This window comes from Ralstonia sp. 1138 (genome assembly GCF_040544795.1).
Taxonomy (GTDB): domain Bacteria; phylum Pseudomonadota; class Gammaproteobacteria; order Burkholderiales; family Burkholderiaceae; genus Ralstonia; species Ralstonia flatus.
On sequence record NZ_JBEPKQ010000001.1, the window covers coordinates 686324 to 741814 of the forward strand.

The window sequence follows — 55491 nt, forward strand, 5'->3', positions numbered from 1 at the left end:
CGCGCCGATACCTTCGGCAACGTGGAGTTTCGCGGCACGGCACTGCAGAACCAGCGCGACATCGCCATGGCCGGCGACTACACCATCGTCGAGGTGAACGAGATCGTCGAAGTGGGCACGATTCCGCCCGAGCGCGTCGGCTGCCCGGGCGTGTTCGTCAATGCGGTGGTGCAAGGGCTGTCGCTGGACGACCAGCACGCGCTGTACAGGCACCACTGGACGAAGCTCGGCCGCCTGCCCGCTGCCGAAGCGTGATCGTCAGACCCACAACAAGGAGATCGCCATGCAAGCCCTGCCCGAAACGCCCAAGCAACGCATTGCTGCCCGCTGCGCGCTGGAACTGCGCGCCGGCGAAGTCGTCAACCTGGGCCTGGGGATCCCCACGCTCACGGCCAACTACCTGGACGCCAATGCCGGCGTCATTTTCCATACTGAAAACGGCGCCTTCGGCTTTGGCGGGCGCCCGCCGCTGGACGCCATCGACAGCGACTTCACCAACGCCGGGTGCGAGCCCATCACCCTGCTGCCCGGCGCTGCGCTCATGGACCTCGCTACGTCGCTGGGTGCAATGCGCAATGGCTACATCGACGTGACCATCCTCGGCGCGTTGCAAGTGGACGCGCTGGGCAACCTCGCCAACTGGGCGTGCGATCGCAACGGCAAATGGTGGCCCGGCATTGGCGGGGCGATGGATCTCTGCTACGGCACGCGCAAGGTGATTGCCGCGCTGGCGCATACCGACAAACACGGCAACTCCAAGATCCTGCCGCGCTGCACGCTGCCGCTCACGGGCCGGCGCTGCGTGAAGGTCATCGTTACCGAGCACGCCGTGTTCGACGTGACCGACGCGGGGCTGGTGCTGCGTGAAATCCTCTCGCATGCGACACTCGACGACATTCGCGCCATGACGGCAGCGCCCTTCACGCTGGCGCCGCTGCTGCAGATGCGCGCCGCCTGAGGAGACTGCATGCCCACCACCGTCGATTGGTTCTTCGATGTCATCTCGCCGTTTGCCTATCTGCAGCTCGAACAGTTCGATGCGCTGCAGGAAGCCAACGACATCGTCATCCGCCCGCGCCCGCTGGTGCTGGGTGCGCTCCTGCATCACTGGGGGCAAAAAGGCCCGGCGGAGATCACTTCCAAACGCGTGTTCACGTATCGGCATGCGCTGTTTCGCGCGCAGCAGCTCGGCATTCCGTTTCGCATGCCGCCCGCACACCCGTTCAACCCGATCAAGGCATTGCGGCTGACGATTGCGATGGGCGGCTCGCTCGATGCCGTGCGCGCGGTGTTCCGGCATATCTGGCGCGACGGCAACGATGTGGCATCGCCCGAGGGCTTTACCGCGCTGTGCGAGGCGGTCGGCTTTGCAGAAGGCGCAACCGCTGTCGAACAACCGGCCGTGAAAGACGCGCTGCGTGCGCACACCGATGCGGCCATCGCGCTCGGCGTGTTCGGGGTGCCCACGCTGGTGCACGACGGCGAGCTGTTCTGGGGTGAAGACGCGACCGACATGTTCCTGCAGAGCCTGCGCGCTGGCTGGCTCTCCACGCCCGAAGCGCAGCGCGTGAGCACGCTGCCGGTAGGCATTCAACGTGGCTGAGCACGACACCAACGCGCGCCCCGGCATCAGCCGCGCTCGGCTGGCGCACATCGCGGCGTGGTCCATCGATCTGCCCGCGGAAGAAGCCGACCGCGCCTGTGCCGGCATCGTGGAGAAAACCTACGCGCGCGGCGCCTGCATCTGCCCGAAGAACACGTTGCTGGAGAGCTGGACGGGCGTGGTGACGGGCCTCATCAAGATCGGCACGGTGTCGCCCGAAGGGCGCAGCGTCACGTTTACGGGCGTGCCGGCCGGCGGCTGGTTTGGCGAAGGTACGGTGCTCAAGAACGAGCCGCGCCGCTACGACATCGTTGCGCTGCGCGACACGCGCATGGCCTTCATGGACCGCGCCACTTTCATGTGGCTGGTGGAAAACAGCGTGGCGTTCAACCGCTTCCTGGTGAAGCAGCTCAACGAGCGGCTCGGGCACTTCATGGCGCTGCTGGAATACGACAGGCTGCTCGATGTCACGCCGCGCCTGGCGCGTTGCATTGCGTCGCTCTTCAACCCGGTGCTCTACCCCGGCGCGGGCGACCACCTGGAGATCACGCAGGAAGAACTCGGCCTGCTTTCCGGCATGACGCGCCAGGTTGCCAACCAGTCGCTCAAGGCCCTGGAGAAGGACGGCGTGGTCCGGCTGGAATACGGCGGCGTGACGGTCGTCGACCTCGATCGGCTGCGCAGCTACGGCGCCTGAAGACGCCGCCTTTATTAACGAATCTTCATCCGGCAGAGCCGACCGCACCCGCTAGAATCGCGGCACAACAAGACAAGATCATTACGCTGCGGCATGCGCCCCGCGCCGCCCGCAGCCGGAAGAGGGAACAGGGCCGCGCACCGCGTGCGTGCCCGCATCTATGCTGCCGATTCATCTGCTTTCCACCGGCAAGGCACTGCCGGAACAACAGGTCACGTCCGCTGAACTGGATGCCCGCCTGGGCCATCGGGCAGGGTACGTGCGCAAGAAGTCCGGCATCGACGTTCGCCACCATGCCACGCTGGCCGAGCACCAGTCGGAACTCGCCGGCGCTGCCGTGCGCGATGCACTGCGCCGCGCCGATGTTCCGGCCGCGTCCATCGACCTGCTGATTTCCGCCTCGGGCGTGCAGGAACAGGCGCTACCCAACACGGCCGCGCGCATCCTCGAGCCCGCCGGGCTGCCGGCCGGCACGCCCGCGTTTGACGTCAACGCGAGTTGCCTGAGCTTCGTGACGGCGCTGCATGTGGCGGGCAGCCTCCTGACGACGGGCGCGTACAAACGCATCGCCGTGGTGGCGTCCGACCTCGCCTCGCGCGGCATCGACTGGGACGATGCCGAGACGGCGTTGATATTCGGCGACGGGGCAGCGGCGGTCATCATCGAGGCAGCACCGTCGATATCCGGCGCGGGCATCCACGCCTACCGCATGGAGACCTACCCCGCCGGCAAAACCTACTGCGAAATCCGCGCGGGCGGCACGCGCCGCAACCCGCGCACCGGCGCGCAACCGACCGATTACCTGTTCCACATGGATGGCAAGCGCGTATTCAAGCTCGCCTCGCAACTGATGGACGGTTTCCTCGATCGGCTGTTCGCGGGCAGCCAATACACGCTGGGCGACATGCATGTCGTCGTGCCGCACCAGGCAAGCCACCTGGGGATGCAGCATCTGCGCAAACGGCTGGGCGTGCCGGAAGCCAGCGTGGTCGATATCTACGCGCAGCACGGCAACCAGGTAGCCGCGTCGATTCCCACCGCGCTGCATGAAGCGGTGACGACCCAACGCATCGAGCCCGGCAAACCGGTGCTGCTGGTCGGCACGGCGGCCGGCCTGACGCTCGGCGGCATGGTGCTGACGCTATGACGACGCTGGTGACGGGCGCCACCGGTGGGCTCGGCCGCAACGCGGTCGACGCGCTGCTCGCGCAAGGCGCCCGCGTGCGCGCGACGGGGCGCGATGCCACGCAACGCGACGCCTTTGCCGCCCGTGGCGCAGACTATGTGCCGGCCGATCTGGCACAGCTGACACCCACCACGCTGGATGCGCTGCTCGACGGTGTCGACACGGTCTGGCATTGCGCGGCGCTGTCATCGCCGTGGGGCGCGTATGCGGACTTCTACGCGGCCAATGTGCGCGCTACGGCGGCGCTCGCCGAAGGTGCCGTCAAGCGTGGCGTCCGCCGCTTCGTGCATATCTCTACACCGTCGATCTATTTCGACTACCAGCATCACGCCGATCTGCCCGAGAGCTATCGCCCCGCGCGCTTCGCCAATCATTACGCGGCGACGAAGATGCTGGCAGAGGCGGCCATCCAGCAGCAGGTCGCCACGCAGCACCGCACGCACTTCGTCATCCTGCGGCCGCGCGGGCTGTTCGGCCCGCACGATCGCGTGGTCCTGCCGCGCATCCTGCACTTGCTGGAGCTGCGCGGCGGCGTACTGCCCCTGCCCCGTGGCGGCGCGGCACGCATGGACCTGACCTATCTGGAAAACGTGGTGCATGCCATGCAGTGCGCCACCACGGCGAGCGTGCCTTCCGGCGCCGCCTACAACATCACCAACCATGCGCCTGCCACGCTGCGCGATCTCCTCGATGAACTGCTGGGGCAGCAGCTCGGCCTGCGTTATCGCATCCGCGCGGTGCCGTATCCGGCCATGGCATTGGCCGCACGCGTCATGGAAGCCGGCAGCGCCGTCACGCACCGTGAGCCGCTGCTCACGCGCTACAGCGCTGCGGCCCTGCACTACGACATGACGCTCGCCAACGACCGCGCGCGCATCGAACTCGGCTACGTGCCGCCCATCGACATGGCCGAAGGCATTCGCCGCACGGCTCACTGGTTACGTGAACATGGCAACGTTGTCCGTTTTTGAAGCCGGGTACTGCACGCATACCGCGTGTGTGGCGCTGCGCGGCGCGGGCCTGCGCACCTGCGCGTTTCCCGCACGCGCCTGGCTGATCGAAGCCGCCGGGCGGCGCTGGCTGTGGGACACCGGCTATGCCTCGCATTTCCATGACCACACGCGCAGCGGCCTGTTTGCGATCTATCGCAAGGTCACGCCCGTGTATTTCGACACGTCGGAATCCATGGCGGCGCAGCTTGCGCAACAGGGCGTGCGCCCGGCTGATCTGGATGGATTGATCGTCTCGCATTTCCACGGTGACCACGTTGCCGGCCTGCGCGACTTTCCGGGCGTGCCGGTCATCTGCTCCGGCGAAGGATGGATGCACCTGCGCGCACTGCGTGGCGTTTCCGCGTTGCGGCGCGCCTTCGTGCCGGGGCTGATTCCGGAAGATTTTGAAACGCGCACGCGCTTTGTCGAACAGTTCGAGCAAGTTGCCCTGCCACCGGAGCTGGCGCCATTCACATCCGCCTGGGCCTTGCCCGACAGCAACGGCGACGTGCTGCTCGTGCCGCTGCCCGGCCACGCCGCCGGGCACCTTGGCGCGTTCGTGCGCACGCAGGAAGGCTGGGTGCTGCTGGCGGCCGACGCCGCCTGGTCGCCGCTGAGCTATCGCGAACTGCGCGGGCCATCGGTATTGGCGTATTCGATCATGGAAGACCGCCATGCCTACTTCGACACGCTGCGCAAGCTGCACGCGCTCGATGCGGGCGGCCACGTACGCATCCTGCTCACACATGAGGGGGCGTTGTGACGGCGTTGCACCGCCTGCTGTGGTCGTACTGGCAAACGCGCCGGCTGCGGCTGCCTGATCGCGCCGCGCTGGAAGCGCACCAGCAGCGGCAGATCTCGCGCTTCACGCAACGCGTGCTGACTCGCAGCCCGTATTTCCGCCCGTTCGCATCGAAGCCGATGCAGGAATGGCCGTTGATGGACAAGGCCACGATGATGGCCCATTTCGACGCCATGAACACCGCCGGCCTGCGCCTGAACGACGTGCTGACCTGCGCGCAACAGGCCGAGCAGTCACGCGATTTCCGGCCGACGGTCGGTGCGTATTCGGTGGGTTTGTCGTCAGGCACCTCCGGCGGACGCGGCGTATTCGTCGTGAGCCCGACCGAGCGTGCGCAGTGGGCCGGCGTCCTGCTCGCCAAGCTGCTGCCGCGCGGGCTGTTGCATGGCGAGCGCGTCGCCCTGTTCCTGCGCGCCAACAGCAATCTGTACACGGCCGTGCGCAACCCGTGGCTGACGTTCTCGTTCTTTGATCTGTTCGCGCCGTTCGCATCGCACCGCGCGCCGCTGGAAGCATTGCAGCCGACCATCATCGTGGGGCCGGCGCAGGTGCTGCGTGCCCTCGCGATGGAGAAGTTGGCCGGCCGGCTCGACATCGCGCCCGTGCAGGTGCTGTCCGGCGCCGAAGTGCTGGAACCGATGGACCGCGCACTGCTTGCGCAGGCCTTTGGCAACGTCGGCGAGGTCTACCAGGCCACCGAAGGCTTTCTGGGCGCGACCTGCCCGCACGGCACGCTGCACCTGAACGAAGCGCACGTGCACATCGAGCCGCAATGGCTGGACGCGCGCCGCTTCGTCCCCGTCATTACCGATTTCACACGCAGCACGCAGCCCATCGTGCGCTACCGACTGGATGACATCCTCATCCTCCGCGAGCCGGCGCTGGGCGCTTGCCCCTGCGGCAATCCGGCGATGGCCATCGAGCGCATCGAAGGCCGCTGCGACGATACGCTCGTCCTGCCCGCGCTGGGCGGCGGCACTGTCACGCTGTTTGCCGACGTGTGTTCGCGGGCGCTGGCACAGGCGCTGCCGCTCCACGCAGACTATCGCCTGGTGCAGACCGATGCGAACACGCTCGCGTTGTCCATTCAACCAGCCGACGCCGACATTGCACGCGCGTGCCGGGCGCACCTGGCCGATGTCTTCGCCTGCCAGGGCGTCGATGCATCGCGCGTGACGTGGCACGCCACGCCCGAGCGCATCGCCACCGATTTCACCACCAAGCGCCGCCGCATCGTCCGGCTCGCGGCGCCGGGAGCGGCACGATGAGTCCGCTCGCCACGCGCCTGCGTCATATGGCCTTGGGCTGGTGTTCGGTGGGCCTCGTCTATGGCCTCTGCGGAGCGCTGCAAGGCGTTGGCACGATCGTGCCCGAGACTGCACTGGACCGCGCCATTCCGTTCAGCACCTCGGGCATCTGGCTGTACGTGTCGTTCTTCGTGCTGATTCCGCTGGCGTACTTGCAGGCCGACATGTCGCGGCTGCCCTGGCTGGAACGCGCCATGCAGATGAGCGCGCTCGTGAGCGGTGCGGTGTTCATGCTGTGGCCGACCACGCTGCACTACCCGCCGTTGGCGGATGCATCGTTGCCGGGCAGCGTGCAGCGCATGCTGATCGCCATGGATTCCAGCCAGAACTGCCTGCCCTCGCTGCATGGGGCGCTTACGCTGCTCTCGATGTGGGCACTGGCGGATTCGCGCAGGCCGATGCGCACGGCGCTCGCCGCCGCCTGGGGGCTCGGCATCCTGTACGCCACGATCCAGACGCGCCGGCACGTCGCACTTGACCTGTCGGCTGGCGTAGCCGTGGGCGTGCTGTGCGGTGCGGCTGTCCGTCTATGGTTGGCGCGGCGGGCGTCAACGCTCTCTATCGAACCGGTGTCCACATGAATGCCTTTGCCCTGCCGCTTGCATTGATGCTCGGCTGCGTGCTGCTGGAACTGGCTGCGCTCAAGTGGTGGCGCGGTCAGCCGCTGCCGTGGCGCGACGTGATCCTCAACCTCAACTCTGGCCACGTGCTGATGTGGCTGTGCCGCGGCGTGGAAGTCGCCGGCTTCACGTGGCTATATGCCCATGCCAGCCTGCATTGGGTGGATGGCTGGCATCCGGTTGCGGGCTGGGCCTTCGCGTTTGTCGCTTGGGATCTCGGCTTCTACTGGCTGCACCGCATGCACCACAAGCTCGGCTTTCTGTGGGCGATCCACGCCGTGCATCACGAGGGCGAGCATTTCAACCTGTCGCTGGGCGTGCGCAACGCGTGGCTGTCGTCGCTGACATCGCTGCCGTTCTTCGTGCCGCTGGCGCTGTTGGGCGTCACGCCGGAAATGTTCGTGGCGGTGTCGGGCCTGCATTACTCGGTGCAGTTCTACAACCACTGCGGACTGGTCGGCCGCTCGGGGGTGCTGGACCGCTTCATGGTCACGCCCGCCAACCACCGCGTGCATCACGGCTGCAACCCGGAATACATCGACCGCAATTTCGGCGGCACGCTGCTGCTGTGGGACAAGCTGTTTGGCACCTATCAGCGCGCGCTGGCGGACGTGCCGATCCGCTACGGTGTGCACAAGCCCACCCACAGCGACAACCCGTTCTGGGCCAACGTGGTGCCGGCATTGCAATGGCTGGGGCTGCGTACGCCGCATTTGCAACGCGATACGCGCACCACGCCCGCCGGCTGGATCGCCACCGGCGGTGTGCTGCTGTTTGGCGTGGTGATCGACTATGTGCGCACCGACGGCCTGTGGCCCGGGCACTGGCAAGCGGTCTGGTTCGCGCTCATCCTGCTGCTCACGCTGGCGATGGGCGGTTTGTCGGATGGGCGCGGCTGGGGACGCTGGCTTTGGCCGCTGCTGGCGCTTGCGCTGCCCGTGCTGATGATCGGCATATGCGGCGCGGGCGATGCATTGTCCGACACGTTGGCGGATGCGCTCGGGTTGCATGGTCTTGCTTGCGGACTGTGGCACGCGCTGCGGACCGAATCGCCGCTCTCTTCTTCGCCACATGCCGAATCTCGCTAAGCTCCGCTACGCTTCACCGCGCGCCTCGTCGCTGGCCGAAGATTTGCGCCGTGCCGCGCACGACCATCTGCAGGCGCACGGCGACCATCGCTTTGCCGATGTGCAGTTCATTGCCAAGGGCACCCTGCTCGTTGTGGTATCCGCGCTGCTGTATGGCGTCATGATGACGGCCACGAGTGCGACCACATTCGTGCTCGCCTACATGGCCTTTCCGTTCATCGCGATGCTGCTGGCCATGAACGTGCTGCACGACGGCGCGCATCGGGCGCTCTCCCCCTGGGCATGGCTGGACCGCCTCATGACGCGTATGACCGCCATCCCGCTCGGCATCGAACCGGCCTACTGGACGGTGCGCCACGTGCACTATCACCACGCGCATGCCAACGTGGAGCACTACGACCTCGACACCGCTGCAAACCGCTTCCTGCGGCAGACGCCCTTTCAGCCGTGGTATCCGCAGTTTCGCTATCAGCATCGCTACTGGCCGCTGATTGCCGCACTGTCGCTGCCTTACATCAACTGGATCTACGACTGGTCGGATCGCCTTGGCCTCACGCCGCTGGCAGCGGATCGCGTGTTGCCCGGCCCGCGTGGCTGGGTGACGTTCCTGTCTGCGAAGGCGCTGCACTTGCTGATTGCCGTGGCGGTGCCGGCCTGGGTGGCACATCGGCTCGGCCTCGGCTGGGGCTGGGTGGCGTTCGGCTACTTCGCGGGGCAGATGCTGGCGTCATGCGTGCTGGTCGCGTTGATCCTGGGCACGCACTGGGCAGACGTGACGTTCTATCTGCCACCCGAATCCGGCCAGCTGCCCCACACATGGCACGAGCATGCATTCCACACCGCGTGCGACTGGCGACCGCAACCGGCGTGGATCGGCTACTGGCTCGGGGGCCTGAACTGGCACCTGACGCATCACCTCTTCCCGACGTATAGCCACCGGCACTATCCGGCGCTGGCCGCACGTGTGGCGGAGGTGGCGCGCGCTCATGGACTTGACTACCGAACGCTCACCTACCGCGAGTTGCTGACTGCGCAGCAGACCTTCCTGCGCGCCATGGGCCAACGCCCGAACTGACGCGCAGGCAACAGGCGCAGCCTCAGTTGCGCGCCTCGACCGCGTGCACCGCGTCCAGAATCACCTTGGCCACATCCTGCGGCCGCGACTGCTGCGGCACGTGGCTCGTTGGTAGCGTCGTGACCTTGGCGCCAATCTTCCTAGCCATGGCGCGCTCCAGATCCGGTTGGATCATGCGGTCGTGTGCGCTGACGATAAACCACGACGGCTTGCTCTGCCATGCCGCCACCGTGGTGCGCTCGCCAAATGCCGAGGCCTTGATGGGACCTTGCGTCGCAGCCATCACGCGCGCCTGCGTTGCCGGCACGTCCTGTGCAAAGTCGCTCGCCAGCGCCGCAGCGGGCAGTGACAGATAGCCGTTGGCGTCAGCGACGAGCTTGCCGATGCCCGGCGCAGGCGCGTAGTCCTTGCCCACCTCTTCCGTCGACTGGCCGGCGTCCGGCGCAAACGCCGCCACGTACACCAGGCCCGCAACCTTGCTGTCCGCACCGGCTTCGGTGATGACCGTGCCGCCCCATGAATGCCCCACCAGCACGACCTTGCCCGGCTGGTTGCCGATGGCGCGGCGCGTGGCAGCCACGTCATCGGCCAGCGAGTTCAGCCCGTTCTGCACCGCCTGCACCTTCACGCCCTTGGCCTGCAGCAGCGGGATCACCTTGGCCCAGTCGGACCCATCGGCGAAGGCGCCGTGCACGATCACGACGGAAGGTTGATCGGCGTCGGCTGCCGTGGCGGCCAACAGGGGCGCACTGGCGGCCATGCCGAGTGCCAGCACTGCGATGGAGACGGCTTTGCGGTTGAACATGTCGGGTCCTTGTTGTCTGTTCGGTTCTCAGTGGGATGGGGTTGCGCGTGCCGCCGCGTCAGGCGTGCGCACCGTCGTAGTACGGGTTCGCGCTGCGGGCACCGTCGGTGTAGATGTCGGTGGAGCGCGCACCGTCCGTATAGACGTCGGACGAACGCGCGCCCTCGGTGTAGGCATCCACCGCACTCTGCACGGCGCGGGCGCCTTCGGTGTACGGGTCGCGGGCGCCGACGGATGAAGCGGCTTGCGCACCGGCAGCGGCCACAGCGAGGGCAACAACAGCAAGGGTCTTGGCGAGATTGCGGGTCATGATCGTTTTCCTTTTGAACAGTTGGGTTGGGATTGCGGCCCGCCGGTGCCTTGCTTGGCATCAGGCCGGCGTCGTGGCCACGGAATGCATTTAAGGCGCCGCACGTATCCGCCACGTAGCGACGTGCTGCCCGTTTTGTCTGGACGTGTACCGGAGCCGCCACCGGATACAAACGCATACAAAACCCCGTCCATCGATGCTCGTTGCTACAAAGCAATACAAATCGGCGGCATCGTGAAACCGACCGGATACATCGCGGGCGCCCAATGCTGGAAACGAGGAGAGCAAGACCCCGCCTCGTCATCCATCCTTGATCACTGGAGCCCTCATGCAACCGAATCGATTGACCGCAACCTTGCTCGTACTCGCAGGCGCGCTAGGTGCGCACAACGCATTTGCGCAAGCCGCCGGCGTGCATCGGACCGACCTCGTCCATCACGACCTGAGCACGCCTGGCCGCGAGACCCTGCAAGTGCGTGTGGATTTTGACGAGCGTGCGTTTGCCCCCGCACATGTCCACCCCGGCGAGGAAATCGCCCACGTCCTGCAAGGCACGATCGAATACCGGCTGGAGGGCCAGCCGCCCGTGACGCTGCAAGCCGGCGATTCGCTGTTCATTCCGGCAGGCGTTGCGCACTCGGCAAGAAACGTCGGCAGCGGCAAGGCCTCGGAACTGGCGACGTATGTCGTGAAGTCCGGTGAGCCGCTGGTCACGCTTGTTCACTAACCCGCTGTCCCCTCCCCCACAAAGAGAGAACCCCCATGTCGAACCCCGTCAACCTCCGCCGTCGCCGCCTTCTGGGCACCACCATCGCCAGCATTGGTGTGCTGGATCTCGGGCTGGCCGAACTCGTGCAGGCGCAACCGGCACCGTCCTCCAGCGCAAGCACGCTGCTGAGCGGGCAGGCCAACCCGTTCGGCGCGCTGCAACAGATCGATGCCGGCGTGCTCAACATCGGCTATGCAGACCTGGGCCCCAAGAACGGCCCCGTGATGATCCTGCTGCATGGCTGGCCGTATGACATCTACAGCTATGCAGAAGTCGCGCCCGCGCTGGCGGCGGCGGGCTATCGCGTGCTGGTGCCGTACCTGCGCGGCTATGGAACGACGCGCATCCGCTCGGCAGACACGCCCCGCAACGGGCAGCAGGCTGCGCTGGCCGCCGACATCATCGCGTTCATGGACGCGCTGAAGATCAAGCAGGCGCACTTTGGCGGATACGACTGGGGCGCGCGCACGGCAGACATCATTGCAGCGCTGTGGCCGGAACGCTGCAAGACGCTGGTGTCTGTGAGCGGCTACCTGATCGGCAGCCAGGAGGCGAACCGCAAGCCGCTGCCGCCGGCCGCGGAATTTGCGTGGTGGTACCAGTTCTATTTCACGACGGAACGCGGCGCGCAGGGCTACGCCGCCAACTGCAAGGAATTCAACCGGCTGATCTGGAAGCTGGCGTCGCCCACGTGGAAGTTTGACGACGCCACGTACGACCGCAGCGCCACCGCGTTCGACAACCCCGACCACGTCGACATCGTCATCCACAACTACCGCTGGCGCCTGGGGCTGGCGCAGGGTGAAACGAAGTACGACGCGCTGGAACAACGCCTGGCCACCGGGCCCGCCATTACGGTGCCCACCATCACCATGGAAGGGGACGCCAACGGCGCACCGCACCCCGAGCCGTCGGCTTACGCGAAGAAGTTCACGGGCAAGTACCAGCACCGCAACATCGGTGGTGGCATCGGGCACAACCTGCCCCAGGAAGCACCGAAGGCGTTTGCGCAAGCCATGCTGGATGTGGTGAAGCTGTAGCGCATCGAGGCGACCGACGCATGCGGCTCACAGCGCCGAGAGCAATCCTTGGGGCAATCCGCGTGTGAGCGCCAGCAGCGTCATCACGGCCGGCATGGCCGCCGCGGCCATCACCGTCTGCGCCGCGGTGATGCCGGCCATGAGCGGCGCGTCACCGCCCAGCTGGCGCGCCATGATGTACGACGAAGATGCCGTGGGCAGCGCCTGGAACAGCAGCGCTACGATCAATGCGGCATCGGTCAGGCCTAGCGCGTGACCAAGGGAAAGCGTCAGCACGGGCATCGCCAGGAACTTGATGACCGACGACACGAGCACCGGCTGCGCCCACGAACGCACGCCGCTGAAGTTCAGCGCCGCACCCACGCACAACAGGCCCAACGGCATCGATGCCAGGCCGAGCGCCCGCACCGCCGGCTCGATCGCCACAGGCATCTGCAGGCCCAGTGCCTGCATGGCAATGCCCAGCGTGCAGGCCACCACCGGCGGATTCGTCACGATCTGACGCGCCAGTGCACGGCCGGTGAGCCGCACCGCGCCATAGCGGGCAAAGACCAGCACGCACAGCAGATTGACGGTCGGCACGATCGCCGCGTTGCATACCGCGGCGAGCGCAATCCCCTTGGCGCCGAAGAGGCCCGTGGCGAGCGACACGCCGACGTAGTTGTTGAACCGCACGGCCCCTTGGAATACCGAGGTGAACGCCGCCCCGTCCACCTGCATCCACGGTCGGGCCAGCATCAGCGCGACGGCCACCAGCAATGTCGCGCCGATCAACGTCAGCACCAGCGGCAGCACGGGCAAAGCCTGCATATGCGCCGTGGCCAACCCATGCATGAATAGCGACGGCAGCAGGACGTAGTAGCAGAGCCGCTCAGCCTGCGGCCAGAAGGTTTCAGCGATGAAAGCGGAGCGCTTGAGCCAATGGCCGAGCGCAACCAGAAGGGCAACCGGCGCGAGCGCCAGCAGGATGGCAGCGGTCATGGCCGTGCTCCCGCACCTTGGCGTACCCGCAATGTGGATGAGAGGCAGAAGAACGTGCGGAACGACATGAGGTGCTCGAAGAAAATCAGGAACACCACCAAGCTATCACGCAGTCGCAGCAGCAATAATTGTTATTTATCCTACGATCAATGAGAAATTCTCATTGCAGAAGCGACGACGGCGTCGGCCAACGCCTGCGTAAAGCGCTGTGCCGCCCGCGATTGGTGTTCAAGCAGAACCACCGCGCGATGCAATTGCGGTTGCCCGAATGCCAGTCGCGCGATGGGCGGCAATTGCGTCAACTCGGCGTCGGAAAGCGCCACCACGGCGGCCCCCAATCCACTGGCCACCATCCGCACGATCGTGTCCTTGTTGTCCAGCACCATTTCTTCACGCACCCGCACGCCCAGGCGACGCAGTTCGGAAGCGATCATCCGGCCGGCCCAGGCCTGCGCATCGAAGCGGATGAACGGTAGTTCGGTCAGCAATGCACGCGCGTCGCGCTCGGCGTATTGCGCGGGCGCGAGCAGCCAGAAGCGGTCTTCATACAGCGTCGTCCAGACCAGTTCCGCCGGATGCGGCCGCACTGGGTGTGACGTGATCGCGGCATCCAGCTCGCCATCGGCCACGCGTTGCGCAAGCTCTGCCGACATGCCCGCAGCCACGTGCACGCGCAGGCCTGGATGCGCCGTCCGCAGGGCCAGCAACGCATTGGGCAGCGGCCCCGACAGCGCCGTCTGGATGGCACCAATGCGCAACCGGCCGACCAGCGCTTTCTCATCGCTCAGAGCATCGGGAATGCGGTCATACAGGGCGAGAATCTGTTCGGCCTGGGCGAGCACGATGCGACCCGCCTCGGTCAGCGCGGGCTCGCGGCGCGAGCGGTCGAACAGCCGGACGTTGAACTCCTCCTCCAGCGATTTCACCTGCAGGCTGACAGCGGATTGCGTGAGCCCGATGGCCTCCCCGGCGCGCGCAAACGTGCGATGGCGGGCGATGGCAACGAGGGTTCTCAAGGCGCGGAGAGACATGGCAGAGGCAAATTCGGGTCCGGTACAGAAGCGCATCGTACCTCCCGCCGCATGCCGCGGCGCCAGCGCCCTGCCGGCCCGCATCCGTTCACGCCACGCGCTGGGCCACGGCGCTTGCCGCCATGGCTGGTCGGCGCAGCTGGGGCAGCACCGGCTCAATGGTCAGAAAACGCGGCCTTCCTTCAGGTGCTGCGTTTCGCCATTCAGGTGGTAATCCCCCACCACCCGCGCCTTGTGCAGCAACGGGTTGTGGCTGAAGATCGTCCGCAGGTTGCGCCAGTGCCGGTCAAAGTTGTGCACGCGCGCCGTCATGGATGCACCGCCCGCTTCAAAGAGCTGCTGCGCGGCATGCAGCGCCAGCTTGCCGACAACCAACTGCGTTTGCGCCGTCGCCAGCGCGCCTTCCAGCACCAGTGCGTCGGCGTTTTCCGCTTCATTGCGGATGGCGTCGGCGGATCGATCCAGCACGCGCGCGTTCTCGCGCACCAGGGCATCGATGGCATGGCTATGTGCGGCGATGTCGCCCACCACCTGCTGGATGAAGTGGTCCTCCCGCGCAGACGGCGCCGGGCTGTGCAACACCGGCCGCCCATGATTGACCACATACCGCCGCGCGTCGGCCGCCACATTGCGCACAATGCCTGCCGCCACGGCCACCAGATGCAACTGGCGCAGTGCACCGGTATGGCGTCCCACCAGCGAGCTGCTGACGCGCGAGGCCACCTCGTCTGCGCGCACCTGCACGTGCTCGAACACGATGCTGCCGCTGGCCGTCATGCGCTGGCCCATCCCGTCCCAGTCGTCGATCACTTTCACGCCCTCGCGCGTGACCGGAATGATGATCTGCACGTTGCCGCCTGCGTCATCGTTGACATTGAAGCGGCCGTAATCGGCGAACGCCGTGCCGGTGGTGTAGTACTTGCGGCCGCTGAGGCGGTAGTTGGCGCCGTCGCGCTGGAGGGTCGTGGTCACCTCCCCCGGGCGCGACGTGCCGCGCTCGGTTGAACCGCCGCCAAAGAGGGCGCCCTCCAGCAGCCGATCCAACTGCGTCCGGTGAAACGCATCGAGCGGCGACAGACGGATGACCTCGGTCAGGTCGTAATGAATGCGCAACGCATGCGCCACGTTCGATTCGTGAGCGGCCAGCGTGCTGATCGTCTCGAACAGGTCGACGAGCGAGCCGCCCAGACCGCCCCACTCCACGGGAATGCGCAGCAAACCCAGACCCGACGCGCGAAAGTGCGCAAAGGCTTCGTACGGCAGCACGCGCCGCACTTCGCGTGCAGCAGCATCCGTTCCGATGCGCTCGGCCAGGGCAGGCAGGTCGGCAAGGGCTTCCCGCAGGCGGTCGGGGAGATGAAGATCGCGTGGCGTGTTCATAAGATCAGCACGATGAAAGCGGCTATGCAGCCGCGCGATTGGTCGGGCGACCGACAGGCCGCGCGAGGCCGAAATGCTCGCGCAGCGTGTGTCCGGCGTATTCGGTTCGAAACAGCCCGCGTTGCTGCAGGATGGGCACCACGCCATCGACGAAGTCCTGCAGCCCGCCCGGCAAGGCGTCGGGCATGAGATTGAAGCCGTCGGCCGCGCCGTGGCGGAACCAGTGTTCGATGTCGTCGGCGATCTGCTCGGGCGTGCCCACCAGCACGCGATGCCCGCCACCGCCGGCCAGTTCGCGAATCAGTTCGCGGACGGTCAATTGCTGACTGCGCGCCAATGCCAGTGTGGCGTTGAAAAACGTGTGATTGCCGTTGCCGTTGTTGGGCAAGGGCAAGTCGTCCGGCAGGCGTGCGTCGAGTTGCAGGCGCTCGACGGGCACACCGAGCGTGCCGGCCAGCCGCGTGAGGCTGTAATCCCATGGGATCAGGTCGACCAATGCATCGCGCCGCGCGCGGGCCTCCGCCTGTGTGGGCCCGATGATGGTGGTCAAACCGGGCAACACACGAATCGCCTCCGGCCCTCGCCCCAATGCCTGCGCGCGCGCCTTGAGTCCACGCGCATAGGCCAGCGCTTCTTCAAAGCCTTGCGATGCGGAGAACACGGCCTCCGCGTGGCGCGCGGCCAGTTCGCGGCCATCGGCCGAACCGCCCGCCTGCACCAGCACCGGATAGCCCTGTGGAGAACGCGGCAGGTTCAAGGGACCCTGCACACGAAAGAACTCGCCACGATGGGCGATGGGATGCACCTTCCGCACATCGACAAAGCTGCCGCCGGCCTTGTCGCCGACAAAGGCATCGTCTTCCCAACTGTTCCAGAGATCCTTGACGACGCTCGTGAATTCATCGGCGCGGGCATAGCGCTCGGTGTGGTCGGGCACGGTGTCCCGGCCGAAATTGCGTGCCGACGGCAGATCGGCGGTGGTGACCACGTTCCAGCCCGCGCGGCCGCCGCTCACATGGTCGAGCGTGGCAAAGCGCCGGGCGATGTTGAAAGGCTCGTTGTAGCTGGTCGAGGCCGTGCCGATCAGGCCGATGTGCGTGGTGGCCGCTGCGATGCTGGCCAGCAACACGGTGGGTTCCAGCGCGGTGATCGGCCGGAAGTGGATCTGATCGACGATGGCGGCGTTGTCTGCCAGGAACACGGCATCGAACTTGGCCGCCTCGGCAATCCGCGCCACCTTCACGTAGTGGTGCACGTCGGCAAAGGCGTACGGATCGCTCTCGGCCAGTCTCCAGGCCGACGGTACAAAGCCGGAGTGCAGGATGTTGACGTTCAGGTGCAATTGACGCGGTACCTGCGTGTCGCTCACGGGAAACCTCGGCGCTTGGACAAGCGCTCACCATACCGGCCATGCCGTGTCGCTCCAACGAAGCAATCGTTGCTTCGATATGCGGATTCACGGCGGTGAACATGCTGCGAATTTGCTACTTCGGTTTTGTTCGTGGACCAGCACTGCACGCCGCTTCTAGACTGGGCCACGTCTTCACAACACACGAGCCGCCTCATGAAACGACGCCCTTTCTTTTACGCCCTCCTGGCCGCTGCAACTGCCCTGACGCTGGCCGCCGGGTCCGTGCTGGCGGCAGACAAACCGATCAAGGTCGGTGTGCGCGGCGGTGTTGATGAAGAAATCTGGGAGGTCGTCACCCGCGTGGCCGAAAAGCAGGGGCTGAAGGTCCAGCCCATCGTCATCACCGGCACCGCAAGCCCCAACGAGGCGCTCAACAACGGTGATCTCGACGCCAATGCGTTCCAACACATCCCTTTCCTGCGCGACCAGATCAAGCAACGCGGCTACAAGCTGGTGACGGTAGGCAACACGCTCATCTCGCCCATCGCGTTCTACTCGCGCAAATACAAGTCGCTCGAAGCCCTGCCGGTGGGCGCCCGCATCGGCCTGCCCAACGACCCGAGCAACCAGACGCGTGCGCTTGTCATCCTGCGCGATCATGGCCTGATCAAACTGCGCGACGGCTTCGATCCCTTTACCGGCACGGCCACGCTGGCCGATGTGACGGCCAACCCGAAGAAGCTGGAGTGGGTGGAAAGTGCATCGGTCGTGCTTTCGCGCTCGCTGCCCGATGTCGACACGGCCGCCATCGTCAACACCTTTGCCTACCAGGCCGGATTGATTGCCACGCGTGACGGCATTGCGGTGGAGAAGAAGGAACGCAATCCGTACGTCAACGTGATCGTGGTCCGGGAACAGGACAAGAGCGCGCCGTGGGTGGCACCGCTGGTGAAGGCGTATCAGTCTGAAGAAGTGCGCCAGTTCATCCTGAGCAAGTACCAGGGCTCGGTCATCCCGGCGTTCTGAGGCAGTCGATCATGCCCCCGCTCGCGCCGCACCTCACTGCATTGCCGAACACGGCAGCCCCGGTCACGCCGCACATTGCGTTCGAACGCATCAGCAAGACCTATCCCGGCGCCAGCACGCTCGCGCTCGACAGCATTTCGTTCACTATCGCGCGCGGCGAGGTATTCGGCATCATCGGCCGCAGCGGCGCGGGGAAATCCACGCTGCTGCGCACGGTCAACATGCTGGAACGCCCCGACGCGGGCACGATCCGCATCGACGACATCGATGTCGGCCGCCTCGACGAAGACGGCCTGGTCGCGCTCCGCCGGCGCGTCGGCATGATCTTCCAGCACTTCAACCTGTTGTCGGCCAAGACCGTTTTCGAGAACGTTGCGCTGCCGCTTCGTGTGGCGGGTGTGCCGCGCGAAGCCATCGGGCCGCGTGTTACAGAGCTGCTCGATCTGGTCGGCCTGTCCGAAAAGGCCGGCGTGTATCCGGCGAAGCTCTCCGGTGGGCAAAAGCAGCGCGTCGGCATTGCCCGCGCGCTGGTGCATCGCCCGGAGATCCTGTTGTGCGACGAAGCGACGTCTGCGCTGGACCCTGAAACCACCGAACAGATTCTCCTGCTGCTGGGCGACATCAACCGGCGCCTGGGGCTGACCGTCGTGCTGGTCACGCATGACATGGCGGTGATCCGCGACGCCTGCGATCGCGTCCTGGTGCTCGACCAAGGCCGCATTGCCGAGCACGGCACGGTCGATCAGGTGTTCGCCGATCCGCATGCAGATGCCACGCTGGCACTGCTGCGTCCGCTGCGCCAACGCTCTGGCATGACGCCCGCCAAACCTGTTGCCCTCTTGGCCGATCCGCCGGGTCGCGCTTACGCCCATGCTTGAAAAATACCTGCGCGCGTTCGGCGAAACGCTCTTGATGGTCAGCAGCGCATGCCTGGTGGTATTCGTCGTCGGCCTGGCGTTGGCCATCGTGCTCACCACGTCGGCGCCGGGCGGCTTGCGGCCACGGCCGCGCCTGCACCGCGTGCTGTCGGTACTGGTCAATACGTTCCGCTCAATCCCTTTCATCATCCTGCTGGTGGCGATGCTGCCCGTCACCCGGCTCATTGTCGGCACGACCATGGGCACGTGGGCGGCTGTGGTGCCGTTGAGCGCCCATCTGATTCCGTTCTTTGCGCGTGTGTCCCAGGTGGGCCTGAACGAGGTCGATCGCGGCCTGGTGGAGGCCGCGCGCGCCATGGGCTGCCGCCGCTGGCACATCGTGCGGCACGTGCTGCTGCCCGAGGCGCTGCCCGCGCTCATCGGCGGCGCCACCGTGACGGTCATCGCCATGATCGGCGCTTCCGCCATGGCAGGTGCAGTGGGCGCCGGCGGGCTGGGCGATCTCGCTATCCGCTACGGTTACGAGCGTTACGAAACCGCCGTCATGTTCAACGTCATCGCCATCCTCATCGTGCTGGTGACGGCCGTGCAACTGGGCGGAGAGCGGCTGGCGCGCCAGTTCGATCACCGCCACTGACGGCGCCCGCCGAGGCCTGCCGATACCGTCAGTTGTGGCAGACCAGCCCATCCTGCAACTGGCTCACCTCGAAGGCAATGTCGCCGGCGCGCTGTGTCCGGGCGCGGGCCAGCGCACCGCCGGTCTTCCAGACGCGCACTGCACGGTCCACATAGTTGGCAGACATGGCATCGTGGGTGCGCAAGACGATCTGCGCCGCAGTGTTGTCCGGGGCGATGTCGTCTTCCAGCGTGCGGTAGAAGCGCCATTCCGGCAATTGCACCAGCCGTGCCAGCGCTTGCGCATCGTCTGCCAACGCCTGGCACTCGCCCGAAAGGAATCCCCAAATGGCACGGACCGCCGACGGATATTGCCGGGGGATGGCGCCATCACGCGCGGCCAATCCGCTGGCATACGGGCTGCCCTGCGCAACGCAGACCGTGCGTGCGCGCAGATCGGCGGCGAAGCGATACGGAGCCTTGCGCAGCACCACCAGCGCACCCTTCCCGCCGGTATACGCCGTGGGTACGGGCTGCCACGCTGCGGGCGCCGGTTGGCTGCCGGCGACGATCAGGTCGATATGCGCGTCGTGAGGCACTAGGCCGTCTGCCGGCAGGTTGACCAGCCGCAATTGCAATTGCAGGTGCTGCGCCAGCGCGGCCGCGAATTCGGCATCAAAGTGATCGGGCTCCATCGGTGCGGTCACCCCGGGCGGAGCCGGCCGCGCATAGGCGCGCACCGCCACGACCAGCTCACCATTGCGTTGCGCATCGCGCAGCACCGGGCCGAGCGGCAATGCGGCCCAGTCCGGCTCCGCTTGACGCTGCGCCAGCCAGGCCTGCATCGGCAAGGGCAAGCGCTCGGGCCAATGCGGAACGTAGGACATCAGCGCCGGCGCACCGAACCAGGCCAGCGCGCCTGTCGCTGCAATGCCCAGCGCAGCCAGCCACGGCCTGCGCAGGCGCCATGCCTGCGCAATCGGCGCGGTCACGATCGGCACGCGCCATGTGGGCGCACGCTCAGGCATTGAGCGTCAGGCCCTTGCGCCAGCGGGTCAGGCGCCGCTCGATCGATGCCAGGATGGTGTTCAGCACCAGCCCCAGCACGGCCAGCAGAAGAATGCCCGCGTACATCGTCGGAATCTGGAACACCTCCTGCGAATTCAGCGTCAGGAAGCCCAGTCCGGAATGCGCACCGATCATCTCCGCTGCCACCAACGCCGTCACGCAATACGTACCGGCCAGGCGGATGCCGGTGAAGATCGACGGCGTGGCCGCCGGCAACACCACCTTGCGGAACACGAACAGGTTCGACGCGCCCATCGAGCGCGCCGAGTGAATCAGCAACTTGTCGACCTGCCGCACCCCACCGATCGTGCTCAGCAGCACCGGCCAGAACGAAGCCCAGAAGATGATGGCCACCTTGGACAGCTCGCCGATCCCCAGAAAGAGGATGAACACCGGGAACAGCGCAAATGCGGAGGTCTGCCGAAACAGCTGGAGGATGGGATCGACAATCGCCTCGAAGCGCGTGAACCAGCCCATCAGCAAGCCCAGCGTCACACCCAGCGCGATGGCCAGCAGCAAGCCCCACAAGGAACGCTGCAGACTCGCGGCCACGTGCTTGAGAAGCGCCCCGCTATGCGCGAGTTGCCAGATCGCCTCGGCCACCTGCGACGGCGGGCTCAGGTAGGCATCGCTCACGATGCCCAGGCGCGGCACCAGTTCCCATAGCAGCAAAAATCCTACGATGCCGGCCACCCCCCATGCGTGATCGCCAAGACGGGCGGTCAACTTGCGCGTGCTCATCGTGCGGCCTCCGCAACGGCAATCTGGCCGCGGACATCGTGCTCTGCGGCGTGCAGCACGGCTTCGCCTTCCGCGCGCTCGCGCGGATCGGCAGTGGCGCCAAGCGGCCGGGGAGCGGCGCCCGGGTTGGCAAACTGCACTTCGTCCTTGAGGATGTCCCACGCCTGCTGGCGCAGCGCGACGAACGCCTCTGAATTGCGCAATTCCGGCAGGCGCGGGCGCGGCAACGGCACCTCCAGTATCTGCTTGACGGTGCCGGGCCGGCGCGTCATCACGGCGATGCGGTCCGACAGAAAAATGGCCTCATCCAGGCTGTGCGTGATGAAGACGATGGTCTTGCGGTACTGCTCCCAGATGCGCAGCAGTTCGCCCTGCAGGATCTCGCGCGTTTGCGCGTCGAGCGCGGCAAACGGTTCGTCCATCAGCAGCACATCAGGCTTGTAGGCCAGCGAGCGCGCAATCGCCACACGCTGCTTCATGCCGCCCGAAATCTCGTGCGGATAACGGGCACCCGCGCCCGTCAGGCCCACCAGCTCCAGATGCTCCTGCGCGATGCGGCGGCGCTCCGCCTTGGGCACGCCACGAATCTCCAGACCGACTTCGATGTTCTCCAGCACCGTGCGCCACGGAAACAGCGCGTAGCCCTGGAACACCACGCCTTGCTGCGGGTTGATGCCCGTGAGGGGCTGGCCGTCGATACGGATACTGCCGCCGGTGCGGTCGGTGAGCCCCGCCAGGATGCTGAGAAACGTCGACTTGCCGCACCCGGACGGCCCCAACACCGAGAGAAACTCGCCGTCGCGAATGTCCAGATCGAAGTCCCGCAGAACGGCCACGTCTTCCCGTTGCCCTGCATCGTTGCGTACGCTGTAATCCATGCGCACACCGCGCGCCACGATCTTGCTGCTCATCGTCGTGTCCTCGTCGTGTCCTTCAGGCCTTGACGTACGGGTTGAACTCGTTGGTGTAGATATCGCGCGCGGCCACCTTGCCCTTCGCAAGCTTGCCTTCGCGTTCGAGCACGTCGATGTAGTACTGAATGGGCGGCTCCGTGATCACCAGATCCTCTACATACGCATAGCGATCGACAAACTGCAGATCGAGCTTGATGCGCTGCGAGACCAGCTTGCGTGCATCCTCCGGGTTGGCGTTGACCCAGTTGCCCGCCTTGGCCAGCGCCGTCACCACGTCGCGCACTGCTTCGGGCTGTTCCCGGATGAACTTGCCGTGCGCGCTGTACGGCGCCATGCCGCCCAGGCCGCCGTCGAGGTCGTAGTCGCTCCACAGGCGCACGAGGTTCTGCGCATGATCGGCGCGGCCCGAGAATGGCGCATGGATGATCGCCAGATCGGTGTTGCCTGTGGCCAGTGTCTGCTCGGCCTGGTCATCGGGAATCACCACGAAATTGATCTTGTTGACGTCCACGCCCTTCTGCCGCAGGAACGTCTTGGTCACAAACTCCGCGCACGCGCCGAAACTGTTGAAACCGACCGTCTTGCCTTCCAGGTCTTTCGGCTGGCGAATCCCGGAATCCTTGCGCACGAAATACTTCATGTGCGGCGCTTCTTCCAGCGTCTTGCCGCCGGCGGCCACCACCTTGATATCGGCGCCGCTGGCATAGGCCGAGATGACGAGGGGCACCATGCGCGAGCCGAAGTCGATCTCGCCCGTACCCACCAGCGGAATGATCTGCGGCGCCGCCACCTTGCCGATGTAGTTCGGCCGGGTGTTGGTGCCATCGAAGTAGCCGAGCTGGTCGGCCAGGTAAATCAGGTCGAACGCCGGGTTGTCCGGATATTTGAAACTCACCTTGTCACCGGCTTTCTTGATGACGGCCGGGCCACTGCCCGCCTTGGCGTTCTGCTGACCATCGCTTCGCGAACATGCTGTCAGGCCCAGCCCGGTGCTGCCCAACGCGGCAAGCGTTGCAAGGTGTTTCAACGCCCGGCGGCGCGACGTGAGAGAGAAGGCATTGGATGACATCAGGCGTTCCGCAAAGGTGGAGTGTCAGCAAGCGCCCACAGCATGGGCGGAGCCTAGTATTGGATAGGCCATCCCGCACGACAACGAAGCTTTTCGCGCATCCATATCGGTTGCGCGCTGCGCCCGACATCCCGGCCCGGGCCACGGGTTTTCCTCTAATGCCGGCGGCCCTCAAGCTCCCTACAATGACGAGTCATATAGATGAATAGTTGACCACTTCCGATACCCATGCCCGCCGATCTCCGCCTGCCCCGTTATCAGCAATTGCGCGACGATCTGGCCGCGCAGATCGCCCAGCAGCACTGGCGCCCGGGCGACGCCATCCCGACCGAGGCCGAGCTGGCCAAGACGTACAACGTGGCGGTCGGCACGGTCCGCAAAGCGGTCGATGTCTTGGTGGCGGAGGGCCTGCTGGAACGCTTCCAGGGCCGCGGCACCTTCGTCCGGCGCGCCAGCTTTGCCAGCTCCTTGTTCCGGTTCTTCCGCTTCCAGAGTGAAAGCGGCGAGCGGCGCATTCCCGAGAGCCGTATCCTCAAGCGCGATGTGCTGGATGCGCCGTCTGCCCCCGCTGCAGGCCTGCAGATTGAAACGGGCGCCCCTGTCATTCGCCTGACCCGGCTGCGGCTGCTGGATGGCGCGCCCATGCTGGCCGAAGAAATCTGGTTGCCGTACGACCGTTTTGCACCGCTCGCCACGTTGGAACTCGAGGCGTTTGGCGACCTGCTGTATCCGCTGTACGAATCGCACTGCGGGCAGATCATTGCCAGCGCTGAGGAAACCCTCACCGCCGAAGCCGTCAACGCAACGTATGCGCGGCTGTTGCGCATCCAGGCCGGCGATCCGGTGATGGTCATCGAACGCGTTGCGCGGGGCTACGACCGGGTACCGCTCGAATGGCGGCGCTCGCGCGGCGCGGCGGCGCACTTCCGGTACCACGTGGATATCCGGTAGCGCCGCATACGCTGCAACCCAATCCGACAAAAACACACACAGGAGACAACATCATGCAGGCCAACTCGCCCACGGCACCGCCGTTGCTGGATGTGCGCGGCGTCACGCTGCAGTACAAGACACGCCAGCATCTGGTGACGGCCACCTACCGCGTCGACTTCCAGGTCTATCCCGGCGAACGCTACATCCTGCTCGGGCCCTCGGGCTGCGGTAAATCGACATTGCTCAAGGCCATCGGCGGCTACCTCACGCCCACCGAGGGCGAGATCCGCCTAAAAGGCCAACCCGTGACCAAGCCGGGGCCCGATCGCATGATGGTGTTCCAGGAGTTCGACCAGCTCCTGCCGTGGAAAACGGTGAAAGAGAACGTGCTGTTTCCCCTGCTCTCCACCGGCAAGCTGGGCGCACGTGAAGCCGAAGAACGCGCGCTGCACTACATCAACAAGGTCAACCTCACCAAGTTTGCCGACCATCACCCGCATATGCTGTCAGGCGGGATGAAGCAACGCGTGGCCATTGCGCGCGGCATGGCGATGGAGCCCGACGTGCTGCTGATGGACGAGCCGTTCGCCGCGCTCGACGCGCTCACGCGCCGCAAGATGCAGGACGAGCTGCTGCAGCTGTGGGACGAAACGCGCTTCACCGTGCTGTTCGTCACGCACTCGATTCCGGAGGCGATCCGCTGCGGCAGCCGCATCCTGATCCTGTCTCCGCATCCGGGCCAGGTCCGCGCGGAGCTGCCGAGCCTCGCGCGCGGCGATGATGACCCCGAGCGCTTCAAGGCCCTCGAAGCCGAGATCCACGACATGCTGTTCGCCCGCGCAGTGGAGGAAACCCATGCAGACTGAAACGCTTTCCATGCCAGCCGCCACCGACATCAGCAACCGCGCGCCCGTCTACAGCACGCCCGTGGCGTTCGAGCGCATCGGCGTGGTGGAAAAACCGCTCTCCATTGCCGAGCGCTTGTACGAACAGGCATGGCTGCGCAAGCTCGTCATCCTCGTCGTGCTCGCACTCGTGTGGGAAGGCGGTGCGCGCTGGCTCGACAACCCGCTTCTGCTGCCGACCTTCTCTGACACCGTGCAGGCACTGTGGTCAGGGCTCGCGAGCGGCACGCTGTTCGCTCGCATCGGCACGTCGATGCAAACGCTGCTGGCAGGCTACGCGCTCGGCTTGGCGTTGTCCTGCGCGCTGGTCGTGCTCGGCATCAGCAACCGGCTCGGGCAGGACTTCCTCGAAACGCTCACCGCCATGTTCAACCCGCTGCCCGCCATTGCGCTGCTGCCGATCGCACTCGTGTGGTTCGGCCTCGGCAACGGCAGCCTGATCTTCGTGATCGTGCATTCGGTGGTGTGGGCGGTGTCGCTCAACACCCATGCCGGTTTTCTGTCGGTATCGAACACGTTGCGCATGGTGGGCCGCAACTACGGGCTCTCCGGCATGGGATACCTCACCAAGATCCTGATCCCGGCCGCGTTCCCGTCCATCCTCACCGGCCTGAAGATCGGCTGGGCCTTCGCATGGCGCACGTTGATCGCGTCCGAACTGGTGTTTGGCGTCAGCTCCGGCCAGGGCGGCCTCGGCTGGTACATCTACGAAAACAAGAATCAACTGCAGATTCCCGAAGTGTTCGCCGGCCTGCTGACGGTGATCATCATCGGCCTGCTGGTAGAGAACCTAGTATTCCGCACGCTGGAAGCCCGCACCGTTAAACGCTGGGGCATGCAGAACTAAGGGAGCCCGCGCGACTACCGGGACCGTCCAGGCGCTTACGGTCGCCCCCAGACGGTTTGGCCGTACCCTGCCCTAGATGGCGCCTTGAATTTCTGTTGCAGGGAGGAAAAAGAAGGGAGGCTTGTCTGAGCGCAGCGAGTTTGCCTCCCTTCCCTCCCTGCGACATAAATTCAAGGAATGGGTCGCCATCTCGGGCGCGCCTTTCTTTGCTTACTTTCTTTGGCAAGACAAAGAAAGTGAGTCGCCCCCGGCAGGGGGTGAAACGAGAAATGCACCACCAACATACAGCCATACAAACAACGACAAGGAGACAAGCAATGCAGCAAACACGACGTCACGTCCTCCGCCTGACAATCGCCGCCACGCTGGCCACATCGCTCCTGGCCGGCGCCATCAACACCGCCCACGCAGAGGCCACCGAAGTCCGCATCTCCCACGGCTACGGCATCCTCTACCTGCCCATCATGGTCATGGCCAGCGAACACCTGCTCGAGAAGCAAGCCAAGGCAGCCGGCCTGGGCGACGTGAAGGTCAGCTACCGCGTGCTCGACGGCGGCAATGTCATCAACGACGCCATGCTCTCCGGCGCGCTCGACATCGCCTCGTTGGGCGTGCCCGGCTTCCTCACGCTCTGGGACAAAACCCGTGGCAGCGCAATGGAAGTGCGCGGCCTGTCGTCGCTCAGCTCGTCGTCGATGTACCTGATGACGCGCAACCCCAACGTCAAAACGCTGGCGGATTTCTCCGACAAGGACCGCATCGCCGTGCCCGGCATCAAGACCTCGCTGCCCGCCGTGGTGCTGCAAATGGCCGCCGCCAAGACCTTCGGCGACAAGCAGTTCAACAAGCTCGACCCGATCACCGTGCCGCTGCCGCACCCTGACGCCACGGCCGTCATGCTCGCCGGCGGCAGCCAGATCAACAGCCACATGGCCTCGCCGCCGTTCTCGTACACCGAGGCGGCAGCACCCGGCCTGCACCGCGTGTTCAACACGGTCGACGTGCTCGGCAACATCACGCTCGACATGACCTACACGAGCAAGAAATTCTACGAGGCCAACCCGAAACTGTCGGCGGCGTTCGTGGCGGCACTGGATGAAGCCAACGCTTTCATCGCCAAGGACAAGACCAAGGCGGCGCAGATCTACATTGCCCAGTCGAAGGTGAAGAGTTCGCCGGAAGAGGTGAAGAAAATCCTCGATGATCCGGATTCGCGCTTCACAACCACGCCGGTGGGCGTCGCACACTATGCTGAGTTCATGCAGCGCGTGGGCACGCTCAAGAACAAGCCGGCGTCGTGGAAGGATCTGTTCTTCCCCACGGTGCAGAGCCGGCAGGGTTCGTAAGCAGACCGCGCGCAGCATCCACCCGGAGACATTCCATGGCACTACGCATCGTCCGGCTCGGCGAGCCGCGTCACCCCGATGAAGGCTTGCGCATCGGCACCGTACGGCGCCCGCCGCGCGGCGTGCCCAAGGAAGAATTCGCCAGCCGCGATTTCTACGATGTGTGGATGCCGTTGCTTTCGCCCACGCCCGAACTGGTCAAGCAGGCCCAGGCCGCGCAATCCCAGCACGATGAAAAAGCCTGGCAAACCTTCGTGCGCCACTTCCGCACCGAAATGCGCGACGGCGATGCAGCGCGCCTGCTCGACATGCTGGCCGCGCTATCGCACCAGACCAACCTGTCGGTCGGCTGCTATTGCGAAGACGAGGCGCATTGCCATCGGTCGGTGCTGCGCGCGTTGCTGGAGGAGCGTGGGGCGAAGGTCGCTCCATGAACGATCTTTCCACCTGCACAAGGAAAATCATGCCGAACCTGCCCCGCACCTCGCGCTCCGCAGTCTCATCTGTCCTCTTGCTTGCGTTGGCCATGGCGGTCTCGCAGACGGTGACGGCGCAAACCGCCCCCGCGGCGCTGCAACCGGCAGAGTCTCATCACACCGTCGCCACGCTATCGGCCACGGGGGTGCAGATCTACGTTTGCAAGCGCGACGGCGATAAGCCTCTGGCGTGGGTCTTCAAGGCGCCGCTGGCGGAGCTTTACGACGCGAGCGGCAAGCTCATCGTCAAACACGGTGCGGGCCCAAGCTGGGAAGCTTCCGACGGCAGCAAGATCACCGGAAAAGTCTTGCAGCAGACCCCCAACACCGCGGAAGCCGGCGCCATTCCGCTACTGTTGTTGCAAGCCACCCATGCCGGTGGCGCGGGGCTCTTGAGCAGTGTGCGATACGTGCAGCGGCTCCAGACCCATGGCGGCATCGCGCCGGCACTACCCTGCACGGAAGAAGGCCAGGAAGGCCGCAGCCCCTACCTGGCGCAGTACGTTTTCCTGGACTGACGCGGCATCGCACAGACAGCGCCCTACCCCATACAGGGGACGCCGCGCTCCCCTGGCGCCCCTATAACGAAGAGACACGCGACCGGTTGTTCACCGCGTCGCGCCGTCGTCATTCGTCAACCCAGGAGCACCGCCATGGGCCGCCGCTACATCGATTGCCGCGCCTTCCCCAGCGAGACCAACTGCTCGGTCGCCATCAGCGCCGACAGCGATGCCGAACTGCTGGAGGCGGCCGTGCAGCACGCTGTTTCCGTGCACAAGCACACCGATTCGCCCGAATTGCGGGCGCAATTGCAGACCCTCTTCCAGGACGGCACCCCTGCCGTGGCGCCGCCCAAGATGGCCGCGGCCTGACACAGGCGCGCAAGAACCTACCGGCGCGCCGATAACGCCAGCATCAGCCGTACGACATCGCACTGGCTGTGCGTATTGGTCTTGCGATAGACGTGCTTGAGGTGCGTGCGCACCGTGTCGAGTGAAATGCCCAGCGTGCGGGCAATACAGGCTGGGTCGGAGCCGCTTGCGAGCAAGTCCGCCACATCGGCTTCGCGGCGCGTCAGGTGGAAGGCATCGGTCAACCACAGGCTGACCGGTTGCGCAGGCGAGATGCCCGCGCGCGCCGCAACGCGCTGCCAGCACAACGGCAGCGCCTGCGCAAAGTGCGGCAGCAACGCTTGTGGCGCCGCATCATGCTGCATGGGCGGCACGCCCGCCCTGCCGTAATCGAGCCATACCGCGCCGCGCACTTCAGCGTCGGCCATCGTCCACGCGTCAACGCCATCACCGCGCACGGCACGCAGCAGCATGTCTGCCGAGCGTGCGCCGCGCGATGCCACCCAGTGCCAGCGTCCATCGACGCGCCACCGGATCATGGCCGCAGCGTGGTCCGCGCCGCACGCATCGCGCAGCACATTCATCACGCCCGCAGCATCCCCCGCGCAGGCCGCCACGTAGCAATGGCGCAGCACGGTTGCCGAGGCATGGGATGACGTAACAGAAAGACGCAGCATGAAGGCAATACGGGCGCAGCGGCTTGCGACCGCTGCGCCCGTTTCGAAAGGGACTTCATTATAGGAAGCGTGTCACCTCCCGCACTGCCCCTTTTGCCCTAAGCCCATGGTGGATCAGGCCAACGCGCGGCGCGACATCCAGCGTGCGCGCAGATGGTCGTACGCAAGGTTGAAGAAGAACGTGTACGGCAGGAACAGCAGCATGATGCCGATGTCGAGCACGAACGCTTCCCACAGACCCACGTCGAGCCACCAGGCGGCCAGCGGCACGAGCATCAAGACCAACCCGCCCTCGAACAGGCAGGCATGCACCACCCGCAGGACCACGGTGCGCGAGAGCCTGTAGCGACGCTCCACGCGCTCGAAGATGGCGTTGAACACCATGTTCCACACCATCGCCACTGCCGCAAACATGAGCGTCATCACGCCCATTTCGGCCAACGGCAAATCCATCAACCAGCTAAACAGCGGGGCGCAGATCAGCATGGCAACCAACTCGAACGTCAGCGCATGTACGAGGCGCTCGGCTGGCGTTTTTTGTATGACTTGCATTGCATTTACCTCCAAAGAACGAGGATCATTTTCATCGGTATGAGCCGCACGATCCAGTTCATTATTATCGGTTTTTCCGATATATTGGCCGATACACCGCTGTCCGGAGTGTCGAATGCGTCATTCACCCGAAGCTTTACTGGCCTTTGCCGAGGCCGCTACGCTGGGTTCCTTTTCTGCCGCAGCCCGTAAATTGGGCAAGCGGCAATCCACGATCAGCGAGGCGATCGCCAATCTCGAAATCGACCTGGGGCTCACACTGTTCGACCGCAGCACGCGCCAACCCACGTTGACCGAAGCGGGCCACGCGATGCTCACTCAGGTGCGCCGCGTGCTGGACGCCAGTGCGCAGATGGACCGTCTGGCCGCCCAGATGGCTGGCGGCCTGGAAGCGCGGCTGACGCTCGTCGTGTCGGACACCTACCAATCCGATCGCTACGAGCAAACGCTGGCCACACTGGAGCAGCGCTACCCCGACCTTGAACTCGAATGCCTGATCGCCGAACACGAAGACGTGGTCGACATCATCCAGCTGGGCCGTGCGCAGATCGGCTTGGTGGCCGCGCAGGCCGCCTATCCGGCCGATATCGGCTGGGCGACCATTGCAGAGCAATCGGAGATCGGACTGTTCGTCGGGCTGCAGCACCCCCTTGCCCGATACGGCGACGAGGAAGTGCCGCACGCCATACTGCGCGAGGCGCGCGAGTTACGGCTGAACACCTTCGTCGACCCGACGGGGCCTCGCACCGACGCGGTGCCCGTGCGCAGCCTGCGCCGCTGGTCTGCGCCGAGCTACCTGATGCTGCTGGAAATGGCCGTGCTGGGCTTCGGATGGACGGAGTTGCCGCGCTGGCTGGTGGACCACTTCGCGGCAGACCGGTTGCATGAAGTGCGTGCGCGCGGCTGGCCGCGCCTCGTGCCGGTTGACGCCGTATGGTCACGCAATCGCACGCTCGGCCAGGCCGGCGCCTGGCTGCTGGAGACGATGCTGGCCGGCTAGGCGCTCATGCGTTCTCGTCCAGCCGCTCGATGATCAGATGCGAGAGCTGGGCTGTCTGCTCTTTCGACAGCGTGAATTCCACGCCAAACGAAGGGAACGCAGATGCGGTGGCGCCCAGCGCCGGCGAGCCGCTTGCCACCCGCCCAGTCAGGGCAAAGGTCTCCAGCTGGCCGTCCACGTAGGCGTTGAAATCCAGGGCGAGTCTGTCGCCGGGCTGGAACGCGGGGTTGGCGCTCTGCACCAGGGCACCGTTCAGGCAGATGTCGCGAATCACCGCGACGCGATCCGCGGCCGACGCAGGTTGCCCCTGCGCACGCACGCGCGCCCCGATCCGAACCTGCACGCGCTTGGCACGGCGCAGCGGCATCTTCTGCATCTTGATTGGCGCAGACAAGACCAGATACGGCGATGGAAACTGCCCGACCGACACCACGCTGCACATCATGGTGAACACGGCGCGGCCCGAAAAACCGCGCAGGATGAGAACGTCTCGGGGCTCCGGCCGCAGCGTGCGTTTGGCGTCGGCCGGTTGCGTGACAAACAGCGCCTCGCCTTCGATATAGCCGATCAGGCGGCACGGCAGCAGGCCACGCAGCGGTGCCGACTTCTCCTGGACCTGCAAAACGGTGCCCACCGTCAGGCCAGCCGACCCGAGCCGGGGCGGCGCTTCCGCGGGCGCGGCGGCAGGCGCGGCGGCAACGTCATCGCCGTCTGCCAGCGCCAGCACCGGGCCGTGATGGAACAGCAGGCGGACGTCTTCGGCATCGGGCACGACGGCCCCGGCAGGCAACAGAAGCCGACCCACGCTGTCCGCCAGCGGAAACGGCAGCGGTTGACCGACCGGAACGTCTTCCTGCGTGAGTTGCCGCGTTTTTTGAAGGGTCATGTGTGGCGAAGGACGCGTCTGATCTGTCATGGGCGGGCCAAGGCCAATGCCTCGGCAGGTACGCCCGCCATTTTGTAACAATGGCCGGCAAACCGCCGGAGATCAACTCGCACGAACCCTTCCCACCTGACGCACGTCAACGGCAAGCGTTTGCGTCACCCCGCCATGGCCGTTGCCTCGATCTCGACGGCCAGCCCGTAGTGCAGCGTCGGCACCGGCACCACCGCGCGCGCCGGGCGCAGGTCGCCGATCCACTCGCGGTAGAGCGCATCGAACGCGGGCCAGTGCGTTTCCATGTCGGTCACGTACACACGCACTTGCACCAGACGCGAGCGGTCCGTGCCCGCGGCGGCAAGCACGGCGTCGAGGTTCGACAGCACCTGCCGCACCTGCGTCTCGAACGGCGCATCGACGAGCTTTTCGCCGGTGGGCGTCACGGGAATCTGTCCGGCGACGAACACGAAGCCATTGGCGCAGACCGCGTGCGAGTAATGCCCCGCAGGCGGGCGCAGTTGCGGCGCGTTCACGTAGCGTGCATCGCTCATTTCGCTGCCTCCGCGCCCAGCACCAGCTTGGCGAAGAGTTGCAGATCCACATTGCCGCCCGACAGGATCACGCCGACGCGCTTGCCGCGCACGTCGACCTTGCCGTTCAGCGCCGCAGCAGCAGCCAGGCAGCCCGTGGGCTCGACCACCGCCTTCATGCGCGAGGCGAAGAACTGCATGGCGCTGACGAGTTCTGCATCGCTCACGGTCACGATGTCGTCGACCAGCTCGCGAATCACGGCAAACGTGTGGTTGCCCAGATGCTGCGTCTGCGCGCCGTCGGCCAGCGTCTTGGGTGTATCGATGTGGACGATCGCGCCCGTGCGGAAGCTCTGCTGGCCGTCGTTGCCGGCCTCGGGTTCCACGCCGAAGATCTTGCACGCCGGGTTCAGCGCGCGCGCCGCCGTGGCGCAGCCGGAGAGCAAACCGCCGCCGCCCAGCGGGGCCAGCAGCACATCGAGCGGGCCGACCTCTTCGGTCAATTCCTTGGCCGCGGTGCCCTGCCCGGCCATCACGTGTGGATGGTCGTACGGCGGGATCAGCGTGAGGCCGTGCTCTTCGGCCAGCCGGCGGCCTATGGCTTCGCGGTCCTCGGTGTAGCGGTCGAAGAACACCACCTCGCCGCCGTAGCCGCGCGTGGCCTCTACCTTCACGACGGGCGCGTCCTTCGGCATGACGATGACGGCGCGCATGCCGAGCAGCTTGGCCGACAGCGCAATCGCCTGCGCGTGGTTGCCCGACGAAAACGTGATCACGCCCGCCTTGCGCTGCTCCGGCGTGAATTGCGACAGCGCGTTGTACGCCCCACGAAACTTGAACGCCCCCATGCGCTGGAAGCTCTCGGCCTTGAAGAACAGCTCGGCGCCGGTCATGGCGTTGGCGGTGGCCGACGTCAGCACGGGCGTCTTGTGGGCGACGCCGTGCAGGCGGGCGTGGGCAGCAACGACGTCGTCGTAGGAAATGGGCAGGCTCATGCGAGGTCCTCGGGCAGGTAGGTGTAGACGGTGGAGCGCGCCACGCCCAGCGTTTGGGCGACTTCGGTCAGCGCGCGGCGCAAGTTCAGCAGGCCGCTGGCGGCCAGTTCGCGCATGGCTTCGCGGCGCTGGTCGAGCGTCATGGCCATGGGCGTGGTGTTGCGTGCGGCGGCAAATTGTTCGAGCGCGATGCGCACGTCTTCCACGCGGCGCGATGCGAGCGACTCGGGCACCGGCGGCGCGGCAACGTCGATGCGCATCAACTGCGTGAGGCTCGACGTCATGGCGCCGAGCATCGATACATCCATGTTCAGGCAGATAGCCGCGACGTAATCGCCGCGGCTGTTCTTCAGCCCGATCGATGTGCTCTTGGCGGGGCGCCCGTCGGGAAACCGGTTGGCGTAGTTTTCGATGATTTCCGGGAAGTCCGGGTCGGCGAGGCGCGCAAGGCCCAGCTCTGTCACGGCGTCGCCGACTTGGCGGCCGGACAGGTTATTGGCGATGGCGACGACGGCATGATCGGGATCGGTCAGGTCGTGCAGGACGACTTCCACCAGCGGCGCCAGCGTCTTGCCCAGCGCCTCGACGATCTTGCGGCCTTCGCGCAGAAGAAGGCGGTTTTCTTCGATGGGCTTCATGGCGTTGACGATACGTCAATTGCTGACATTTCGTCAATGCCATGTTGGCGGTCCTGCGCGAGCGTGACTCCCCATGAGAAAAGAAAAAACGCCTGCCCGAGGGTCGAGAGAGAACGGAGGTAACGCGGGCAGGCGACTAAAACGCTATTCCGGGAGCAGCTGTGCCGCGCCTTGCGCGGTCTCTTGCAGCGGAGGCTGCACATGGGCAGCGTGGGCGGGCCGGATCTTGAACCAGATGGAGTACATCGCCGGCAGAAACACCAGGGTCAGGATCGTCCCGGCGAACGTCCCGCCGATCAGCGTATAGGCGAGCGCGCCCCAGAACACCGAATGCGTCAGGGGAATGAAGGCCAGGATGGCCGCCAGCGCCGTCAGTATCACCGGCCGCGCACGCTGCACCGTGGCTTCCACCACAGCCCGGAACGGATCGAGTCCTTCGTCCTTGTTGTGCTGAATCTGCCCGATGAGGATGAGCGTGTTGCGCATCAGGATGCCTGACAACGCAATCAGACCGACCAGCGCGTTGATGCCAAACGGCTGCCCGAACAGGATCAGCGTGGGCACCACGCCAATAAGGCCCAAGGGGCTGGTCAGGAACACCATGACCATGGCCGGGATGGACCGGACCTGGAAGATGAGGATCAGCAGTGTGACCGCCAACATGATCGGGAACAGCGGCAGCATGGCCTTCGTCGCCTTGCCCGACTCTTCGATGGAACCGGCTTGCTCAATGCGGTATCCGCTCGGCAGTTTCTCGATGATCGGGGCAAGCTGCTTGCTGATGGCCGTCGACACGTCGGGCGGTTGCAGGCCGTCGGCAATATCGCCGCGCACCGTGATGGTCGGCATGCGGTCGCGCCGGCGCATGATGGGCTCCTCCATGCGCACTTCGATCTTGCCGACTTGCGAGAGCGGAATGCGCTGCCCATTGGCGCCAGCCAGCGTAAAGTCGCCGATCCTGGCCGGGTCGAGCCGCACGTTGCCGGCTGAGCGCGCGGTCACCTGCACCGTACGGATGTCTTCGCGCACGGCCGTCACCGGAATGCCGCTGAGCAGGAATTGGAGCTGCTGGGCAACAGCGCTGGAGGTCAGCCCCACGGCTTGCAGGCGGTCTTGCTGCAAGGTGAAATGCAGCGTAGGGACGCGCGTGCCCCAGTCCGTATTGACCGTGCGCATCATCGGGCTGGCGTCCATGACATGCTGCACATCAGCAGCGATACGGCGCAGCGTTTCCGCATCCGGGCCAGTGACGCGATAGGCCACGGGGAACGGCGAATACGGACCGAACACGAGCTGCGTGACACGCACACGCGCCCCAGGGGCAAGGCCATCTGCAACGGCCTGACGCAGCCGCTGCTTCAACGCGTCGCGCTCTTCCTGACTATCGGTGCGGATCACGATCTTGGCGAACGACGGGTCCGGCAACTCAGGCCCCATCGCCAGATAGAAGCGCGGCGCGCCCTGGCCGATGTAGGCCGTCACGATCTTGGCTTCCTTCTGCTTGGCGAGCCACGCTTCCAACCTGGCGGTCGCCGCATCGGTCTGGTTGATCGACGCGCCATAAGGCATCTGCACCTCGACCAGCACTTCCGGGCGATCCGAGATCGGAAAGAACTGCTTCTTGACGATCGCCATGCCTCCGATGGCGAGCGCGAAAAGGCCCACCACCGCACCCGCGACCAGCCATTTGCGCGCAATCACGCGCCCGAGCAACTGGCGGAAGCGGTTGTAACGCGGCGTGTCGTAAATCGCATTGTGTCCGCCTTCGACCTTCTTGAAGTCGGGCAGCATCTTCACGCCCAGGTAAGGCGTAAACACCACCGCCACCACCCACGACGCAATCAGCGCAATGCCGACAATCCAGAACATGTTGCTGGTGTATTCCCCGGCCGTCGATCGCGCGAAACCGTTGGGCATGAAACCGACCGCCGTCACGAGCGTGCCCGACAACATGGGCGCCGCAGTGTGGCTCCACGCATAGGCCGATGCGGCCACACGGCTGTAACCCTCCTCCATCTTGACCACCATCATTTCGATGGCGATGATCGCGTCGTCCACCAGCAGGCCGAGCGCGAGGATCAACGACCCAAGCGTGATGCGGTCGAAGTTCTTGCCTGTTGCGGCCATCACCACAAACACCTCGGCAAGCGTCAGCGGCACGGCGGCGGCCACCACCAGGCCGGCGCGCCATCCCATGCTGACAAAACTCACCAGCATGACCACCAGCAGCGCTGCAAAGAACTTGAGCATGAACTCGTCGACGGAGGCGGCGATGTTGACCGCCTGGTCCGTTACCTTGGTCAGGCTCATGCCGAGCGGCATGTCCGCATTGATGGCGCCGACTTCCTTGTCGAGCGCCTTGCCCAGATCCAGGCCGTTCCAGCCCTCGCGCATGACGATGCCAAGCAGCAAGGCAGGCTGCCCGCCATTGCGCACCATGAAGGTGGCCGGATCCTCATAACCGCGCCTGACGGTGGCAATGTCGGACAGCTTCAGCGTCCGCCCCTGCGAGACCACCGGCGTATCGCGAATCTTCTGCAGCTCGTCGAAGGCGCCATCCAGGCGGATGAACACCTGCGGCCCCTTCGTTTCCACGGAGCCCGCAGCGGCCAGCGCGTTCTGGGTGTTGAGCGCGGCAAAAACGTCTTGTGGATTCACCCCCAGCGTCGCCAGTCGGTCATGAGAGAACTCGACGTAGATGCGTTCCGCCTGTTCACCGATGATGTTGACCTTCTTCACACCCGGCACGTGCAGCAGGCGCTGGCGCAGCGTCTCGGCATCGCGCACAAGAGCACGTTGCGGCTCGCCCTGCGCCTTGAGCGCGAACAGCGCAAACGTCACGTCCGAATATTCGTCATTGACGATCGGCCCGATCACGCCCGACGGCAGGTTGGCCACCTCGTCGCCGACTTTCTTGCGCGCCTGGTAGAACTCCTCCTGCACTTCCGACGGCGGCGTGCTGTCGAGCAACGTCAACGTGGTGAACGCCAGACCTGGCCGCGTGTAGGTTTCGGTGCGGTCATACCAGCGCAACTCCTGCATGCGCTTTTCAATTTTCTCGGCCACCTGGTCCTGCATTTCCTGCGCGGTGGCACCCGGCCACACGGTGACGATGTTCATCACCTTGACCGTAAAAGCGGGGTCTTCCGCACGGCCCAGCTTGAAAAACGAAATGAGACCTGCCACCGATATCAGGCAGATGAGAAACAGCGTGACGGCACGCTCGCGTACGGCGAGCGCTGACAGGTTGAAGCGGCCTTGGCTCACAGTCGCACCCCTGCGATGGCAGTGCCGGCATCCTGGCCCGCTACGCGCACCTGCTGCCCCTCACGCAGCAGTTGTGCGCCGAGCGCGACGATGCGATCGCCCTGCCTGACCTGCCCGCCGACGTGCGCGCCTTCATCCCCCACCCGCGCGATGGTGACAGAGCGCCACGACACCTTGGCCGGCTCACCCTGGATGAGCCATACGCCCGGGCCCTTGCCGGCATCGAACAACGCACCGAGCGGCACCTGCACATCGCCTTGCGCGGTGGCAGGCCGATCGGCAATCTGGATCGTTACGGTGGCACCGAGCGGCGCATTGGCCAGATCGCCGTCCAGCACATAACGCGCTTCGAAGGTGCGGGTCAGCCGGTCGGCTGCGTCCGAAAGCTGTCGCAGCTTGGCCGGTACGCCGGCGCTTTCCGCGCCAAAAAGCGTTGCCTGTGCAACCGAGCCAATCGCCGGTCGCAAGGTTTCCGGCAGCTGGACCACCGCCTCGCGCCGGCCCGCGTGGGCGAGGCGCACGACGGCCTGCCCTGCGTTGACGACCTGGCCGGGCTCGGCCAGCGTCTCCATGACCACACCGTCGCCGTCTGCAACAAGCTCGGCGTAGCGGCTCGCGTTGCGCGCCACATCCGCCTGCGCTTCTGCGGCGCTGAGCTGCGCTTTGGCCGCGTCCGCCGCAGCCTTGGCCTGGTCGTAGGCCGAGGCAGAAATGGCCCCGGTGCCGCGCAGATCGCGGTAGCGCGCCTCGTCTTCGGCCGTCTGCTGCGCGCGTGCCCGTGCGGCGGCCACGGTTTCCTGCTGCGCATGCGCGGCGAGCTTCAGATCGACGGGATCGATCCGCATCAGCGGCTGCCCGCGCTTGACGGTCTGCCCTGCGTCAACCAGCCGCTCCAACACTTTTCCGGGCACGCGAAAGCCGAGGTCGCTCTGCACTCTGGCAGCCACGACGCCGGTGAAGGAACGCGATGCGGAAACCGCAGGTTGAACGACCACCGCACGCACCAAAGGCGCCTGGGTGCGCGGGTCAACGGGGGCCTTTTCGCCGCACGCACTCAGCGCGAGGGGCAATGCAAAAGCAACGGTGGAGGTAACAAAGCGACGCGAAAACATGAAAGCCCCATCGACGAGATGATCTGGGCTTTCATTCTGGTTCTAGTGACCAAAATAGTCAATGGTCACCACGAAAAAATCTGTGCATCACGGGGAAAGGCTCCGAAGCACCAGACTGGAGAGCAGGCCGGGCGCCGTCTCGGTGTAGTCAAAGCTGTACTGCAACAGCAGCGGATTCATGTACGGGCGCATGACCAGGTAGATGGCTGCCGTGGCTTCATCCAATGGCGTCTTGCGCTCGAAGTCTCCGGTCTCGCGGCCCTCCTGCAGCACATCGCGCAGCAACCTCTGGATACGGCCTTCATAGGCGATCACAGACTGCCAGCGCTCGGTCGCTGCCGAGGCGGCAATTTCATACAGCTTGCGGTCATGGGAAAACAGCCGCAGGCTGGCCTCCGTCAAGGCTTTGAACATCCGCCGTAGCTTCTCGGGCGGCGAGCCCGCCTCGGCCAGCGCCGCGTTGACGTCGGTCTCGATTTCGCGCAGGCAGTTGGCGCAGATCATCTCGCCAATGGCCTGTTTGGATTCAAAGAACTTGTAGATGTAGGCCTTGGAAAAACCGATGGCCTTGGCCAGATCGGACACGGCGGTCTTCTCGTAGCCGTAGCGGCTGAAGTGCTCGGTAGCGGCGGCGACGATCTGGTCCCGCACGTCGTGATCCGCCGGACCGCGGGCGGAAACGGGGTAAGGAGTGGTCTTCATGGGCGTCAGCTTACGCGAGTCGCAATCATTGAACAACTTGTGACCAATTTGTACTATAGTCACCAAAAGTTTCGATGGAAGCCGCCCATGTTGCCAAAACACTCCCTTACCGCACTCATCGTTGCCGGCCTGGCAGCGGGCTGCGCCGTCGGCCCGGACTATGTGAAGCCCGAGATGCCGGCTCCAGCCACATTCCTTGGCCAGACGGCCGTGGAGCAGCGCAGCGCCACCACCGCAGCCGATCTGTCAGTGTGGTGGACGGGCTTTGGCGATCCGCAACTGACGCGCTTCGTGCAGTTGGCGCTGGAACAGAACCTGGACCTTGCCCAGGCCTTCGCCCGCGTCACGCAAGCCCGTGCAGGCCTTGGCGCCGCCAACGCCGCCTTGCTGCCTTCTGGCAACGTCACAGGCCAGGCGGCGCGCGCCTATCAGTCCGTCGAGACGCCGCTCGGCCGCGTCCTGAATTCCCGGCCCGGCTTCGACCGCTATGGCAATGCGTTTGAAGCCGACGCCAATGCGAGCTGGGAGCTGGACGTGTTCGGCGGCCTGCGCCGTGGCAGGGAAGCCGCGCTGGCGGATTACGAAGCCTCCCAGGCGGGCGCAGTTGCCACGCGGTTGGCCGTGGCCGCACAGACGGCCGACATCTACATCACGGTCCGCGGCTTGCAGACACGCCTGCGCGTGGCGCGTCAGCAGGTAAAGACGCAGGAGGAACTGCTCTCCACGGTGAACCTGCTGTACGGCAAGGGGCTCGCGGCAGAACTCCAGGTGAGGCAGGCCGAGGGCGCGCTGGCCCAGGTGCGCGCTTCCATTCCACAGCTTGAAACCGGCCTCGACGCGGCGATGAACGCGCTCGACGTTATGCTGGGCTCACTACCCGGCACACACCGGGCCGAGCTTGCGCAAGACGGGGACATCCCTGCCGCGCCACGGATGTCGATCAGCGGATCGCCGGGCGAACTGTTGCGGCGGCGCCCCGACCTCATCGTCGCCGAGCGCCGCCTCGCGGCTTCCAACGCACGCATCGGCGTCGCCATTGCGGAGTACTACCCGAAGTTCTCGCTGGGCGGCCTGCTGGGCAGCGCCACATCGGTGGGCGCGGGCAGCCTGTTTGGTGGCGGGGCCAGCCAGTTTGCCGGCGTGCTCGGCCTGCGCTGGCGCCTGTTCGACTTCGGGCGCATCAACGCGCAGATCGATCAGGCCAAAGGGCAAGAGGCTGAGATGCTGGCCGCTTACCGGCTCGCCGCGCTGCGCGCCACGGAAGACGTGGAAGATGCCTTTTCCGCCCTGGTCAAGCGTGAAGAGCAGGCCGCCGTGCTCACGCAAGGCGTGGATTCGCTGGGCCGCGCGCGAAACGCCTCGTTCGCGGCGTACCAGAAAGGCGTCGTCAGCCTCATTGAAGTTCTGCAGGCCGACGAAAGCCTGTTGCGGGCATCCGATGCGCGCGCCCAGGCGCAAACGGAATCGGCACGCGCTGCAGTGGCGGCATTCAAGGCGCTGGGCGGCGGCTGGAATCCGAACGAATCGACCGCCATTGCCAGCAAATAGCCGCACGACCTCACTACGACCTCCTACCGCAGCACGTTTTCACTCACCGAGAAAGAAATCGCCGTGTCAAATTCCAACGTTGTCGTCATCACCGGCGTGTCCTCAGGCATTGGCCGTGCCACCGCCGCAAAGTTCGCCCTGCGGGGCTGCCGGGTCTTCGGCACCGTGCGCAATCTAGCCAAAGCGCAGCCGCTGGCGGGCATTGAGCTGATCGAGATGGACGTCCGCGATGAAGCATCGGTTCAGCGCGCCTTCCACACCATCATCGGGCTGGCCAAGCGCATCGATGTGCTGGTCAACAGTGCCGGTGTAACGCTGCTGGGCGCGACCGAAGAAACGTCGATCGCCGAAGCGCAGGCGCTGTTCGATACCAACGTGTTCGGCATCTTGCGGACCACGCGGGCAGTGTTGCCCCATATGCGCACACAGCGCTCGGGGCGGATCATCAATATCAGCTCGGTGCTCGGCTTTCTGCCTGCGCCCTACATGGGCCTGTATTCGGCATCCAAACATGCCGTGGAAGGCATGTCGGAGACGCTGGATCACGAAGTGCGCAAGTTCGGCATTCGTGTCGCGCTGGTCGAGCCCTCGTTCACCAAGACGAGCTTGGACGCCAACGCGTCCGATGTGGCGTCCAAGGTTTCGGCTTACGACGCAGAGCGCGGCGCCGTTTCGCAGACGATTCGAACGCGTGTTCAAAAGGCTCCGGACGCCGATAGCGTCGCGAGCACGGTCGTCGAGGCCGCGCTCGGCGCATGGAAGATGCGCCGCACGCCCAAGGGCGAGGCGACGCTGCTGAGCAGGCTGCGCCGCTTCATGCCGTCAGGCCCGGTGGACTCGGGCTTGAGGAAGACGTTCGGCCTGTCCTGAGGCTGAAGCTACAGCCGAAGCGTGTTACCTGAAACAGACCCGGCGGCCCATCGTCGACATCGGAAGAATCCCATGACGCCTCCCGACAGCGCAGCACCCGGAGCATCTGCCACGATCAGCGCGGCGTTGCCCGCTGCACAGACCAACACCGCATCGCCGTGGCCGGTGTTCTGGATCGCCAGCGTGGCGGTGTTCCTGGTTTCGATGGACGGCACGATGCTGTTCGCCGCCTTCAGCGCATTACGCGCAGGCTTTCCTCACGCCACGGCGGCGGACCTTTCCTGGGTGCTGAATGCCTACACCGTAGCGTACGCGGCAACGCTCATTCCATCGGGCGGATTGGCGGACAAGCATGGGCGCAAGAAGGTGTTTCTGATCGGTGTCGCATTGTTCCTTGCGGCATCCGTTGCGTGTGGCCTGTCGCCGAGCGTCGGGTGGCTCGTTGCAGCCCGCGTGCTGCAGGCTGTTGGCGCAGCGTTGCTGACGCCCGCGTCGCTCTCACTCGTGCTGGCGGCATTCCCCGTCAGCAAGCGCGCGGTGGCGATCAGCCTGTGGGGCGCGGTCGGTGCGCTGGCCGCTGCGGTGGGCCCAAGCCTCGGGGCGTTCGTGATCGCATCGATCGGCTGGCAGTGGGCGTTCTATCTGAACGTGCCCCTGGGCCTGACGGCGATGTGGCGTGGCGCCGCCCTTCTCGTCGAGACAAGACAGCACGGCACCAAACGTCCGCTGGATCTGTTCGGGATGGGCCTGCTGACGATCGGCACAGCGGCTTTGGCGCTGTCCATCGTGCAATCGGAGTCGCCGGGATGGTCCCGCGATGAGCTCCTCGGGATTGCCGTCATCGGGCTCGCGTGCATCGTCGGATTTGTCGCGTGGGCTCGCGTTGCACGCGCGCCGCTCGTCGATTTGACGCTGTTTCGCAACCCGACGTACCGATACGTCAATCTCGCCACGTTGAGCTTCGGCACGGCGTTCTCGATGATGTTCTTCGGCTTCTTTTTCTACATGAAGTCGATCTGGCATTACTCGCTGCCGTTGGCGGGGCTGGCCATCACGCCAGGGCCGCTGCTGGTGATTCCGGTGGCCATGCTCTCAGGCCGGATCGCGAGCCGGCATGGCCATCGCCCGTTGTTGGTCGCGGGCAGCGTGCTCTATGCGGGCAGTGCCGTCTGGTTTTTGCTGGTGCCCGGCCTGACTCCCGCCTATCTGACCCACTGGCTGCCCGGCATGCTGCTCAGCGGCGTGGGCGTGGGCATGGTGCTGCCGTCGCTGTCGGGGGCCGCCGTCAGTCATCTGCCGGCAGACCACTACGCGGTCGGCGGCGCAATCAACCAGGCGATACGACAAATCGGTTCCGTCATGGGCGTCGCCCTGACAGTGCTGCTGCTCGGCAGCGCGGGTCTGCAGCGCGCCGACTTCAATGCGCTCTACCTCTGCCATATGAGCCTGGCACTGCTGACCGCAATCCTGTGCCTGCCCGTCAACACGCTGCCCCGAGCCATTGCTCGGTCCAGGTGATTCGCCCGCCCGTCTGCCGGCGAAACCCGCGCAATTCGTAGAGCACGTGGCAAAGCGTGGGTGAATTCCGTAAGCGAATTCACCCTACACAACTCAGTCGGCCGCGCGCGAACGCATGTTGGTCTCGGCTTGCGGAGCGTTGATGAAACGCACCAGTTCATTCATGGTGGCCTCGGGCGCCTCTTCCATCAGCCAGTGGCCAGCGCCGTTGATGGTGACGCCGTTCACGTTGGTCGCCACCATCCTGGCCTGCTCGATCAGGAAGGCGCCGGAAGCCTTTTCGCCCGCCAGTACAAGCATCGGCATTTTGAGCGGCGTCTTGGCAAAGCCCGCAAAGTCCACCGCATCCTTCGGGAAGGCGTGGAAATATTCGAACCCTGCCGCCATGCGCCCGGGTTGGCCGTAGGTGCGCGCGTAGAACTGGCGGTCGGCTTCGGGCACCGAGTGCTTGGGATCGGCCGCAAAGTCGTTCCAGAAGTGCTCGAAGTAGATGCGCTCGCGGCCCTGCACCAGCTTGAGCGGCGTGTCGCCATAGAAGTGGAAGTGCCACAGGTCGCGCAGCAGCCAGACCTTCTGCCAGTCACCCACGCCGGGCAGGAAGGCATCCATGAGCGTGATGCTTTCCACCTCGTCGGGGTATTGCGCGGCATAGGCGTATGCCACCATCAGACCGATGTCGTGGCCGACCAGCTTGACCTTGCGATAGCCCATGGCCTGCACCATGGCGTGGATATCCTGCGCGAGCGTCGTCTTGTCGAAGCCCGACGCGGGAATCGACGAGGTGCCCGCGCCCGGCAGGTCTGGCGCCAACACCACGCGGCGGTCGGCCAGACGCGGAATCAGCGGCAGCCACATGTGACTGGTCTCGGCATAGCCATGCAGCAGCACAACCGGGGTTTCGGGGCCGTTGCCTGCCTGCAGCGTGTGCAGTTGCAGGCCGGCGGCCTCGACGATGCGGTCTTGCACGGCGGACGTGGCGGCGGAGGCTTGCAGCGCAGCCAGGCCGATAAGGGCAGCGCCCAGGTGGCGCACCAGGTTGGGAAGAATCTTCATGATGTTCTCCAGCCGTGCCGCACGCGGTGTGCGGCACGCCTTAACAAGGGTTGGGTTAGAGCTGGCTCATGCCGCCGTCGGCAATGATTTCGGTGCCGACAATGAAGGCCGATTCGGATGCCGACAGGTGCAGCACGGTCGATGCAATCTCGTCCGGCGTGCCAAAGCGGCCCAAGGGGATCTGGCTCTGGATCTGTGCGGCCGTGGCCGATAGCGTGTCGGCATCCAGGCCGAGCTTGCCGTACAGCGGCGTTGTGACCGGGCCGGGACTGACCACATTCACGCGGATGCCCGCGCCGATCAGTTCGCCCGAGAGCGTCTTCGCCAGAGAGATCAGCGCAGCCTTGCTCGCCGCATAGACCGACGAATTCGGCATCCCGATGTGCGCGTTGATGGAGCCGTTCAGCACGATCGACGTGCCCTTGTTGAGGATGGGCAGCAGCGCCTGGATCTGGAAGAACGCGCCCTTCAGGTTGGCGTTGAAGGTGGCGTCCCACAGGGCTTCGTCCACGTCCGGGACGGCGGCAAACCGCGCCATGCCGGCATTGACGAACACGGCGTCCAAACGCACACCCGCCTCCTGCAGCTGACGGGTCAGCTCGCGTGCGGCCGCCACGGTGCCGGTTTCATTGCGAATGGCGAGGGCGTTGCCGCCCAGCGTGGCACGTGCCGTTTCCAGCGCCGCCGCATCGCGGCCGGTAATGACCACGCGGGCGCCTTCCCGCGCAAATGCCTGTGCGGCTGCCAGGCCAATACCGCTGTTGCCGCCAGTGACCAGAACGGTCTTGCCTTCGAAGCGATTCATGATGTCCTCCAGTAGGAAAGTTGAACTTGAACAATCGCGTGACTGCAGTGTGGACGCGGGCAAGCGGTTTGCCATACGATCCGGACGATGAACACGTTCGAAGGAATTGCACATGTTGACGGACGAAGAATTGGCCCTCCTGGAGGCCATCCGGCAGACCGGCAGTCTGTCGCGTGCGGCAGCGCACCTGGGCAAGGCGCCGTCGACCGTGTCGTACGCCGCACGGCAACTGGAGCAGCGCTTCGACGCCCTGCTGTTTGACCGGCGCCGCTACCGGCTGCAGCTCACGCCCGCGGGGCAACTGCTCGTGGAAGAAGCCGCGCGGCTGGCGCAGGACGTCTCGCGCGTGACGCAGCGCGTGCGGCAGGTGGCCAACGGCTGGGAAGACCGCTTGTGGATCGTGACGGACGAGCTGCTGGAGTTCGAATCGCTCATGCCCGTGATGCACGCGTTCGATGCACTGCAATCGGGCGTGGCCCTGCGCGTAACGCACGAAGTGCTGGCCGGCACATGGGAGGCGCTGCGCGATGGCCGCGCCGATCTCGTGATCGGGGCGACCAACGAGCCGCCTTCCATCCCGAACCTCGGGTGGTTCGAGCTGGGGGTGGTGGAATGGGTGTTTGCCGTATCGCCTCGGCATCCGCTTGCAGCCATCGACGCGCCGCTCACGCGCGAGGAAATCGCCCGGCATCGCGCCGTGGTGGTGGCCGATTCCGCGCGCACCACCGCCGGCCGCGCCTACGGCATGCTCAGCGGGCAACCCACGCTGGCCGTGCCCAGCATGCGCGCCAAGACGCTGGCCCAGCGCGATGGCCTGGGCGTCGGCTGGCTGCCCAGGCACCGCGTCGCATCGTTGCTTGCGCGCGGCGAGCTGGTGGAAAAGCGCACCACGGATCCGCGCGAGCCGAACCTGCTCTACGTCGGCTGGCGCAGCGGCAAAGGTCAAGGGGACGGCGACGGCGAAGGCCGCGCACTGCAATGGTGGCTTGAGCAGCTACGGCAGCCGCGTCTGGCCAAGCGGCTGGTGCAGGGTGTCGACGTGTTCGCCTGAAACTTCCCCGGGCCGCCTGATGTTGCCTATGCTGGGATGGCGCCGACGCCGCATTGCCCGTCGGCGCAACACAAGCAACGCCGACTGTTGCGGGATGATCAACGTTGCGGCGTTTGTCTTCTGACAAACCCTCGGTTTGGTCAACGCGCGCTGTCGGCCAGCGTTAATCGGTCACGCACGTATCTCCGTGCCTCGTTGAGGGTCTCGTTATGAAACTGTCTGCGTTGATGTTTTCGATGGGTGCGCTGGTGATGGGATCGGCGTTTGCGCAGGGCACCGCCGCACCTGCCACCGCACCGGCAGCCGCCCCAGCGGCCGTCCACGCGGTCTGCAAGGACGGCACGCCCTACAGCGGCGCGACGCTCAAGGGCGCTTGCCGCGGCCATGGTGGCGTCGACAAGAAAGCCAGCGCAGGCGGTGCCCCGGCAGCCGCGCCGGCCGCGCCCGCAGCAGCACCTGCCGCTCCGGCTGCCGCCAAACCTGCGCCTGCAGCGCCGGCCGCGGCGCCCGCACCGGCGCCGGCGCCTACCCCCGCAGCCAAGCCTGCTGCTACAGCGCCGTCCAAGCCGGCTCCGGCGGCCACCGTTGCTCCCGGCGGCGGTCCCGACAAGGTGTGGGCCAATGCCAGCACCAAGGTCTACCACTGCCCGGGCGATCGCTACTACGGCAAGACCAAACAGGGCGAATACATGACCGAAGCCGATGCCAAGGCCGCCGGCATCCGCCCAAGCCGCGGCAAGGCCTGTACCAAGTAAGGCACGCCTGACGCCAACCCGCACGCCGCGGCCCCACCGGGTCGCGGCGTCTTCCATTTCAGCCGGATCACCGCGTCGCATGCCGCCCAGCAACGAACATCCCGCCGCCGCCCTGCAACACCCCGAGAGCTTCGCCCCGCTGGATGCGCCGCCCCAGCCGCCACAGCAGCGGGTGGTGCGCGACGTCATCGCCGGGTTCTCGATTGCAGGGCTGCTGCTGCCCGAAGCCGTTGCCTACGCGGGTATCGCGAGCCTGCCGCCACAGGCCGGGCTGATCGCGCTGATGTGCGGCCTGGTGGTCTATTCGCTGCTCGGCACGAGCCGCTTTGCCATTGTTTCGGCCACGTCGTCGTCAGCGGCCGTGCTGTTTGCCACGGTGTTGTCGGAACCCGGGGCCAGCGGCACGACGGCACTCACGATGGCGGCGGCGCTCATCATCGCGACGGGTGTGCTGTTCATCCTGGCGGGCGCGGCGCGGCTGGGCGGCATGTCGGATTTCATCGCGCGGCCGGTGCTGCGCGGCTTCACCTTCGGGCTGGCGCTGACGATCGCCATCAAGCAGTTGCCCAAGATCCTCGACGTGGCCGTTCATCACAGCGACACGCCCCGCGTTGCGCTCGACCTCATCGCCGGCGCGGCTGGCGCCAATCCGTACAGCGCAGCATTGGGCGCCGTCGCACTTGCCCTGCTTTTCGGCCTTGGGCGCTGGGGGCGCATTCCGGCCACGCTGGTCGTCATCGTGCTGGCCATCGCGGCCGGCTACTGGGTCGACTGGCACGCGCACGGCATTGCCGTGGTCGGCCATATCGACCTGCAGAACATCAGCTTCGGCGTGCCCGACCTGGGTCGCGCGCAGTGGATGCAGAGCGCCGAACTTGGCTTCGCGCTCATGCTGATTCTCTACGCCGAGTCCTACGGTTCGATCCGCAACTTCGCACTCAAGCATGGCGACAGCATCTCGGCCAACCGGGACCTCGTCGCACTCGGCTGCGCGAATCTGCTCTCCGGCCTGCTGCACGGCATGCCCGTCGGCGCCGGATACTCAGCCACGTCTGCCAACGAAGCCGCGGGCGCGCAATCGCGTCTGGCCGGGCTGTGCGCGGCGGCCGTGGTGGCGCTGATCGTGTGGCTGTTCCTGCCGCAGCTCGCGCGCATTCCCGAGCCGGTGCTGGCGGCCATCGTGATCTTTGCAGTCAGCCACTCGCTGCACCCTGCCGTCTTCAAACCGTACTGGGTCTGGCACCGCGATCGGCTGGTGGTCATTGCCGCGCTGCTTGCCGTGCTGGTGCTGGGCGTGCTGCACGGGTTGCTGGCCGCGATCGGCGTGAGCCTGCTGCTCACGCTGCGCAAGCTTTCCGAGCCCAACGTGAGCGTGCTCGGCCGCCTGCGCGAGAGCCACGATTTCGTCGATGTGTCTCTGCATCCCGAAGCCAGGCCGCTGCCCGGTGTACTGATCGTCCGACCCGAGGTACCGCTGTTCTTCGCCAATACCGAACGCGTGCTCGGCAAGGTCCGCGCCATGCTGCAACAGCCGCACGCGCCCGCGCTGCGCACCATCATGCTGAGCCTGGAAGAAACGCCGGATGTGGACGGCTCGGCCATCGAAGCGCTGCGCATCTTTGCCGCCGAATGCGCGGCGCGCGGCCTGCAACTGATGCTGGTGCGGCTCAAGCCGCGTGCGCTGACCGTCCTGCAGCGCGCGACCGACAACACGCTGCGCCCCGAGATGCTGCACGAGCTGAGCGTGGACGAGTGCGTGCAATCGCTGGCGGCAGCGCCCGGCACACCGGCCGACAACGCCCCGGCTTAACAGTCCGCTCCGGAACCGGTGGCTCAGCGCGGGGCGTTGCCTGCAGCACGCGCACCTTCGAGAATGATGCGCGCCAGCTTGGCGTAATCGCCATCAAAGTGATGGCCGCCTGGCAGCTTCACGAGCTGCACCTGCTTCGGGTCGAGGCCAGGGCAGTTGGTGTCTTTCTCTTCCTTGCCGTAGATGCACATGCCAATGCCTGCCGGCAGCTTCTGCACCTCGGGCAGGATCAGCAGGCCGGACGCGCTGCTCGACACCCAGTTGGTCATGTGGAACTCGAAATCGGCGCGCTTGCCCAGGCCCATCATCACGGCCAGCGCGACATGCTCGCGCGACGCCGCCGGCAACCGGTTGACGATGAAGGGCAGCACGTCCGCGCCTTGCGAATAGCCGATCAGCAACGCCTTCGGCTTCTTCCAGCGCGCAGCGTAAAAGCGCACGAGGCGGTCCATGTCGGCCGCGGCAGACGCGGGCGTGCGCGGTGTCCAGAAGTAGCGCAGCGAGTCGATGCCGACCACCGGCACGCCCGACTTGGACAGCGCAGCAGCAACCTCCTTGTCCAGCCCCGCCCACCCGCCGTCGCCTGACAGCAGCACTGCGAACAGCTCGGACGACGTACCGGCCTGCGCGGGCACCTCAATGATCGGCAGGTCGGACACCGCTGCGGGCGGCGGCGGGGGCGGCGCTTTGCGTTGGGCGACGAGCTTGGCGAAGGCCGACTTGAACGGCTCGACGGCGGTCACGGGCGGCGCATTCGCAGCCGATGCCGTGGCCGGCAACGCCACCGATTGCGCCCCCGAAATCGTATCGATGAAGGCTTGCGTGGCACGCGCTTCGCACAGCGGGCCGGAGCGCCGCGCAAACGACGTCGGCGTCGCCGATTGCAGCGCGACCCACGGCGCAGACAACTTCGTGGCGGGCAGCAGGACCACACCGGCGTTCTCGGGCGGCTTGACGCGCTTGGCCGTGGTGCGGCTCTCGCTCATGCGGCGGCTGAAGTGCACACCCTCGCCTTTGCACAGCGGCTTGCGCAGCTCCAGCACCGGGCAGAACTCCATCGACATGGCCGCGGCGAAGATGTTCGGGCGCGCCTGCGCAATCATGGCGTAGGCCAGCGCACCGCCTTCGTTGTCGCCGACGAGGATGGGCGGGTAGTAGCCGGGCACCTTCTCGTAGGCCTGCAGGAAACGGCTGAAGTTTTCGAGGTCGCCATCCGGGAACGCGCAGTCGCCCGGGTCAGCCTCCAGGCTCGCAAACAGTGCGGGCGTCGACAGGCCCGCCACCAATGCGCCCTGCTGCGCCAGGCTCTCTGCCATGCGCGATGCAGCGGGCGTCCAGCCAAGATCGCCCGACAGCATCAGCACGACGGAGCGGATTTCGCCCTTCGGTTTGTAGACCGGTACATCGCGAAAACGCCCGTGCGTGACGAACTCGACCGCGCCCGGTGCGGCGGCGGGTGTGGCGGGCGCCACCACCGGCAGCGACAGCACGCCGCCATTGGCGGCCTTGTTGGCCGTCACGGCGGCCCCGCTCATCTGCAGCCGAGGCGGCATGTCCCCGCGCGGCGGCACTGCCACGACGCCACTCGCCCCTGTCATGCCGACGGGCGGCACCAGCACCGGGCCCTGCGCGGGCGCAGGCTTGGCTGCAGCCGGAGCATCGGCGGCGATGGCCCAAGACGCTGCCAGCACCATGCCGACCGCACTCAGATGCCCAGCCCAACGCAAGCCTTTGCGTAGCACTCCCCGATGCCGCGCCTCTTGCGTGCGCGGTGCTTGCCAACTCATTTGGAGATCACTCCCTTCAAGCCACCGCCGATCAGCGCAGCGACGTCCGTCAATGTGAACAGCGGCGCAATCCCGCCACGTGCGAGTAGGTAGCGGGCTTCCCACACCGGCTCGAACTTGTCCTTGAAATTGCGCAACCCTCTGAAATTGTAGAAGCGTGCGCCGTGCCGGAACATCATCCGTCCGAAGCGGTGCCAGCGAGGCGCAAGCTGATGCTCAACCATGCCCGACATCGGCGCCATGCCCAGCCCGAAACGCTGATACCCCTGCGCCTGGAAGTGGAGGATGACCTTGCCGAACAGGAAATCCATCGTGCCGGGCGGCACATTGCTGCGATAGCGCATCAGGTCGACGCTCGCCTCGATGCGCAGCACGTCGGGGCACATCAGCGTGGCAAACGCGAGGATGACGCCCTCGCGGCGCACCACGGCCACGGGCTGGCTGCAGATGTAGCGGTCTTCAAATGCGCCGAGCGAGAAACCCTTCTCGCGCGCGTTCTGGTTGCGCAGCCATTCATCGGAGATGGCGCGCAATTCGTCCAACACGGTCGGCACTTCCACCGTCGGGATGATCTCGAACGACAGGCCTTCGCGCTCGCCGCGCGTCACGCCATGGCGCAGATTGGCGCGCCGCGAGCCCTTCAGGCTGAACTCGGGCAGCGACACATACGCCTCTTCGCCCAGCTTGTAGGCACGCAGGCCCGCATCGAGATACAGCGACAGCGTCTGCGGCCGCGTCTTGTAGAACGCGGCGCGCCCGCCATGCGCGTCGGCCATTTCGATAAAGCGCCAGATCAGCTCGGGCCATTCCTGCTGCGCGCCCACGGGGTCGGACAACGCCACCCACGAGCGCCCCTGCTTGGCGTACATGATGAACGCGTTGCCCGACGGCGAGAACAGCAGGCTCTTGTCGCCCATCAGCGCGAGCGTGGCATCGGCGGCGGGCTGCTTGCGGACGATCTCCGCCGCGCGGGCGAGTTCTTCGTCGCTCGGGAAGGTCGTAACGCCGGGCTCCTTGCGAAAGAGCTGCCACATGCCGAAGCCGAGCCCCGTCACGGCCACGGCCATCAGCGCGCGGATGGAACGCGGCGCATCGCCGTCGAACGTGAATTGCCACCAGAGCTGGTTGGCGTAGGCCACCTCGCGGTAGGCGAAGAAGAGGATCCACACGCACGCCGCAAACACGCAGACCATGGCAAGCAGCCAACCGGCCTCCAGCCGCTGCGAGAACAGCGACGACGGCCGGTCGAACTGCCGGCGCGAGATGACGAGCAGCACCGCCAGCGTCACCAATACCGCCATCTCCGACACGGCAATGCCCTTGGGCAGCGCCAGCACGCCGGTCAGCAGCGACAGCACCAGCGCTGCCCACCACGCGGCGTCCAGCCGGTGCAGCAGCCCGCGCGCGACAAACAGCATGATCAGCCCCGCCACGCTGCCGATCATGTGCGAGGCTTCCACCACGAAGAGCGGCACGTGCATGCGCAGGAGGTCTTCCGCCTCGTCGCTGGCCGGGGTGACGCCCGAGATCAGCAGCATCACGCCTGCCACCATCGTCAGCGCGGCCAGCAGCCCCGGCGACAGCTTGACCGCAGCGCGGCCGAACGGAGCCCCGGCGCCGGCACGCAGTTCGAATGCGCCGAGCATGGCGGCAGCCACGACGAGCGGCAGCAGGAAATAGATGACGCGGTAGAACAGCAGCGCGGCGAGCACCTCGGCCGGCGGCGCCTGGCCGCTGCAGCCCAGCAGAATGACCGCCTCGAACACGCCCAGGCCGCCGGGGCTCTGGCTCAGCACGCCCAGCGTGACCGCCAGCGCGTAGAACGCCACGAACGTCGGCAGATCGACCGCGCCGGCCGGCATCAGCACCCACAGCGCCGCGGCCGCCGCGATCATGTCCGCCGCCGAGATCGCAAATTGGCGCGCGGCCAGGCCCGGCGGCGGCAGGCGGATTTCCCATCGGCCCAACAGCGTCACATGGCGCTGACGCATGCACAGTACGAGCAACGCCACGACGCTGGCCAGCACCAGCAGTGCCACGACTTCGAGCAGCGCTGCCGGCAAATGCGTAATTGCCGCGATGTGCGGCGCGCCCCACAACAGCCCGACCGCGCCGAAGGCGGTGGTGGACACGCCCAGCGCCCCAGCATCGAACGCAACCGCCTCCGTCACGCGGGCAGCATCGACCCCGGCCGCCGTGTACAGGCGCGAGCGCACCGCACCGGCCGTCAACGAACCGAGGCCGACGGTATTGCCCAGCGCATAAGCGATGAACGAAGTGGTGGCCACGGTGGCGGGGGCCACATGCGCGCCGGCATAGCGCAGGCCGGACGCGTCGTAGCCGGTCAGGGCGACGTAACTGAGCGCCGTGGCCAGCACGGCCAGCAGCAGGTGCGAGCGTGGCGTGGCCTGCAGCGCGGCGACCATGTCGGCGTAGTGCACGTGGTCGAGCAGCGCATACAGGCTGTCGAACACGAGCGCGCCGAGCACGAGCACCACGCCGACCACGATCCAGCCGGCCAGGCCCAGGCCTGAATCGGGGCGGGCAGGCGTGGCGGGCGCGGCAGGTGCAGCGTGGGCCGATGGTCGGCGGGGTGTTGGACTGGCGTCGTTGGACGCGGCGTCAGGCATGGTGAAAAACGAAATCCTGCTGGCTGGGCGGAGTGCCGGGTCGAAGCGACATGCGAATCCGGACACCCGGAGGCGGAAGAGCGCGGCAGGCCAAACCTCCGAAGCTCACACTTCGGACGCTATCGACTTCTTGATTGGACTTCGGCCTATCGGCACGGGCTCGCGGCGCGCGCCGGCGTTCTCTCGACTCGCGCCTCAAACGGCGCGTGTGCTGGATTCGCACATTGGTGGCGGTCCACGTAATACGGCTGAAGTGGCCGATCCGTTGACACGCGTTTGCGCATTTTACGGTTTGGGCGCGCTTCCCGGCGGCTTGGGCGGCACATCGGGCTTGCCGGCATCGACAGAAACCGGGTCGCTGGCCGGAAAGGTTTCCTCGATGCCTTCGTCGAGCAGCGCTTCGTCGTGCGTGTCGGCCACCGGCGGATGCGGATTGGCAGGCGCTGGCGTAGGTGAGGCGCGATCGTCTGACTCTGGCATGGCGTTCTCCAAGGATGCTTACCCAGAATAGGCAAAGCCGGCTTAACAGGATGACATGGAGGGCGGCATGGGCATATGTCGGACCGGCGGCGTGCGCGGCGCCGCGGGTGCGGCACTCAGCCCATGCTCAGCAAACCCTGCGCCCGCCACGCCGGAAAAACGTTGCGCAGAGGTGGCCGAAGGGACGTCGCAAACGTTTTCTCTGCTGAAAACGTCTTAGTCAGTATTGCGTAGGAAGGTGGAGTCCGGTACACAATTAAGGCGACCTTTTTCAATATTTTCACAATTCTGCGCATGCCTTTACAGCGCGCCACCGGTGCATTCCTGCGGCGGCCCTCTCTACTGATCATCGGCGCTTCAGTGCTTTCGCTGATGCTTGCCGCACTCACCGCGCTGTCGCTGTGGGAAATGCGCACGGACGCCCTGGCCCGCGCACGCGATGCCGCCGACAACCTCTCGCTGATCCTGCAGCGCGACATCGCCCGGAACATCGAGGTGTACGACCTCTCGCTGCAGGCCGTGATCGACGGCGTGCGCGATCCCGCCATGCTGGCGCTGCCGCCCAACGTCCGCCAGCTCGTGCTGTTCGATCGCTCGACCAACGCGCAGGACCTGGGCTCGCTGCTGGTGACCGACAAGGCCGGCGACGTGGTCATCGATTCGCGCTCGGTGCCGCCGCGGCGCATTTACCTGGGCGACCGCGACTATTTCCAGGTGCATCAAGGCTCCGACAACGTCGGGCTGTACATCAGCGAGCCGTTCATGCCGCGCGCGACCGGCCTCGACCGATCGCTGGGACTCAGCCGGCGCCTGAACGGCCCGCACGGCGAATTCAACGGCATCGTGGTCGGCACGCTGCGGCTGAACTACTTCCGGCGGCTGTTCGACGGCATCAACCTGGGGCCCCACGCCACCGTCACGCTGATCCGCACCGACGGCACGCTGCTCATGCGGCGCCCGTACAACGAAAAGCTCATCGGCCGCAGCCTGGCCGATGCCACCGCGTTCCAGAAGCGGCTGCTCACGCCGGAAGGCTCCTATGTGGACGTCGCGGGCATTGACGGTATCGAGCGGCTGTTCAGCTTCCGCCGTATCGGCGACCACCCGCTGATCGTCACTGTCGGGCTCGCCACCGAAGACATCTACGCCGAGTGGTGGCAGCGTGCGTGGGTGATCGGCGGCATCGTGCTGATGCTCGATGCGGTGTTCATGGCGCTGTCGATCCTGTTTGCGCAGCAGCTGCGCAAGCGGTTCGAGATGGAGCGGCAATTGCATCTGCTGGCCAATACGGACAGCCTGACGGGCCTCGGCACGCGCCGCGCGCTGGACGCCGCGCTCGATGTGGAATGGCGCCGGGCCAATCGGCATCACACGCCGATGGCGGTGTTGATGATCGACGTGGACGACTTCAAGCGCTACAACGACCGCTACGGCCACGCCGCCGGCGACACCGCGCTGCGCACCGTGGCGCGCTGCGTGAACGACAGCATCAAGCGCCCCGGCGACTTTGCCGGCCGCTACGGCGGCGAAGAGTTCTGCGCCGTGCTGCCCAATACGGACCTCAGCGGCGCGGTGCGCGTGGCCGAAGCCATTCGGGCCGCTGTCCTGGCCGCCGACGAGCCCAACGCGGGAAGCGCGTACGGCAAGCTGACGGTGAGCATCGGTGTGGCCGTGCATTCGGGCGTTGCCGCCGAAGATGACACGCTGGAAGACCTGGTTCGGCTGGCCGACGGACGGCTGTATGAAGCCAAGGCCGCCGGCCGCAACGTGGTCATGCCCAGACAGGAGCGGCCAAAGCTGGCGGTGGTGTAGGCGAGCCTGCGACGTAAACCCTCCTTTTGGAGCATGCCGTCATGGGCCACGACTTCTGCACAATGCCGAGGGCTTTGAGGAAACCGCCGTGAGCAAACCACCGCATTCCCACTTCGATACATCAGCGCTTGCGCGCGAACATCAATTCGCCGCGTGGCGCGACGCAATCAACGTGCTGTTCGACACACGCTCTGCCGTGCCACGCGCGGAGGGGTTTCGGGCCAGCGTCGACGCCTATCTGTGCGGCGAGACCGGCGTGGGCATGCTCAGCGCACAGGCACAGCACTACGATCGCTCGCGCTCCAAGCTCGGG

At 65.9% G+C, this 55491-nt stretch carries 56 protein-coding genes (2 of these 56 only partly in view); 32 read left to right on the forward strand and 24 right to left on the reverse strand.

The annotated features are described in order from the left end of the window. From ABIC76_RS02945 to ABIC76_RS02995, 11 genes are all read left to right on the forward strand, one after another. Positions 1-255: the final stretch of a CoA transferase subunit A gene (locus ABIC76_RS02945; RefSeq protein ID WP_102065958.1), read on the forward strand. It extends 507 nt beyond the left edge of the window; the window shows 255 of its 762 coding nt (coding positions 508-762); its start codon lies beyond the left edge, outside the window; it ends in the stop codon at positions 253-255. A 28-nt stretch (positions 256-283) separates the two neighbouring features. Then, positions 284-958, forward strand: coding sequence for a 3-oxoacid CoA-transferase subunit B (locus ABIC76_RS02950; RefSeq protein ID WP_257878152.1), 675 nt, complete (start codon positions 284-286; stop codon positions 956-958). Positions 959-967: 9 nt separating this feature from the next. Further along, the gene (locus tag ABIC76_RS02955; protein ID WP_257878151.1) at positions 968-1603 is read left to right on the forward strand and encodes a 2-hydroxychromene-2-carboxylate isomerase; all 636 of its coding nucleotides are present in this window, start codon (positions 968-970) and stop codon (positions 1601-1603) included. Then, positions 1596-2300 (forward strand): Crp/Fnr family transcriptional regulator, encoded by a 705-nt coding sequence (locus tag ABIC76_RS02960; protein ID WP_102065957.1) that lies wholly within the window; start codon positions 1596-1598, stop codon positions 2298-2300. Before ABIC76_RS02955 ends, ABIC76_RS02960 begins: the two co-directional genes overlap by 8 nt. A gap of 160 nt (positions 2301-2460) precedes the next feature. Then, positions 2461-3447: a 3-oxoacyl-[acyl-carrier-protein] synthase III C-terminal domain-containing protein gene (locus ABIC76_RS02965; RefSeq protein WP_102065956.1), complete on the forward strand. Its 987-nt coding sequence runs from the start codon at positions 2461-2463 to the stop codon at positions 3445-3447. Further along, positions 3444-4457 (forward strand): NAD-dependent epimerase/dehydratase family protein, encoded by a 1014-nt coding sequence (locus tag ABIC76_RS02970; protein WP_354532914.1) that lies wholly within the window; start codon positions 3444-3446, stop codon positions 4455-4457. Before ABIC76_RS02965 ends, ABIC76_RS02970 begins: the two co-directional genes overlap by 4 nt. Then, on the forward strand, positions 4435-5241 hold the full coding sequence (locus ABIC76_RS02975; RefSeq protein WP_062738832.1) for an MBL fold metallo-hydrolase: 807 nt from the start codon (positions 4435-4437) through the stop codon (positions 5239-5241). Before ABIC76_RS02970 ends, ABIC76_RS02975 begins: the two co-directional genes overlap by 23 nt. Then, entirely contained in the window at positions 5238-6548 is a 1311-nt protein-coding gene (locus ABIC76_RS02980) for a F390 synthetase-related protein (protein WP_354532915.1), read from the forward strand. The genes ABIC76_RS02975 and ABIC76_RS02980 overlap by 4 nt, the downstream gene beginning before the upstream one ends. Further along, entirely contained in the window at positions 6545-7168 is a 624-nt protein-coding gene (locus ABIC76_RS02985; RefSeq protein WP_257878150.1) for a phosphatase PAP2 family protein, read from the forward strand. Before ABIC76_RS02980 ends, ABIC76_RS02985 begins: the two co-directional genes overlap by 4 nt. After that, on the forward strand, positions 7165-8295 hold the full coding sequence (locus ABIC76_RS02990; RefSeq protein ID WP_354532916.1) for a sterol desaturase family protein: 1131 nt from the start codon (positions 7165-7167) through the stop codon (positions 8293-8295). Before ABIC76_RS02985 ends, ABIC76_RS02990 begins: the two co-directional genes overlap by 4 nt. Beyond that, positions 8279-9370: an acyl-CoA desaturase gene (locus ABIC76_RS02995; protein ID WP_354532917.1), complete on the forward strand. Its 1092-nt coding sequence runs from the start codon at positions 8279-8281 to the stop codon at positions 9368-9370. Before ABIC76_RS02990 ends, ABIC76_RS02995 begins: the two co-directional genes overlap by 17 nt. A 22-nt stretch (positions 9371-9392) precedes the next feature. Here the strand turns inward: ABIC76_RS02995 and ABIC76_RS03000 are convergent, their stop codons facing one another. Further along, positions 9393-10175, reverse strand: coding sequence for an alpha/beta fold hydrolase (locus tag ABIC76_RS03000; protein ID WP_502947830.1), 783 nt, complete (start codon positions 10173-10175; stop codon positions 9393-9395). A gap of 58 nt (positions 10176-10233) precedes the next feature. After that, positions 10234-10485, reverse strand: a complete 252-nt coding sequence (locus tag ABIC76_RS03005) for a hypothetical protein (RefSeq protein WP_027679343.1) — start codon at positions 10483-10485, stop codon at positions 10234-10236. Between the two features lie 328 nt (positions 10486-10813). On the opposite strand from ABIC76_RS03005, the gene ABIC76_RS03010 reads away from it, so the two are divergent. After that, a complete protein-coding gene (locus ABIC76_RS03010; RefSeq protein WP_354532918.1) occupies positions 10814-11212 on the forward strand; it encodes a cupin domain-containing protein in 399 nt (132 codons plus the stop codon). 35 nt (positions 11213-11247) lie between these two features. Then, on the forward strand, positions 11248-12294 hold the full coding sequence (locus ABIC76_RS03015; RefSeq protein ID WP_354532919.1) for an alpha/beta fold hydrolase: 1047 nt from the start codon (positions 11248-11250) through the stop codon (positions 12292-12294). Positions 12295-12321: 27 nt separating this feature from the next. On the opposite strand, the gene ABIC76_RS03020 is transcribed toward ABIC76_RS03015, so the two are convergent. The 4 genes from ABIC76_RS03020 to ABIC76_RS03035 all read right to left on the reverse strand — a co-directional run bounded on the left by ABIC76_RS03020 (position 12322) and on the right by ABIC76_RS03035 (position 17055). After that, a complete protein-coding gene (locus tag ABIC76_RS03020) occupies positions 12322-13275 on the reverse strand; it encodes an AEC family transporter (RefSeq protein WP_354532920.1) in 954 nt (317 codons plus the stop codon). Positions 13276-13421: 146 nt separating this feature from the next. Then, positions 13422-14306 (reverse strand): LysR family transcriptional regulator, encoded by an 885-nt coding sequence (locus tag ABIC76_RS03025; protein ID WP_354532921.1) that lies wholly within the window; start codon positions 14304-14306, stop codon positions 13422-13424. A 162-nt stretch (positions 14307-14468) separates the two neighbouring features. Beyond that, positions 14469-15686 carry an acyl-CoA dehydrogenase family protein gene (locus ABIC76_RS03030; RefSeq protein WP_354532922.1) on the reverse strand — a complete coding sequence of 406 codons (1218 nt, stop codon included), beginning with the start codon at positions 15684-15686 and terminating at the stop codon, positions 14469-14471. Between the two features lie 22 nt (positions 15687-15708). Then, the gene (locus ABIC76_RS03035) at positions 15709-17055 is read right to left on the reverse strand and encodes an LLM class flavin-dependent oxidoreductase (protein ID WP_102065944.1); all 1347 of its coding nucleotides are present in this window, start codon (positions 17053-17055) and stop codon (positions 15709-15711) included. Positions 17056-17250: 195 nt separating this feature from the next. Here ABIC76_RS03035 and ABIC76_RS03040 point away from each other — a divergent pair, with 195 nt between their 5' ends. The 3 genes from ABIC76_RS03040 to ABIC76_RS03050 are packed head-to-tail and all read left to right on the forward strand — an operon-like array spanning position 17251 to position 19578. Further along, positions 17251-18063, forward strand: a complete 813-nt coding sequence (locus ABIC76_RS03040; protein ID WP_354532923.1) for a MetQ/NlpA family ABC transporter substrate-binding protein — start codon at positions 17251-17253, stop codon at positions 18061-18063. A gap of 11 nt (positions 18064-18074) precedes the next feature. Further along, positions 18075-18941, forward strand: coding sequence for a methionine ABC transporter ATP-binding protein (locus tag ABIC76_RS03045; protein WP_502947831.1), 867 nt, complete (start codon positions 18075-18077; stop codon positions 18939-18941). Next, complete coding sequence (locus tag ABIC76_RS03050) at positions 18934-19578, forward strand: methionine ABC transporter permease (RefSeq protein ID WP_045219594.1); 645 nt, start codon at positions 18934-18936, stop codon at positions 19576-19578. Before ABIC76_RS03045 ends, ABIC76_RS03050 begins: the two co-directional genes overlap by 8 nt. 28 nt (positions 19579-19606) lie before the next feature. On the opposite strand, the gene ABIC76_RS03055 is transcribed toward ABIC76_RS03050, so the two are convergent. The 4 genes from ABIC76_RS03055 to ABIC76_RS03070 are packed head-to-tail and all read right to left on the reverse strand — an operon-like array spanning position 19607 to position 23348. Continuing rightward, positions 19607-20584, reverse strand: a complete 978-nt coding sequence (locus ABIC76_RS03055) for a type 2 periplasmic-binding domain-containing protein (protein ID WP_354532924.1) — start codon at positions 20582-20584, stop codon at positions 19607-19609. Beyond that, on the reverse strand, positions 20577-21365 hold the full coding sequence (locus tag ABIC76_RS03060; protein WP_102065940.1) for an ABC transporter permease: 789 nt from the start codon (positions 21363-21365) through the stop codon (positions 20577-20579). The genes ABIC76_RS03055 and ABIC76_RS03060 overlap by 8 nt, the downstream gene beginning before the upstream one ends. Next, positions 21362-22276 (reverse strand): ABC transporter ATP-binding protein, encoded by a 915-nt coding sequence (locus ABIC76_RS03065; RefSeq protein ID WP_027679352.1) that lies wholly within the window; start codon positions 22274-22276, stop codon positions 21362-21364. Before ABIC76_RS03065 ends, ABIC76_RS03060 begins: the two co-directional genes overlap by 4 nt. A gap of 22 nt (positions 22277-22298) precedes the next feature. Then, positions 22299-23348: an ABC transporter substrate-binding protein gene (locus tag ABIC76_RS03070; protein WP_082062915.1), complete on the reverse strand. Its 1050-nt coding sequence runs from the start codon at positions 23346-23348 to the stop codon at positions 22299-22301. Positions 23349-23576: 228 nt separating this feature from the next. Between ABIC76_RS03070 and ABIC76_RS03075 the strand changes: the two genes are divergently transcribed. The 7 genes from ABIC76_RS03075 to ABIC76_RS03105 all read left to right on the forward strand — a co-directional run bounded on the left by ABIC76_RS03075 (position 23577) and on the right by ABIC76_RS03105 (position 28727). Beyond that, complete coding sequence (locus ABIC76_RS03075; RefSeq protein ID WP_027679354.1) at positions 23577-24299, forward strand: GntR family transcriptional regulator; 723 nt, start codon at positions 23577-23579, stop codon at positions 24297-24299. A 53-nt stretch (positions 24300-24352) separates the two neighbouring features. After that, positions 24353-25147, forward strand: coding sequence for an ABC transporter ATP-binding protein (locus ABIC76_RS03080; protein WP_012430126.1), 795 nt, complete (start codon positions 24353-24355; stop codon positions 25145-25147). Further along, the gene (locus ABIC76_RS03085) at positions 25137-26033 is read left to right on the forward strand and encodes an ABC transporter permease (RefSeq protein WP_102065938.1); all 897 of its coding nucleotides are present in this window, start codon (positions 25137-25139) and stop codon (positions 26031-26033) included. Before ABIC76_RS03080 ends, ABIC76_RS03085 begins: the two co-directional genes overlap by 11 nt. Before the next feature lie 317 nt (positions 26034-26350). Continuing rightward, positions 26351-27379 carry an ABC transporter substrate-binding protein gene (locus ABIC76_RS03090; RefSeq protein ID WP_354532925.1) on the forward strand — a complete coding sequence of 343 codons (1029 nt, stop codon included), beginning with the start codon at positions 26351-26353 and terminating at the stop codon, positions 27377-27379. 35 nt (positions 27380-27414) lie between these two features. After that, entirely contained in the window at positions 27415-27813 is a 399-nt protein-coding gene (locus tag ABIC76_RS03095) for a DUF488 domain-containing protein (RefSeq protein WP_102065936.1), read from the forward strand. A gap of 29 nt (positions 27814-27842) precedes the next feature. Further along, positions 27843-28373: a DUF3455 domain-containing protein gene (locus ABIC76_RS03100; protein WP_102065935.1), complete on the forward strand. Its 531-nt coding sequence runs from the start codon at positions 27843-27845 to the stop codon at positions 28371-28373. A 135-nt stretch (positions 28374-28508) separates the two neighbouring features. After that, entirely contained in the window at positions 28509-28727 is a 219-nt protein-coding gene (locus ABIC76_RS03105; protein WP_024978360.1) for a DUF1059 domain-containing protein, read from the forward strand. A 17-nt stretch (positions 28728-28744) separates the two neighbouring features. Here the strand turns inward: ABIC76_RS03105 and ABIC76_RS03110 are convergent, their stop codons facing one another. Both ABIC76_RS03110 and ABIC76_RS03115 read right to left on the reverse strand, forming a co-directional pair. Continuing rightward, the gene (locus tag ABIC76_RS03110) at positions 28745-29383 is read right to left on the reverse strand and encodes a helix-turn-helix transcriptional regulator (RefSeq protein WP_354532926.1); all 639 of its coding nucleotides are present in this window, start codon (positions 29381-29383) and stop codon (positions 28745-28747) included. Positions 29384-29497: 114 nt separating this feature from the next. Continuing rightward, a complete protein-coding gene (locus ABIC76_RS03115; protein WP_354532927.1) occupies positions 29498-29935 on the reverse strand; it encodes a multidrug/biocide efflux PACE transporter in 438 nt (145 codons plus the stop codon). Between the two features lie 115 nt (positions 29936-30050). On the opposite strand from ABIC76_RS03115, the gene ABIC76_RS03120 reads away from it, so the two are divergent. Beyond that, on the forward strand, positions 30051-30935 hold the full coding sequence (locus ABIC76_RS03120; RefSeq protein ID WP_354532928.1) for a LysR family transcriptional regulator: 885 nt from the start codon (positions 30051-30053) through the stop codon (positions 30933-30935). Between the two features lie 4 nt (positions 30936-30939). On the opposite strand, the gene ABIC76_RS03125 is transcribed toward ABIC76_RS03120, so the two are convergent. The 7 genes from ABIC76_RS03125 to ABIC76_RS03155 form a co-directional block, all read right to left on the reverse strand. Then, the gene (locus ABIC76_RS03125) at positions 30940-31821 is read right to left on the reverse strand and encodes a flagellar brake protein (protein WP_354532929.1); all 882 of its coding nucleotides are present in this window, start codon (positions 31819-31821) and stop codon (positions 30940-30942) included. Positions 31822-31976: 155 nt separating this feature from the next. Next, the gene (locus tag ABIC76_RS03130) at positions 31977-32366 is read right to left on the reverse strand and encodes a RidA family protein (protein ID WP_354532930.1); all 390 of its coding nucleotides are present in this window, start codon (positions 32364-32366) and stop codon (positions 31977-31979) included. Continuing rightward, a complete protein-coding gene (locus ABIC76_RS03135) occupies positions 32363-33340 on the reverse strand; it encodes a threo-3-hydroxy-L-aspartate ammonia-lyase (RefSeq protein WP_354532931.1) in 978 nt (325 codons plus the stop codon). Before ABIC76_RS03135 ends, ABIC76_RS03130 begins: the two co-directional genes overlap by 4 nt. After that, positions 33337-33978, reverse strand: coding sequence for a helix-turn-helix transcriptional regulator (locus ABIC76_RS03140; RefSeq protein WP_354532932.1), 642 nt, complete (start codon positions 33976-33978; stop codon positions 33337-33339). Before ABIC76_RS03140 ends, ABIC76_RS03135 begins: the two co-directional genes overlap by 4 nt. Before the next feature lie 144 nt (positions 33979-34122). Continuing rightward, positions 34123-37245, reverse strand: a complete 3123-nt coding sequence (locus ABIC76_RS03145) for an efflux RND transporter permease subunit (protein ID WP_354532933.1) — start codon at positions 37243-37245, stop codon at positions 34123-34125. After that, positions 37242-38357, reverse strand: coding sequence for an efflux RND transporter periplasmic adaptor subunit (locus tag ABIC76_RS03150; protein WP_354532934.1), 1116 nt, complete (start codon positions 38355-38357; stop codon positions 37242-37244). Before ABIC76_RS03150 ends, ABIC76_RS03145 begins: the two co-directional genes overlap by 4 nt. Before the next feature lie 87 nt (positions 38358-38444). Next, positions 38445-39059, reverse strand: coding sequence for a TetR/AcrR family transcriptional regulator (locus tag ABIC76_RS03155; RefSeq protein WP_354532935.1), 615 nt, complete (start codon positions 39057-39059; stop codon positions 38445-38447). Positions 39060-39146: 87 nt separating this feature from the next. Here ABIC76_RS03155 and ABIC76_RS03160 point away from each other — a divergent pair, with 87 nt between their 5' ends. From ABIC76_RS03160 to ABIC76_RS03170, 3 genes are all read left to right on the forward strand, one after another. Continuing rightward, the gene (locus ABIC76_RS03160) at positions 39147-40607 is read left to right on the forward strand and encodes an efflux transporter outer membrane subunit (RefSeq protein WP_354532936.1); all 1461 of its coding nucleotides are present in this window, start codon (positions 39147-39149) and stop codon (positions 40605-40607) included. A gap of 63 nt (positions 40608-40670) precedes the next feature. Then, the gene (locus ABIC76_RS03165) at positions 40671-41477 is read left to right on the forward strand and encodes an oxidoreductase (RefSeq protein ID WP_354532937.1); all 807 of its coding nucleotides are present in this window, start codon (positions 40671-40673) and stop codon (positions 41475-41477) included. Between the two features lie 72 nt (positions 41478-41549). Beyond that, positions 41550-42995 (forward strand): DHA2 family efflux MFS transporter permease subunit, encoded by a 1446-nt coding sequence (locus ABIC76_RS03170; protein ID WP_354532938.1) that lies wholly within the window; start codon positions 41550-41552, stop codon positions 42993-42995. A 93-nt stretch (positions 42996-43088) separates the two neighbouring features. Here the strand turns inward: ABIC76_RS03170 and ABIC76_RS03175 are convergent, their stop codons facing one another. After that, positions 43089-44048 (reverse strand): alpha/beta fold hydrolase, encoded by a 960-nt coding sequence (locus tag ABIC76_RS03175; protein WP_354532939.1) that lies wholly within the window; start codon positions 44046-44048, stop codon positions 43089-43091. A gap of 55 nt (positions 44049-44103) precedes the next feature. Next, entirely contained in the window at positions 44104-44853 is a 750-nt protein-coding gene (locus ABIC76_RS03180; RefSeq protein WP_354532940.1) for an SDR family oxidoreductase, read from the reverse strand. Between the two features lie 112 nt (positions 44854-44965). Here ABIC76_RS03180 and ABIC76_RS03185 point away from each other — a divergent pair, with 112 nt between their 5' ends. The 3 genes from ABIC76_RS03185 to ABIC76_RS03195 all read left to right on the forward strand — a co-directional run bounded on the left by ABIC76_RS03185 (position 44966) and on the right by ABIC76_RS03195 (position 48469). Next, positions 44966-45904: a LysR family transcriptional regulator gene (locus tag ABIC76_RS03185; RefSeq protein WP_027679374.1), complete on the forward strand. Its 939-nt coding sequence runs from the start codon at positions 44966-44968 to the stop codon at positions 45902-45904. Positions 45905-46113: 209 nt separating this feature from the next. After that, entirely contained in the window at positions 46114-46659 is a 546-nt protein-coding gene (locus ABIC76_RS03190) for a DUF3761 domain-containing protein (RefSeq protein WP_354532941.1), read from the forward strand. A gap of 79 nt (positions 46660-46738) precedes the next feature. Further along, the gene (locus tag ABIC76_RS03195; RefSeq protein ID WP_354532942.1) at positions 46739-48469 is read left to right on the forward strand and encodes a SulP family inorganic anion transporter; all 1731 of its coding nucleotides are present in this window, start codon (positions 46739-46741) and stop codon (positions 48467-48469) included. A gap of 23 nt (positions 48470-48492) precedes the next feature. Here the strand turns inward: ABIC76_RS03195 and ABIC76_RS03200 are convergent, their stop codons facing one another. The 3 genes from ABIC76_RS03200 to ABIC76_RS03210 form a co-directional block, all read right to left on the reverse strand. Next, positions 48493-50256: a virulence factor gene (locus ABIC76_RS03200; protein ID WP_354532943.1), complete on the reverse strand. Its 1764-nt coding sequence runs from the start codon at positions 50254-50256 to the stop codon at positions 48493-48495. After that, positions 50253-52886, reverse strand: coding sequence for a bifunctional lysylphosphatidylglycerol flippase/synthetase MprF (mprF, locus tag ABIC76_RS03205; RefSeq protein WP_354532944.1), 2634 nt, complete (start codon positions 52884-52886; stop codon positions 50253-50255). Before mprF ends, ABIC76_RS03200 begins: the two co-directional genes overlap by 4 nt. 285 nt (positions 52887-53171) lie before the next feature. Continuing rightward, a complete protein-coding gene (locus ABIC76_RS03210) occupies positions 53172-53366 on the reverse strand; it encodes a hypothetical protein (RefSeq protein WP_102065916.1) in 195 nt (64 codons plus the stop codon). A gap of 294 nt (positions 53367-53660) precedes the next feature. Here ABIC76_RS03210 and ABIC76_RS03215 point away from each other — a divergent pair, with 294 nt between their 5' ends. After that, positions 53661-55178 (forward strand): sensor domain-containing diguanylate cyclase, encoded by a 1518-nt coding sequence (locus tag ABIC76_RS03215; RefSeq protein ID WP_354532945.1) that lies wholly within the window; start codon positions 53661-53663, stop codon positions 55176-55178. A gap of 88 nt (positions 55179-55266) precedes the next feature. Continuing rightward, on the forward strand, positions 55267-55491 hold the beginning of the coding sequence (locus ABIC76_RS03220; protein WP_354532946.1) for an AraC-like ligand-binding domain-containing protein. It continues 792 nt past the right edge of the window; 225 of the gene's 1017 nt are visible here — the first part of the coding sequence; its start codon is at positions 55267-55269; its stop codon lies beyond the right edge, outside the window.

Excerpts from the sequence above, each read along its gene's own strand:
- ABIC76_RS02950 (WP_257878152.1), top strand. The coding sequence starts at position 284 with ATGCAAGCCCTGCCCGAAACGCCCAAGCAACGCATTGCTGCCCGCTGC.
- ABIC76_RS02955 (WP_257878151.1), top strand. The coding sequence starts at position 968 with ATGCCCACCACCGTCGATTGGTTCTTCGATGTCATCTCGCCGTTTGCC.
- ABIC76_RS02965 (WP_102065956.1), top strand. The coding sequence starts at position 2,461 with ATGCTGCCGATTCATCTGCTTTCCACCGGCAAGGCACTGCCGGAACAA.
- ABIC76_RS02970 (WP_354532914.1), top strand. The coding sequence starts at position 3,444 with ATGACGACGCTGGTGACGGGCGCCACCGGTGGGCTCGGCCGCAACGCG.
- ABIC76_RS02975 (WP_062738832.1), top strand. The coding sequence starts at position 4,435 with ATGGCAACGTTGTCCGTTTTTGAAGCCGGGTACTGCACGCATACCGCG.
- ABIC76_RS02985 (WP_257878150.1), top strand. The coding sequence starts at position 6,545 with ATGAGTCCGCTCGCCACGCGCCTGCGTCATATGGCCTTGGGCTGGTGT.
- ABIC76_RS02990 (WP_354532916.1), top strand. The coding sequence starts at position 7,165 with ATGAATGCCTTTGCCCTGCCGCTTGCATTGATGCTCGGCTGCGTGCTG.
- ABIC76_RS02995 (WP_354532917.1), top strand. The coding sequence starts at position 8,279 with ATGCCGAATCTCGCTAAGCTCCGCTACGCTTCACCGCGCGCCTCGTCG.
- ABIC76_RS03000 (WP_502947830.1), bottom strand. The coding sequence starts at position 10,175 with ATGTTCAACCGCAAAGCCGTCTCCATCGCAGTGCTGGCACTCGGCATG.
- ABIC76_RS03005 (WP_027679343.1), bottom strand. The coding sequence starts at position 10,485 with ATGACCCGCAATCTCGCCAAGACCCTTGCTGTTGTTGCCCTCGCTGTG.
- ABIC76_RS03010 (WP_354532918.1), top strand. The coding sequence starts at position 10,814 with ATGCAACCGAATCGATTGACCGCAACCTTGCTCGTACTCGCAGGCGCG.
- ABIC76_RS03015 (WP_354532919.1), top strand. The coding sequence starts at position 11,248 with ATGTCGAACCCCGTCAACCTCCGCCGTCGCCGCCTTCTGGGCACCACC.
- ABIC76_RS03020 (WP_354532920.1), bottom strand. The coding sequence starts at position 13,275 with ATGACCGCTGCCATCCTGCTGGCGCTCGCGCCGGTTGCCCTTCTGGTT.
- ABIC76_RS03025 (WP_354532921.1), bottom strand. The coding sequence starts at position 14,306 with ATGTCTCTCCGCGCCTTGAGAACCCTCGTTGCCATCGCCCGCCATCGC.
- ABIC76_RS03030 (WP_354532922.1), bottom strand. The coding sequence starts at position 15,686 with ATGAACACGCCACGCGATCTTCATCTCCCCGACCGCCTGCGGGAAGCC.
- ABIC76_RS03040 (WP_354532923.1), top strand. The coding sequence starts at position 17,251 with ATGAAACGACGCCCTTTCTTTTACGCCCTCCTGGCCGCTGCAACTGCC.
- ABIC76_RS03045 (WP_502947831.1), top strand. The coding sequence starts at position 18,075 with ATGCCCCCGCTCGCGCCGCACCTCACTGCATTGCCGAACACGGCAGCC.
- ABIC76_RS03050 (WP_045219594.1), top strand. The coding sequence starts at position 18,934 with ATGCTTGAAAAATACCTGCGCGCGTTCGGCGAAACGCTCTTGATGGTC.
- ABIC76_RS03055 (WP_354532924.1), bottom strand. The coding sequence starts at position 20,584 with ATGCCTGAGCGTGCGCCCACATGGCGCGTGCCGATCGTGACCGCGCCG.
- ABIC76_RS03060 (WP_102065940.1), bottom strand. The coding sequence starts at position 21,365 with ATGAGCACGCGCAAGTTGACCGCCCGTCTTGGCGATCACGCATGGGGG.
- ABIC76_RS03065 (WP_027679352.1), bottom strand. The coding sequence starts at position 22,276 with ATGAGCAGCAAGATCGTGGCGCGCGGTGTGCGCATGGATTACAGCGTA.
- ABIC76_RS03070 (WP_082062915.1), bottom strand. The coding sequence starts at position 23,348 with ATGTCATCCAATGCCTTCTCTCTCACGTCGCGCCGCCGGGCGTTGAAA.
- ABIC76_RS03075 (WP_027679354.1), top strand. The coding sequence starts at position 23,577 with ATGCCCGCCGATCTCCGCCTGCCCCGTTATCAGCAATTGCGCGACGAT.
- ABIC76_RS03080 (WP_012430126.1), top strand. The coding sequence starts at position 24,353 with ATGCAGGCCAACTCGCCCACGGCACCGCCGTTGCTGGATGTGCGCGGC.
- ABIC76_RS03085 (WP_102065938.1), top strand. The coding sequence starts at position 25,137 with ATGCAGACTGAAACGCTTTCCATGCCAGCCGCCACCGACATCAGCAAC.
- ABIC76_RS03090 (WP_354532925.1), top strand. The coding sequence starts at position 26,351 with ATGCAGCAAACACGACGTCACGTCCTCCGCCTGACAATCGCCGCCACG.
- ABIC76_RS03095 (WP_102065936.1), top strand. The coding sequence starts at position 27,415 with ATGGCACTACGCATCGTCCGGCTCGGCGAGCCGCGTCACCCCGATGAA.
- ABIC76_RS03100 (WP_102065935.1), top strand. The coding sequence starts at position 27,843 with ATGCCGAACCTGCCCCGCACCTCGCGCTCCGCAGTCTCATCTGTCCTC.
- ABIC76_RS03105 (WP_024978360.1), top strand. The coding sequence starts at position 28,509 with ATGGGCCGCCGCTACATCGATTGCCGCGCCTTCCCCAGCGAGACCAAC.
- ABIC76_RS03110 (WP_354532926.1), bottom strand. The coding sequence starts at position 29,383 with ATGCTGCGTCTTTCTGTTACGTCATCCCATGCCTCGGCAACCGTGCTG.
- ABIC76_RS03115 (WP_354532927.1), bottom strand. The coding sequence starts at position 29,935 with ATGCAAGTCATACAAAAAACGCCAGCCGAGCGCCTCGTACATGCGCTG.
- ABIC76_RS03120 (WP_354532928.1), top strand. The coding sequence starts at position 30,051 with ATGCGTCATTCACCCGAAGCTTTACTGGCCTTTGCCGAGGCCGCTACG.
- ABIC76_RS03125 (WP_354532929.1), bottom strand. The coding sequence starts at position 31,821 with ATGACCCTTCAAAAAACGCGGCAACTCACGCAGGAAGACGTTCCGGTC.
- ABIC76_RS03130 (WP_354532930.1), bottom strand. The coding sequence starts at position 32,366 with ATGAGCGATGCACGCTACGTGAACGCGCCGCAACTGCGCCCGCCTGCG.
- ABIC76_RS03135 (WP_354532931.1), bottom strand. The coding sequence starts at position 33,340 with ATGAGCCTGCCCATTTCCTACGACGACGTCGTTGCTGCCCACGCCCGC.
- ABIC76_RS03140 (WP_354532932.1), bottom strand. The coding sequence starts at position 33,978 with ATGAAGCCCATCGAAGAAAACCGCCTTCTTCTGCGCGAAGGCCGCAAG.
- ABIC76_RS03150 (WP_354532934.1), bottom strand. The coding sequence starts at position 38,357 with ATGTTTTCGCGTCGCTTTGTTACCTCCACCGTTGCTTTTGCATTGCCC.
- ABIC76_RS03155 (WP_354532935.1), bottom strand. The coding sequence starts at position 39,059 with ATGAAGACCACTCCTTACCCCGTTTCCGCCCGCGGTCCGGCGGATCAC.
- ABIC76_RS03160 (WP_354532936.1), top strand. The coding sequence starts at position 39,147 with ATGTTGCCAAAACACTCCCTTACCGCACTCATCGTTGCCGGCCTGGCA.
- ABIC76_RS03170 (WP_354532938.1), top strand. The coding sequence starts at position 41,550 with ATGACGCCTCCCGACAGCGCAGCACCCGGAGCATCTGCCACGATCAGC.
- ABIC76_RS03175 (WP_354532939.1), bottom strand. The coding sequence starts at position 44,048 with ATGAAGATTCTTCCCAACCTGGTGCGCCACCTGGGCGCTGCCCTTATC.
- ABIC76_RS03180 (WP_354532940.1), bottom strand. The coding sequence starts at position 44,853 with ATGAATCGCTTCGAAGGCAAGACCGTTCTGGTCACTGGCGGCAACAGC.
- ABIC76_RS03185 (WP_027679374.1), top strand. The coding sequence starts at position 44,966 with ATGTTGACGGACGAAGAATTGGCCCTCCTGGAGGCCATCCGGCAGACC.
- ABIC76_RS03190 (WP_354532941.1), top strand. The coding sequence starts at position 46,114 with ATGAAACTGTCTGCGTTGATGTTTTCGATGGGTGCGCTGGTGATGGGA.
- ABIC76_RS03195 (WP_354532942.1), top strand. The coding sequence starts at position 46,739 with ATGCCGCCCAGCAACGAACATCCCGCCGCCGCCCTGCAACACCCCGAG.
- ABIC76_RS03200 (WP_354532943.1), bottom strand. The coding sequence starts at position 50,256 with ATGAGTTGGCAAGCACCGCGCACGCAAGAGGCGCGGCATCGGGGAGTG.
- mprF (WP_354532944.1), bottom strand. The coding sequence starts at position 52,886 with ATGCCTGACGCCGCGTCCAACGACGCCAGTCCAACACCCCGCCGACCA.
- ABIC76_RS03210 (WP_102065916.1), bottom strand. The coding sequence starts at position 53,366 with ATGCCAGAGTCAGACGATCGCGCCTCACCTACGCCAGCGCCTGCCAAT.
- ABIC76_RS03215 (WP_354532945.1), top strand. The coding sequence starts at position 53,661 with ATGCCTTTACAGCGCGCCACCGGTGCATTCCTGCGGCGGCCCTCTCTA.